At 60.9% G+C, this 57,671-nt stretch carries 43 protein-coding genes and 2 pseudogenes (2 of these 45 only partly in view); 24 read left to right on the top strand and 21 right to left on the bottom strand.

Going from position 1 to position 57,671, the window contains the following annotated elements; all coding sequences use genetic code 11:
* Positions 1–726: the start of a sodium:solute symporter gene (locus ACJ2A4_RS06555; protein ID WP_408872212.1), read on the bottom strand. 807 nt of this gene lie to the left of the window's left edge; the window shows 726 of its 1,533 coding nt (coding positions 1–726); the start codon lies at positions 724–726; the stop codon falls past the left edge of the window.
* A gap of 971 nt (positions 727–1,697) precedes the next feature.
* On the opposite strand from ACJ2A4_RS06555, the gene ACJ2A4_RS06550 reads away from it, so the two are divergent.
* From ACJ2A4_RS06550 to ACJ2A4_RS06540, 3 genes are all read left to right on the top strand, one after another.
* The gene (locus ACJ2A4_RS06550; RefSeq protein ID WP_408872211.1) at positions 1,698–2,003 is read left to right on the top strand and encodes a hypothetical protein; all 306 of its coding nucleotides are present in this window, start codon (positions 1,698–1,700) and stop codon (positions 2,001–2,003) included.
* A gap of 107 nt (positions 2,004–2,110) precedes the next feature.
* A complete protein-coding gene (locus tag ACJ2A4_RS06545) occupies positions 2,111–3,079 on the top strand; it encodes an arsenic resistance protein (RefSeq protein WP_408872210.1) in 969 nt (322 codons plus the stop codon).
* Between the two features lie 135 nt (positions 3,080–3,214).
* Complete coding sequence (locus ACJ2A4_RS06540) at positions 3,215–3,691, top strand: hypothetical protein (protein WP_408872209.1); 477 nt, start codon at positions 3,215–3,217, stop codon at positions 3,689–3,691.
* A gap of 11 nt (positions 3,692–3,702) precedes the next feature.
* Here ACJ2A4_RS06540 and ACJ2A4_RS06535 read toward each other — a convergent pair whose 3' ends face one another.
* The 4 genes from ACJ2A4_RS06535 to ACJ2A4_RS06520 all read right to left on the bottom strand — a co-directional run bounded on the left by ACJ2A4_RS06535 (position 3,703) and on the right by ACJ2A4_RS06520 (position 9,091).
* Positions 3,703–4,926, bottom strand: a complete 1,224-nt coding sequence (locus ACJ2A4_RS06535) for an MFS transporter (protein WP_408874117.1) — start codon at positions 4,924–4,926, stop codon at positions 3,703–3,705.
* A gap of 170 nt (positions 4,927–5,096) precedes the next feature.
* A complete protein-coding gene (locus ACJ2A4_RS06530) occupies positions 5,097–7,142 on the bottom strand; it encodes an FUSC family protein (protein ID WP_408872208.1) in 2,046 nt (681 codons plus the stop codon).
* A gap of 347 nt (positions 7,143–7,489) precedes the next feature.
* Positions 7,490–8,569 carry an IS5 family transposase gene (locus ACJ2A4_RS06525; RefSeq protein ID WP_408872207.1) on the bottom strand — a complete coding sequence of 360 codons (1,080 nt, stop codon included), beginning with the start codon at positions 8,567–8,569 and terminating at the stop codon, positions 7,490–7,492.
* Between the two features lie 36 nt (positions 8,570–8,605).
* Positions 8,606–9,091, bottom strand: a complete 486-nt coding sequence (locus ACJ2A4_RS06520) for a hypothetical protein (RefSeq protein WP_408872206.1) — start codon at positions 9,089–9,091, stop codon at positions 8,606–8,608.
* Positions 9,092–9,358: 267 nt separating this feature from the next.
* Between ACJ2A4_RS06520 and ACJ2A4_RS06515 the strand changes: the two genes are divergently transcribed.
* The gene (locus ACJ2A4_RS06515; RefSeq protein WP_408872205.1) at positions 9,359–10,276 is read left to right on the top strand and encodes a bile acid:sodium symporter family protein; all 918 of its coding nucleotides are present in this window, start codon (positions 9,359–9,361) and stop codon (positions 10,274–10,276) included.
* Here ACJ2A4_RS06515 and ACJ2A4_RS06510 read toward each other — a convergent pair.
* Positions 10,248–11,570 carry an ATP-dependent RecD-like DNA helicase gene (locus tag ACJ2A4_RS06510; RefSeq protein WP_408872204.1) on the bottom strand — a complete coding sequence of 441 codons (1,323 nt, stop codon included), beginning with the start codon at positions 11,568–11,570 and terminating at the stop codon, positions 10,248–10,250. The two genes, ACJ2A4_RS06515 and ACJ2A4_RS06510, sit on opposite strands and share 29 nt — an antisense overlap.
* A gap of 97 nt (positions 11,571–11,667) precedes the next feature.
* Here ACJ2A4_RS06510 and tmpT point away from each other — a divergent pair, with 97 nt between their 5' ends.
* A complete protein-coding gene (gene tmpT / locus ACJ2A4_RS06505) occupies positions 11,668–12,330 on the top strand; it encodes a thiopurine S-methyltransferase (protein ID WP_408874116.1) in 663 nt (220 codons plus the stop codon).
* 3 nt (positions 12,331–12,333) lie between these two features.
* On the opposite strand, the pseudogene ACJ2A4_RS06500 reads toward tmpT, so the two are convergent.
* Positions 12,334–13,654, bottom strand: a pseudogene (locus ACJ2A4_RS06500) (B12-binding domain-containing radical SAM protein).
* A 603-nt stretch (positions 13,655–14,257) separates the two neighbouring features.
* Here ACJ2A4_RS06500 and ACJ2A4_RS06495 point away from each other — a divergent pair.
* The gene (locus ACJ2A4_RS06495) at positions 14,258–15,856 is read left to right on the top strand and encodes an alkaline phosphatase D family protein (protein ID WP_408872203.1); all 1,599 of its coding nucleotides are present in this window, start codon (positions 14,258–14,260) and stop codon (positions 15,854–15,856) included.
* An 18-nt stretch (positions 15,857–15,874) separates the two neighbouring features.
* On the opposite strand, the gene ACJ2A4_RS06490 is transcribed toward ACJ2A4_RS06495, so the two are convergent.
* From ACJ2A4_RS06490 to ACJ2A4_RS06480, 3 genes are read right to left on the bottom strand one after another with little or no spacing between them, the layout of a single operon-like run.
* Entirely contained in the window at positions 15,875–16,066 is a 192-nt protein-coding gene (locus tag ACJ2A4_RS06490; RefSeq protein WP_408872202.1) for a hypothetical protein, read from the bottom strand.
* Positions 16,066–17,934 (bottom strand): ferrous iron transporter B, encoded by a 1,869-nt coding sequence (locus tag ACJ2A4_RS06485; RefSeq protein WP_408872201.1) that lies wholly within the window; start codon positions 17,932–17,934, stop codon positions 16,066–16,068. Before ACJ2A4_RS06485 ends, ACJ2A4_RS06490 begins: the two co-directional genes overlap by 1 nt.
* Positions 17,935–17,939: 5 nt before the next feature.
* The gene (locus ACJ2A4_RS06480; RefSeq protein WP_083541272.1) at positions 17,940–18,182 is read right to left on the bottom strand and encodes a FeoA family protein; all 243 of its coding nucleotides are present in this window, start codon (positions 18,180–18,182) and stop codon (positions 17,940–17,942) included.
* Positions 18,183–18,591: 409 nt separating this feature from the next.
* On the opposite strand from ACJ2A4_RS06480, the gene ACJ2A4_RS06475 reads away from it, so the two are divergent.
* The gene (locus ACJ2A4_RS06475; RefSeq protein WP_408872200.1) at positions 18,592–18,933 is read left to right on the top strand and encodes a metal-sensitive transcriptional regulator; all 342 of its coding nucleotides are present in this window, start codon (positions 18,592–18,594) and stop codon (positions 18,931–18,933) included.
* 13 nt (positions 18,934–18,946) lie between these two features.
* On the opposite strand, the gene ACJ2A4_RS06470 is transcribed toward ACJ2A4_RS06475, so the two are convergent.
* From ACJ2A4_RS06470 to ACJ2A4_RS06455, 4 genes are all read right to left on the bottom strand, one after another.
* Complete coding sequence (locus ACJ2A4_RS06470; protein ID WP_408872199.1) at positions 18,947–19,240, bottom strand: hypothetical protein; 294 nt, start codon at positions 19,238–19,240, stop codon at positions 18,947–18,949.
* Positions 19,241–19,282: 42 nt separating this feature from the next.
* Positions 19,283–20,071: a copper resistance protein B gene (locus ACJ2A4_RS06465; RefSeq protein WP_408872198.1), complete on the bottom strand. Its 789-nt coding sequence runs from the start codon at positions 20,069–20,071 to the stop codon at positions 19,283–19,285.
* Positions 20,068–21,861, bottom strand: coding sequence for a copper resistance system multicopper oxidase (locus ACJ2A4_RS06460; protein ID WP_408872197.1), 1,794 nt, complete (start codon positions 21,859–21,861; stop codon positions 20,068–20,070). The genes ACJ2A4_RS06465 and ACJ2A4_RS06460 overlap by 4 nt, the downstream gene beginning before the upstream one ends.
* 86 nt (positions 21,862–21,947) lie before the next feature.
* The gene (locus ACJ2A4_RS06455) at positions 21,948–22,343 is read right to left on the bottom strand and encodes a hypothetical protein (RefSeq protein WP_408872196.1); all 396 of its coding nucleotides are present in this window, start codon (positions 22,341–22,343) and stop codon (positions 21,948–21,950) included.
* A gap of 657 nt (positions 22,344–23,000) precedes the next feature.
* Here ACJ2A4_RS06455 and ACJ2A4_RS06450 point away from each other — a divergent pair.
* The 3 genes and pseudogenes from ACJ2A4_RS06450 (at position 23,001) to ACJ2A4_RS06440 (ending at position 29,202) form a co-directional block, all read left to right on the top strand.
* Positions 23,001–25,058 (top strand): TonB-dependent siderophore receptor, encoded by a 2,058-nt coding sequence (locus tag ACJ2A4_RS06450; RefSeq protein WP_408874115.1) that lies wholly within the window; start codon positions 23,001–23,003, stop codon positions 25,056–25,058.
* Positions 25,045–26,761: pseudogene (locus tag ACJ2A4_RS06445) on the top strand (ABC transporter ATP-binding protein/permease). The gene ACJ2A4_RS06450 and the pseudogene ACJ2A4_RS06445 overlap by 14 nt, the downstream one beginning before the upstream one ends.
* Positions 26,762–26,826: 65 nt before the next feature.
* Positions 26,827–29,202 carry a heavy metal translocating P-type ATPase gene (locus tag ACJ2A4_RS06440; protein ID WP_408872195.1) on the top strand — a complete coding sequence of 792 codons (2,376 nt, stop codon included), beginning with the start codon at positions 26,827–26,829 and terminating at the stop codon, positions 29,200–29,202.
* A gap of 21 nt (positions 29,203–29,223) precedes the next feature.
* On the opposite strand, the gene ACJ2A4_RS06435 is transcribed toward ACJ2A4_RS06440, so the two are convergent.
* The gene (locus tag ACJ2A4_RS06435) at positions 29,224–29,892 is read right to left on the bottom strand and encodes an RBBP9/YdeN family alpha/beta hydrolase (RefSeq protein WP_408872194.1); all 669 of its coding nucleotides are present in this window, start codon (positions 29,890–29,892) and stop codon (positions 29,224–29,226) included.
* A 124-nt stretch (positions 29,893–30,016) separates the two neighbouring features.
* A complete protein-coding gene (gene cysK, locus ACJ2A4_RS06430) occupies positions 30,017–31,012 on the bottom strand; it encodes a cysteine synthase A (RefSeq protein ID WP_408872193.1) in 996 nt (331 codons plus the stop codon).
* Between the two features lie 322 nt (positions 31,013–31,334).
* Between cysK and ACJ2A4_RS06425 the strand changes: the two genes are divergently transcribed.
* The 9 genes from ACJ2A4_RS06425 (at position 31,335) to ACJ2A4_RS06385 (ending at position 41,343) form a co-directional block, all read left to right on the top strand.
* A complete protein-coding gene (locus ACJ2A4_RS06425; protein ID WP_062500561.1) occupies positions 31,335–31,532 on the top strand; it encodes a hypothetical protein in 198 nt (65 codons plus the stop codon).
* A 70-nt stretch (positions 31,533–31,602) separates the two neighbouring features.
* Positions 31,603–32,586 carry an ABC transporter permease gene (locus tag ACJ2A4_RS06420; protein WP_408872192.1) on the top strand — a complete coding sequence of 328 codons (984 nt, stop codon included), beginning with the start codon at positions 31,603–31,605 and terminating at the stop codon, positions 32,584–32,586.
* Positions 32,583–33,566 carry an ABC transporter permease gene (locus ACJ2A4_RS06415; RefSeq protein WP_408872191.1) on the top strand — a complete coding sequence of 328 codons (984 nt, stop codon included), beginning with the start codon at positions 32,583–32,585 and terminating at the stop codon, positions 33,564–33,566. Before ACJ2A4_RS06420 ends, ACJ2A4_RS06415 begins: the two co-directional genes overlap by 4 nt.
* Complete coding sequence (locus ACJ2A4_RS06410; RefSeq protein ID WP_408872190.1) at positions 33,556–34,509, top strand: ABC transporter ATP-binding protein; 954 nt, start codon at positions 33,556–33,558, stop codon at positions 34,507–34,509. The genes ACJ2A4_RS06415 and ACJ2A4_RS06410 overlap by 11 nt, the downstream gene beginning before the upstream one ends.
* Positions 34,506–35,438, top strand: coding sequence for an ABC transporter ATP-binding protein (locus ACJ2A4_RS06405; protein ID WP_408872189.1), 933 nt, complete (start codon positions 34,506–34,508; stop codon positions 35,436–35,438). Before ACJ2A4_RS06410 ends, ACJ2A4_RS06405 begins: the two co-directional genes overlap by 4 nt.
* 104 nt (positions 35,439–35,542) lie before the next feature.
* A complete protein-coding gene (xdhA, locus tag ACJ2A4_RS06400) occupies positions 35,543–37,003 on the top strand; it encodes a xanthine dehydrogenase small subunit (RefSeq protein ID WP_408872188.1) in 1,461 nt (486 codons plus the stop codon).
* The gene (locus tag ACJ2A4_RS06395) at positions 36,996–38,816 is read left to right on the top strand and encodes a xanthine dehydrogenase molybdopterin binding subunit (protein ID WP_408872187.1); all 1,821 of its coding nucleotides are present in this window, start codon (positions 36,996–36,998) and stop codon (positions 38,814–38,816) included. The genes xdhA and ACJ2A4_RS06395 overlap by 8 nt, the downstream gene beginning before the upstream one ends.
* 2 nt (positions 38,817–38,818) lie before the next feature.
* Positions 38,819–39,691: a xanthine dehydrogenase accessory protein XdhC gene (gene xdhC / locus ACJ2A4_RS06390; RefSeq protein WP_408872186.1), complete on the top strand. Its 873-nt coding sequence runs from the start codon at positions 38,819–38,821 to the stop codon at positions 39,689–39,691.
* Between the two features lie 104 nt (positions 39,692–39,795).
* Positions 39,796–41,343, top strand: coding sequence for a glucoamylase family protein (locus ACJ2A4_RS06385; RefSeq protein ID WP_408872185.1), 1,548 nt, complete (start codon positions 39,796–39,798; stop codon positions 41,341–41,343).
* A 4-nt stretch (positions 41,344–41,347) separates the two neighbouring features.
* Here ACJ2A4_RS06385 and treZ read toward each other — a convergent pair whose 3' ends face one another.
* The 3 genes from treZ to glgA are packed head-to-tail and all read right to left on the bottom strand — an operon-like array spanning position 41,348 to position 46,971.
* Positions 41,348–43,102 (bottom strand): malto-oligosyltrehalose trehalohydrolase, encoded by a 1,755-nt coding sequence (gene treZ, locus ACJ2A4_RS06380; protein WP_408872184.1) that lies wholly within the window; start codon positions 43,100–43,102, stop codon positions 41,348–41,350.
* Positions 43,099–45,324 carry a 1,4-alpha-glucan branching protein GlgB gene (gene glgB, locus ACJ2A4_RS06375; RefSeq protein WP_408872183.1) on the bottom strand — a complete coding sequence of 742 codons (2,226 nt, stop codon included), beginning with the start codon at positions 45,322–45,324 and terminating at the stop codon, positions 43,099–43,101. Before glgB ends, treZ begins: the two co-directional genes overlap by 4 nt.
* Positions 45,325–45,333: 9 nt before the next feature.
* Positions 45,334–46,971 carry a glycogen synthase GlgA gene (gene glgA / locus ACJ2A4_RS06370; RefSeq protein ID WP_408872182.1) on the bottom strand — a complete coding sequence of 546 codons (1,638 nt, stop codon included), beginning with the start codon at positions 46,969–46,971 and terminating at the stop codon, positions 45,334–45,336.
* Positions 46,972–47,176: 205 nt separating this feature from the next.
* Here glgA and glgX point away from each other — a divergent pair, with 205 nt between their 5' ends.
* Together glgX and ACJ2A4_RS06360 are read left to right on the top strand one after the other, a co-directional pair.
* A complete protein-coding gene (glgX, locus tag ACJ2A4_RS06365) occupies positions 47,177–49,321 on the top strand; it encodes a glycogen debranching protein GlgX (protein WP_408872181.1) in 2,145 nt (714 codons plus the stop codon).
* A 70-nt stretch (positions 49,322–49,391) separates the two neighbouring features.
* Positions 49,392–49,577 (top strand): YqaE/Pmp3 family membrane protein, encoded by a 186-nt coding sequence (locus tag ACJ2A4_RS06360; protein ID WP_408872180.1) that lies wholly within the window; start codon positions 49,392–49,394, stop codon positions 49,575–49,577.
* Between the two features lie 71 nt (positions 49,578–49,648).
* Here the strand turns inward: ACJ2A4_RS06360 and ACJ2A4_RS06355 are convergent, their stop codons facing one another.
* Positions 49,649–51,067, bottom strand: a complete 1,419-nt coding sequence (locus ACJ2A4_RS06355) for a sugar porter family MFS transporter (RefSeq protein WP_408872179.1) — start codon at positions 51,065–51,067, stop codon at positions 49,649–49,651.
* Positions 51,068–51,392: 325 nt separating this feature from the next.
* On the opposite strand from ACJ2A4_RS06355, the gene ACJ2A4_RS06350 reads away from it, so the two are divergent.
* Positions 51,393–52,298, top strand: coding sequence for a LysR substrate-binding domain-containing protein (locus ACJ2A4_RS06350; RefSeq protein ID WP_408872178.1), 906 nt, complete (start codon positions 51,393–51,395; stop codon positions 52,296–52,298).
* A 94-nt stretch (positions 52,299–52,392) separates the two neighbouring features.
* Entirely contained in the window at positions 52,393–54,234 is a 1,842-nt protein-coding gene (locus ACJ2A4_RS06345; RefSeq protein WP_408872177.1) for an FUSC family protein, read from the top strand.
* Between the two features lie 13 nt (positions 54,235–54,247).
* Here ACJ2A4_RS06345 and ACJ2A4_RS06340 read toward each other — a convergent pair whose 3' ends face one another.
* On the bottom strand, positions 54,248–55,042 hold the full coding sequence (locus ACJ2A4_RS06340) for an SDR family NAD(P)-dependent oxidoreductase (protein WP_408872176.1): 795 nt from the start codon (positions 55,040–55,042) through the stop codon (positions 54,248–54,250).
* 171 nt (positions 55,043–55,213) lie between these two features.
* Between ACJ2A4_RS06340 and ACJ2A4_RS06335 the strand changes: the two genes are divergently transcribed.
* On the top strand, positions 55,214–57,671 hold the 5' portion of the coding sequence (locus ACJ2A4_RS06335; protein WP_408872175.1) for a PAS domain-containing protein. Its footprint extends 1,169 nt past the window's final position; 2,458 of the gene's 3,627 nt are visible here — the first part of the coding sequence; it begins with the start codon at positions 55,214–55,216; the stop codon falls past the right edge of the window.

Below are 57,671 nucleotides of genomic sequence, written 5' to 3'. Positions count from 1 at the left end.
TCCCACAAGGGCTGCGAGCGGCGTAAAGGGATCGGAGAGCAGTGTTCTGACATGCAGGGTGTGGAACGGTGACATCTTTCCGGCAGTCCAGGCCAAGGTCCACCCATCGGACGGAAGGTCGTGCATCAGCAGGAAGGCGCAGGCGGCGGCACCGAAAAGATAAATGCAGAGCTGTATGGTGTCAGACCAGACAACGGCTCTCAGGCCGCCCAGAACCGTATAAGCCAGCGTAAAAGCGATAATGAGGGTCAGGACGAGCAAATGGTTCAGGAAAATTCCATTGTGTTCCAGCATCCACGTCAGAGGCAGTAACCCCGCGGACAGGCGGACGCCTTCGGCCAGAAGCCGTGTGACAAGGAAGGCGCCGGATGCCGCGCATTGTAGTCTCGGGCCGAAACGCTCGCCCAGATATTGGTAGGCGCTTCTGATCTGGCCCTGTGCGTAAAGTGGCAGAAACCAGATGGCCACGATCAGCCGGCCTATCAGATATCCTCCGGCCAGGCCGAGAAACACCATGCCTGATGTATAGCCAATGCCCGGGATGCTGATGAATGTCAGGGTCGAGGTTTCTGTCGCCACGAGCGAAAGACAGATCGCCCACCAGGGGAGGTCATGTGAGGCAGAAAGAAAATCGCCGGGCGTTTTTCCGCGCCGCGACACCATGATCGCCACGAGGGGAAGCAACAGGAAATATGCGCAGATTACGGCTATGTCGGTAAAGCGCATGAAGCATGTCCCCTTATTCGTTTCGATATAAGAGAAATATAATGCCAGATTAATACCAAAATATCTTTGGACTTCAGAGAATATCGAGCCTTGGCAACGAAGGGCTATCCTGGTTGTAAATTTTCCCGAGCAGCATATCAAAAAAATCCTAAGATATTTAATTTTGCGATTTACCTTCGGGGTGCGTCGAATAAAGTTGGTTTGGACTTATCAAGGATGGTGTCCGATACATCACCTGAACAGATGAGTCTGCCTCTGAGCGCGATTTTTGGAGACCGGCCAGGGAGAAGCGATAGTGCAGAATATTAGTAGGTCTTTCCTTGTTTCTGTCTCGTTGACTGCTATTGCCGCGGCGTTTGCCAGTGCGCAATCTTGAAAAACGCTGCAGTCAAAATAGCACAAGCACCCGAGGCGGGCTGAAGCAGCGGCAGTCGGTTCATTTCGATCCCGAGTAGACTACCATCCATTTGGATATGGAAAGCGTAACAAGGATGACAGGCTCGACACCGAAGGAATGATGCCTCCCCAGTGTTGTAACGGGAAGTGGAGACCGTTAAGAACCAGTGATCATCAGGTCAGCCTGCCCGTTTGTGGACTGAACCAGTTTGAACTGAACTAAACGTATGAAGGTATTCCTGCGGCGGATCCGCTCAATTTCTTCATTTTCACCGATACGACTGCGGATAATGAAAATATCCAGAGCCTGTCCCTGTTGCAGGGATCGGCAGATATTCGGACCTCTGCGCTATAATGCCGAAGGCGACCTGCGGCCGACAAAAGGTAAGACTCCATCAGTACATTGAATTTGAGTAATGAAATTGGACTGGCTTAGGATGACGGTTCGATTTTCGGGAACTTCAATCTGAATTATGTGAAATCGTAATATGCCGCGTTCACAAAGACCGAAAGATTCTGCTCTAATTGCACGGAGACTATATCGCTTGGCTATCGCATGAAAAGGCGACCGGTTTGTGAAGCATCTCTTTATTCTGTCGGAAGTGGGTTTGCGGCGTAATCTCCGTGACATCACACCGCTTGCTGAAACTCCGAACCGCTACATCCTGCCGGGCTTCATCGACGACATGTCCATGGCGGCCATCGAAATGCTGTCCCGGTTTTATCTTGCGCACGGCACGACAACCATTCTGCCTACCACGATCACTGCCCCCTGGCCGGAGGTCATGGACGCCCTGCGTGCCGTTGCATCGGTCCGTGACAGAGGCGTGGAGAACGGTCCGCGCATTCACGGGCGCATCTCTGCCGGCCCGCCGCCTTGACCGTTCCTCTCCTGATCCTGCATCACATTCAGGATGCAGATTATAGAAAAACCGGTGCGGTTTTGCCTGTTCCACTTCCTCGGGTTCTGGGCAGGCCGGTGGAGATTATGACGGTGGACGTATTGCGGGACCGGCTCGAAAAATGTCAGGTCGCGCTGTATTTCCTCGCCGTTCTTCTGGGCGCGGGGACAGCCATTCTGGTCAGGGGAACGGCCTCCTGGGCGGCCGTCATCAATCCGGCCCTTGGTGTGATGCTGTTCGTGACCTTTCTGCAGATCCCGCTTGCGGAACTGGGGCAGGCTTTTCGCAAAACACGGTTCCTTGCAGCCCTTCTGGTGACCAACTTCCTGGCTGTTCCTACGCTCGTTGCACTGCTGCTTCCGTTCGCACCGGCAGACGGGATGATCCGGCTGGGCATCCTGATGGTCCTGCTCTGCCCCTGTATCGACTGGGTGGTGACGTTTGCTCAGATGGGGCGGGCAGATGCGGGTCTTCTGCTTGCTGCCACACCGGTTCTTCTGGCAGCACAGATGATAGCGCTCCCGGTCTGGCTTCGTCTTTTTCTGGGGGAGGGAATGTCGCAGCTGGTTCAGGCGGGACCATTCCTGCACGCCTTCCTGTGGCTGATCATCATTCCCTTATTTCTGGCATGGATTGTCCAGCTCTGGGCGCGACGCAGCTCTACGGGACAGCATGTCGCCACGGGGCTGGGCCTGCTGCCTGTGCCGGTTACGGCGATTGTTCTGTTCATCGTCATCGCATCCATGACTCCTCATCTCGGGCAGGCGACCGCAGCCGTGCTTCAGGTTGCGCCGGTCTATGCAGCCTTCGCCCTGCTTGCTCCGGGGCTGGGCTGGGGTATTTCGCGACTGTTCGGGCTTGAGGCACCGGCCGGGCGGGCACTGGCCTTCAGTGGGGCGACGCGCAACTCCCTCGTCGTGCTGCCGCTTGCGCTGGCCGTGCCGGGAGGGGCGCCGCTGCTGGCCGTTGTGATCGTGACCCAGACACTGGTCGAACTTGCTGCGGAACTGGTCTTCATTCAGGTCATGCCCAGGCTGGGAACCAGCCGCTCCTAGTCTGCGCGGTGCGAAGATCCTGCTCGCATTTGCGCCATCAGGTCGGATAATGTGAGGCTGTCCCGCAAGCGGTTCCTGTCGCTGAAAATGTCCGGATCCGTTTGCGGTTTTTCTTCAGATGCAGAGCGACACATCATGCCGAACATTCATTCCCTGTCCCGCTGGGCCTTTGCGGGTGCCAGTGCACTGCTGATTCTTCTGGCGAGCTTCCTGATCCTCTCGGGCGGCATCGGCCTTGTCTCGGCCTTCGTGGCGTCCCTGACGGAGGGACGCGAGGCAATCCTTCAGGCCATCAGCTATGTGGTGATCTCGATCGCCGTTTTCGATGTGGCGAAATACTTCATCGAGGAAGAAGTCCTGCGGCCCAAGGGCAAGCAGTCCATCGCCGAAGCCCGCGTCAGCCTGACCAAGTTCATGACGACCGTCATCATCGCAGTCTTTATCGAAGGGCTGGTCGGCGTATTCGAGCGCAGCGGCAAAGCTCCCGGCGACATTCTCTATCCCGCAGCCCTTCTCGTCGTGGCAACCGGAATGGTGATCGCGCTCGGAATCTATCAGAAGCTCAGCATCGGGGCGGAGCGCGAAAAGAAGGAAAAGGACATGATCGGCTAGCGGCCGCGGCTTTAGTCCTGCTGAAGCCGGCGGGGGAAGGCTGCAGGATTGAACGCTGCCAGCAGGATGCCACCCAGCGCGATCACGATGGAGGCTGGGCACAGCACGGCAAAGCCCAGCGTACTCAGAAGATGGCCGCCGATGGCCGAGCCCAGAAGGATGCCGAAATTGCTGCTGCTGTTGATGGCCGCTCCGGCCACATCCGCGCTGGTGGCGCGCGCCCGGATGGCGCCGGACATGACGAAGGGGGTGATGGCGGCATAACCCATGCACCACAACCCGACGGCGCCAACGCTGGGCCATGCGGAAATCAGATGTCCGTAGACCAGGATCATGCCGGTAAGCATGGCCAGGCCACCGCCGAACAGACCCGCTGCCGGCCAGCGGTCTACGACCTGTCCTGCGCCCCACAAACCGAAAATACTGACACCGCCCGTAATGAGCAGTGCGACGCTCAGAAGATGCTCCGGCAGGCCATGCGCCAGCAGAAGCGGTGAGACATAGGTGTAGAGCAGGTTATGCGCGAAGAAGAAAACGGCATTCACGCCGATCACGACGCCAAAAATGCGTGCGGCCTGCGGGGAGCGGATGGTCGGGACCTTGAGGGCCTTGGTGTCAGCCCCGCGGACCGGCGGAAGATAGAGCGCGATGAAGACCGTCAGCATCGCCGCCAGTCCCGAAATGACGTAAAGCGCCACACGCCAGCTCGCGAAATGGCTGATCGCGGCCGTTCCCGGAACGCCGAGCACGGACCCGAGAGATGCTCCCCCGAAGACGAAGGAAATAGCCCGTCCCGTCATGCGCTCGGGCACCAGATGGGCAGCATAGGCCGCTGCAATGGACATCATCAGGGCATGCGACAGTCCACCAAGGGCGCGGCCGGCACAGACAATGGCAAAGTTCGGTGCCATTGCGGAAATCAGGTTGGAGAGGACATATCCGCACAGGCAGAGCAGCATGAGCATCTTGCGGTCCATGCGGCTCGTGGCAATCGTGATGGGCACGGCCCCGAACGCGACGAGCAGCGCATAGGCGCTGACGGCCAGCCCGGCGTGGCCTTCGGTGATGTTGAAGGACTTGGCCATGTCGATCAGCAGGCCAACCGGTGCGACCTCGGTCGTTATCGCGATAAAGGTCGACGCGAACAGGGTGCAGAGGCCTGCGATCACCGGAGCGGAGAGCGTTTTGAACACGGCGGACTTCCTGACTGGAACGGCGACCCGAGCGCCCCGAATGCGAGGGCTTTTGGCACTTTGATCGCATGACGGAAACCCAAAAATTCAGCTCATGAATCCGATTGCTTCCGGACCGGCGGAATCTCCCGAGAAACCGAGCATTTTCAGAGATTTGTGAACATGATTGTTTTCCATTTCCCCGCGAAAACTCACGGATTCGGGAGATGGTCTCAGGACGCTTCCAGAATTTCGTTCCGGTGACCAAGCTCCGTCGAAATGATGATCAGACATCCCGTCACGGAAGACAGAAGCAGGCGGGTGTTCCGGCTGGTTTCTGCGTTCTCCATGACGGCAAGGCTCTCCAGTGCTTCCCGCGACTGGAGTTCCAGGGTTTCGGGTCCGGCTGAAGCGCTGGCAAAACTCTCGCACAGACGTGCAAGGATCGTCCGCGCATTTTCGGGAAGGCCGATCTGGGCGCGATAGGCCTGAAGCTGGAGCAGGTTGCGCCCGACTGTCATCATTGAAAAGGCGGCGTGCAGCCAGCGATCATTGGAGCGGGCCTGGACAGCCTTGGTGTGGGCAATCAGTTGTTCCATGCCAAGGACGATCCGGCCAACCCAGACGGCTTCGGTCATCGAGCGCCGGTTTTTTCCGATAAGTCGCAGATCGGACAGCAGATCCAGCCGGAAGTTCCGGTAAAACCGTGTCAGCTGGAACGGAAAGACATAGCGGAACACGAGCACGCCAAAGCCGAGGCCGCTCAGTAAGGCGAACACCGTATTGAACCATTCGGTCTCGTTGATACGGCTGTGATTGTCGAGCCCAATCAGGTACGGGAAGAAATTGCTGAAAGATGCGGCCCGTGAGGCGAGGGCGGGCGCACGTGTCGCCAGTCCGCCGATCAGCATGGGGACCGAAATCGTCAGGCACAGCATCGCATAGGAGGCCGTGACCGGCATCACCAGAAAGACAGGCACGACCGCTGCAAGCGTCGCCCAGACCGCGCCGGAGAAAAACGCGCTGCTGGCCAGGAGCGTGTTGCTGAAGGAGGCAAAACGCGCGCAGACCACCGAAACGAACGTGATGAAGAGCGGTCCATCCGGCCATGCCGTCACTTCCCAGACATACGCCGCCATCAGGACGGCGGCACAGGAACGCAGACCATTGTGGATGGCGGCGTACCAGTTTCGCGGGCGGGCCAGTCTGTAGCTCTCGGCTCTCGGGTTTTCGCTGGGGTCACTGGCCAGACAGCCCAGCAGATGCTGAAGCTCCGTCAGCGTCAGTTGCAGGCCCTGTAACAGGATACGGTCATTGAAGACGATGCCACTGTCGCTTTCCGCACGCGGCAGGCTCACCGTCTGTTCGATGTTTTCCTGACACCGGCCGATCAGCGCCAGCACGTCCTGGCGCAGCGTCTGCAGGGTATCGGCATCATCAATATCGACCCTCAGCCGATCCAGAATCCCGGCGCTGTCCTCCAGCAGGGTCTGTGTGCGTTCCGAACGCTGGGGCACGGCGCTCAGGCGGCTGCGCATGCCCAGTGCCCGGGACATCAGCCGGGAGGCCAGTCCGAGCGTGGCGCGGGCGTAATCGACAATGCCCTTCGTGCGCCCGACCTCGATGGCACTGAACTCGATCCGGTCACTCAGGCTGAGCGACAGGGAGAAGATGTTATGAAGATCGCTCTCGGGTGTTCCATGTTCGAGCAGGATGTCGCGTGAGGCATTGGCCGCTTCGAGCACGATCTGCTGGAGCTGGGTGCGGATGGCGGCACGCGCCTTGCCGGGAACATTGCTCCGGCAGGCCATGTCCGCCACGGTCCCGCAGATCACGCCCAGAAGAATGTAGCTCCCGCGCGCCATGGCGATGCTGAACACCTGATCGGGCTGCGCCTGTGCGCTCAAAGAGACGATGGAGCAGGTATAGGCCGTCAGCACGAACGCATAGCTGCGGAAATTATGAAGCAGCGTGCCCAGAGCCGTACACAGGCCGATCCAGACCGCCAGCGCTGGAAAGAACAGCCAGGGCGCCTGCGGAAAAGCCGCTGCCAGGGCAATCGCCGAGACGATGCCACCCAGCGTTCCCGCCACGCGCCAGCGGGCCTTGGAGAGGCTCTCTCCCAGTGTCCCCTGTGCCACGATCCACACGGTCATGGGAGCCCATTGCGGCTGTCCCAGTTCCATCCAGAGAGCAATGGCCAGGGCGACCAGTGCAGCAATCGTCGTGCGGAGTGAAAAACCGAGGGCGGAAAGACGAGGCGCATAGAGCCAGGACAAATCACGAAAGAATACAGTAAATGATGACCGTATTTTCTGTGCTTCCTGACTGAAGAATGGCCCCATGAAATCCCGCTGCCAGTACAACCGATTGAACGGGGTGATATGTGTCCTTCAAAAGGCGGAAAATCAATTGTAATAATTGTTCATAATTCATGCCCCATACAGCAGCCCGGGCGGAAAATCATGTTCCGGATTGTCCGTGCTGACACGTGGAGGGATCGAAGAACCGTTGGTTGATGCGCCTGGCTCGTGATTTCAGGCTTTTGGCGATTTGATTGACGGTTTTTGGGGGAGCTTTTGATCTGCGTTTTGAGCAGATCGGGGACTGCTCTCCCGCTGGATGACTATGCGCTCGCGTTCAATCTTTCGAGGAAGAGGAAGCGGCGCATGTTGTAGACGATATTGGCCAGCCCGATCCTCATGGTGGCCCGCGTTATGCCGACGGTTCGGACGAACAGCCCGGTCTGTGATTTCTGATCAGCAAAGACATGCTCGACACGCGACCGGATAACGGACTTTCCGGCGTTGGATTTCTGGATATGCCTGGGCATAGGCTTGAGATGCGGCTTTTTCCTGTGAACCTTCGAGACAAAGCCCTGCTCCTCCATGAAGTCCTCATTCGCTTTTGAGCGATAGGCCGTGTCAGCCCAGACCGTTGAGGCCGTATTGGTTTTATCCAGCAGCCCCTCTCTCAATCGCGTGCCATCACTGGCGGCGGCATGCGTTGTTTTCCATTTCCGGATGAACCGGTATTTCCGATCGATGGAAACATGCGATTTATAGCCAAAGAACGGGATGGCGAGATCGCTGGAGGGCATGGTTCCATCATCCTGCCGCTTCGCCTTCGTGAACTTCAGTGTCCAGCGCGCATGACGATCCTTGTGCGACAGCTTTGCGGGTTTGTCCTGCCAGTCTTCAGGAATACGTCCTTCCCGAAGATCGGCTTTCTCTGCGTTGGTGTTCCGCTGCTTTGGAGCAGCTACCAGTGTGGCATCCAGGATCTGGCCTGACATCGGTAAATACCCGGCGTTGCGCAGGGTCGCATCAAAGCGGTTGAACAGCCCTTCGATCGCACCCGCCTGGGTCAGACGCTCGCGGAACAGCCAGACCGTTTTGGCATCCGGCACCCGATCCGAAAGTCCCAGACCAAGGAAACGCATAAAGGAGAGGCGATCGTTGATCAGATATTCCGTCCGCTCATCAGACAAATTGTTGAGCGTCTGGATCACCAGAATTTTGAACATCAGCACCGGATCAAATGGCGGTCGTCCGCCTTTGCTTCCGTCAGAATACGCCAGAGCCTTCTCCAGGTCAGGGCGGAAGACTTCAAAATCCACAGTCCGGGAAAAGGCCTCCAGCTGATCACCAAGCCCGCTCAAGCGGGCAAGCCGTTCTTCAACATCAAAGAAACCAGGCTGCTTCATCTTCCACCATCCCCAATCAACGCCGAAGAAATGGAATCACACAGAACAGCTCAGAGCCAAGGGTTTTTCGAACCCTCCAGGTGTCATGATCCTGACGTTCCGCTTCAGGTCAAGCGCGGCGGCTCCGTGGAAAGCTGCGATAATTGCCAGACGAAAGGCCGTACTGATGACGTGCATCAGGCCGGTCGGTCCGGCGAGCATCGACAGCATGAAAGACGCGCTGCAGGCGAACAGCAGGACCAGAATCCGTGGGCGGCAGCCCAGCATGACACGCAGGGCCTGCCACCCGGCCCCGTAGGCCAGAGCCATGAACAGGGCGCCTAGCCGCAGACTCCACAGACCCGGCAGGAGCGTCGGGACAATGAAAAGCAGGCTGGACACTGATCCCAGAAGAAACGGTGCCGCGTACCAGGCCATACGCGACCATCGTCTGCCGGAGAATTCAGACAGGATGAAGTGTACGCCCAGAAGCAGGAAAAGAACCGCGCTGCAACCGAGCAGGGTAGGGGGATCAGGAGTCACTGATGAAGCATAGGCTGTTGAACAGGCTGTACAGGCCACTCCCGTATAAAGCTGGCAGGCAGTCTTCAATTCCTCACAGCGCCATAAAGACAGCCCGACCTTACCTCCGGGTTAATGGCATTTTTCAGGCTGTTTCATTCCCGGCTGTGGCAGCGAAAGAGATGACGGGCCAGCCATGCCCCGGCATAAGGACGTTTCTGTCATTTTCATCCAGTTGAGTCTAATGCGCCCAGAGAATTCCCTGTCAGCAACCGTCACGGTCCGACGATGACACGTCTTTTCCCGCTCTGGGCCATTCTGGTGTCCGGCCTGGCTCTTCTTCTGCCCGGACCGTTCCTGACGCTGGTTCCTGTCATCACGCCGCTTCTGGCCTTCGTCATGTTCACGATGGGTGTTTCCCTGACGCCCGCCGATTTCAGCCGGATCGCGCGCCGTCCCGCGCCGGTTCTGGCGGGGGTAGGGCTGCATTATCTCGTCATGCCGCTTGCCGCCTGGGGGATTGCACATCTGCTGTCGATGCCGCCCGCGCTGGCCACGGGCATGGTGCTGGTTGGCTGCGTATCGAGCGGTACGGCCTCGAATGTCATGATCTATCTGTCGCGCGGAGACGTTGCGCTTTCCGTCAGCATCAGCGCCTTCTCCACCCTTGTCGGGATTGTTGCAACGCCGCTTCTGGTACGGTTCTATGTGTCTGCCGGTGTGGCCGTGGATAGCTGGGCGCTGTTTCGCAGCATTCTGACGATGGTGGCGCTTCCCGTGCTGGCGGGGGTTACGCTCAATACGCTGTGCCATCGTGCGGTGAAGCGCGTGGAACCCGCGCTTCCGCTGGTGGCCATGGTGTCGATCCTGCTCATCATCGGGGCAATCGTTGCCGGCGTAGGGCCATCCCTGAAAGAGGCTGGTCCGATCATGCTGCTGGCGGTCATCCTGCATAACGGGATCGGGCTGTTAGGCGGTTACTGGGGCGGGAGGCTGCTCGGTTTTGATGAAAGCATCTGCCGCACGCTTTCGCTGGAAGTCGGGATGCAGAACTCAGGCCTCGCCGCCACGCTGGGGCGTTTCTATTTCTCGCCACTGGCGGCACTGCCCGGAGCCGTTTTCTCCATCTGGCACAATGTCTCGGGGTCTATTCTGGCCTCGCTATGGGCGTCGCGGCCTATCGCGCGGAAAGACCCGTCGTGTTGACGAGGAACACCATGTCAGTGGCGCGCGTCACCGCCACATAACAGAGCTGCTGCGTCTCCAGCGGGTTCTGCCGGGCACGGCGGCCGATATCGCCAAGATCCACGAACACGTTTTTAAACGTGCTGCCCTGCGCCGTATGGACGGTCATGGCATAGATCGCCTGAAGCTGGAGCAGCGCGTTGTGAAACGCGAAACGGTGGCTCCAGCGCCGATGCTGCTGCTTCGCTTCTTGCACCAGACGCTGGTCCACAGCCTCCAGCTCCTTCTGGTTCTGCACGATATGGCCGGTGATTTCCTCGCCCGCCATCGTCAGCAGCGTCACTTCCCATGACGCAAGATCTGCGACCCAGGCCGGCACGTCCTTGCAGAGCTCGAACTTGTACGACAGCCGCCCGGGTTTGATGTCCATGACGAGGACTTCCTCGTTCGTGGCGATTGCCTGACGCGGCCCACTTTCTTCCTGTTGGACGGAGAACGGCGCGCGCGACACGACACGCTCGCCGGGCATGAAGGGCGTCGGCGTTTCGCCGCCATAGCGCCAGAGGCGGACCATCCGGTTGATCTGATTCACCCGCGCATTCGTCCAGCACAGATAGCGGCACCAGTCGTTGTCTTCAGCGAAGGCATCGGATAGGAACGCCTTGCGGACCCAGCTTTCCACATCTTTCGGCAGAAACAGCCCTGTCTGCTCCTGACGCGCATCGCGGACCCAGCTCCAGTCGGCGTCACTCCCCTGGCTCTGGCGGATGATGGTCGCGGCTTCGAGGATCGGATTGCCCGCTGCCTGCCGCACGACCGTTTCAAGATGAGAGCGCGAGGGCACGGAAAAGGAGGGCGACGCAGCTTCTCCCACGGGCGGGAGCTGGGCCGGATCGCCCACGAACAGCACGAAGCAGTAGCGCAGCAGATCGCGGATCCAGTTCATCAGTTCCGCGGAAAGCATCGAGCATTCATCGACGATCACGATGCCATCGGCAATCGTCTGCGGCCGTTTGGAGCGCACGAGGGTTGTGGTCGTACCCTGCGAGGACGGCTGAAGGCTCAGCAGGCTCTGGATGGTTCGGCAGTCAACGTCCCGATCGACTTTCGAGCGCAGGACGGCGGTGGCCTTGTGGGTGGGCGCCGTGATGACCACCACCTTCTTTTCAGCCATGAAATGCCGGGCGACGGCCTGCATCAGCGTCGTCTTACCGCTGCCCGCATATCCCGTCAGAAGATGCGTCGGCCGTCCTGCGGCATGTGCGGCAATGATTTCATCAAGCGCCTGCCGCTGGGAGGGGGTGAGCATGACCATGAGCGGCTTTTCTCATATTTTCCCGACACATGCCATTGCCTCGCCAGCAGAACCCGGCACAGTCTCAGTCGGGAAAAGCAGGAAGAAAGCCGGACTTATGGACGCAAAATCGAATGCCGTTTTCTGGCAGGAAAAATGGGAACGCGGCGAGACAGGCTTTCATGAACCGCAGGCCAATCCGCTCCTGACCCGTCACATCACGGCACTGGAGCTTCCGGCTGAAGCGCGGATTTTCGTGCCTCTGTGCGGCATGAGCCAGGACATGGTCTGGCTGGCGGGGCAGGGCCTTCACGTGACTGGATGCGAACTGAGCAATATCGCCGTGCACCGGTTCTTCAGCGATCTCGGCCTCACGCCCGACATTGCAGACGCAGGGCCATTACGCTGTTTTTCCGCCGGGACCATCCGCATTTTCGCCGGCAATATTTTCGACCTGACGCCTGATCTGCTCGGCCCGATGGACGGCATCTATGACCGCGCCGCGCTGATCGCCCTGCCAGAAGACCTGCGCCGGGCCTATGCGGCGCATCTCCTGTCCCTGACCGGTCTGGTGCCCGAACTGCTGGTCACGCTGGATTACGATCAGTCCTGCCTGAAAGGGCCGCCCTTTTCCGTCGGCGAAGCGTTTCTGCGCGAATGTTACGGTCAGGCTTATGCTTTCACGCTTCTGGAAAGCCGGGCGGTCGAAGGCGGGCTGAAAGGCCGATGCCCGGCGTCCGAAAACGTCTGGCGCCTCAGCCCGCTTCTGCCGTCGTCCTGACTCTTACTCCGCGGCGGCGGCTTCCGCGCCCATACGGGTCTTGTCCACGAAGCCCTCGGTCGCATCGTCCAGTGCGCGCGTCCGGCGACCGCCGGGACCATGGACGTAAAGCGCCTTGCGGTCGATCTTGTCCACGACATCCGGCTGGACCGGCATTTCGTAGCGCGGCTTGCGCATGTGATCGGAGAGCTGGAGCTTCGGATTGAAGACAGAATTGAACTTCCAAAGCATTTTCACGAAGTTCGTCTGTCCGTGCAGCAGCAGACGCGTCGCAATCCCAACCGTGCCCTTCAGTGCTTCCCAGCCCATGTGCTTGGTATTGAGCACCTGCTGCGTCTTGACCAGTTCCTTGTAGAACTCGGGCAAGGGCAGGGTGGTCGGCAGGACAGCGTGCTGGATGTCGAACAGGCGATAGTCGCGCGTCGTCAGGCGCCGGGCCTCACGGTGCCAGATCTCGGTGCCGGGATAGGGCGTCGTGACAGAGATGTTCACGATATCCGGGATTTCGAGGCACCACTGGCGCACAGCCTCGAAGCGTTCGCGGGTCCAGGACGGATCGGCGATGATGTTGATCGCAACCGTCAGACCGAGCGAGCGGGCATATTCCAGCGCCTCGAAATTGGCATCCAGCGACACGCGCTTGCGGAACTGCTTGAGCCCTTCCTCATCCACGGCTTCAAGCCCGATGAAGATATAGGTCAGCCCGATTTCGCTCCAGGTCTTGAAAACTTCCTTGTTGCGCAGCAGCACGTCCGCGCGGGTTTCAAGATAGTATTCCTTCTTGATGCCGCGCTTCTTGATCTCGTCCGCGATGGCCATGCCATGTTCCTGATGAACGAAGGCCACTTACGAAGATCGGCGGCGGGCCTTCGCCATCCACTGTGATGGCACCGGGAACCTTCAGCAGGTCCGTCTTCTTTTCGATGGCTTCCAGCAGCAAACCGACCGTCGCATCGCCTTCACCCTTCAGGATGCAGTCGATGGCGCCTTCGGAAAGCTGGAGCACGTCAGGTGCAATGAAGGACACCGAGTGACCGCCCACGAAGATGAACTTCCCGGGCATCCGCTGTTTCGTTTCCTTGCACAGGTCGAGGATCTCGGGAATGTTCGCCAGATAGCTTCCTGAAAAGCAGATCGCATCCGGTTTGAAGTCAGCGAGACGCTTCCAGTAGTCTTCATGGCTCTCGACCTGCAGGTCGATGATCTGAACATCATGTCCTTCATTGCGTGCAGCGCCCGCAACAAGTTCAAGCCCAAGTGGTTCCAGCCGCAGGAACACGCGCGTGTACATCAGGGCACTTGGGTGAACGGCCAGAAGTTTCATGAAGTGATCCCATTCTCTTACGGCTTATCCGGTCACGACTGTGACGACATGACAGGGTGAGACATAGGCCTTCACTTTCCAGCAATCAAACGACACACCGGTATCGTCCCTGCCTGGAGGACTGTCACGCAATGGAAAACGCCGCGGTGTCAGGATGGATGCATGCAGCGGCACCCCCAGAAAACCTGCACTCCGCAGAAAGACGGTCCGATCAGGAAGATCGGGAAAATTAAGATTTTCACGACTGCGTGAACTGATGTGGGAGAGGGGAGCTGCGGCGCGGGACTCTTTCGAAACCAATCCCACTGGTCAGCTCTCAGAGGGCGGCACAAGAACCGTTCGGGGAACTTTTCCGTATTTTCCGAAAGATTTTCAAAACGGAAAAGCCTCAGACCAGCACCATTTCAAAGCATCTATCCGGATAGCGTCAGACCTGCGTTTAGCCGGTTCGCACGGTCGCATTCGTGACAGTTTCATGAAATGCGGCTTCGGGGAGTGGGCAAAACCCCGTTCCATGTGTCCACAGAATGGAAGGTATGTATCCCAAGACTTCTGGGAGTCCGGTTCCGCTGCGAGCCCGGCTCTGTAGGAAAGAACTGCTGCATGGTATTCATGAAACGTAGAAGCCTGCTGACCGGCCTTGGTGCGGGTCTTCTCCTGTCCACGCGCGTCTGTGCCCTGCGGGCCGCCGTCCCGCGCGATCTGGAAAAGAACCCGAGCTTCAAGACGTCTCCGTTCCAGCTCGGTGTGGCTTCCGGTGATCCGGCATCCGACGGGTTAGTGCTCTGGACGCGACTGGCGCCGAACCCGCTGGAAGAGGCAGGGGGCATGGAAGTCCTCAAGCCGGTTCTGGTGAACTGGGAGGTCAGCGAGGACGAGAGTTTCTCGAAACCCGTGCAGAGCGGACAGACGCTGGCGCATCCCGAGCTTGGCCATTCGGTGCATGTCGAAGTCGCGGGTCTGAAGCCGGACCGTCCGTACTGGTACCGCTTCCATATCGCAGGCTATGAAAGCCCCACTGGCCGCGGGCGCACACTGCCGCTGCCAGGTGCGCCGCTGTCGCGGGTGCGCTTTGCCGCAGCCGGCTGCCAGCATTACGAGTACGGCTACTACACCGCCTGGCGTGCCATCGCGGACGAGCCGATCGACTTCGTGTTCCACTATGGCGACTACATTTACGAAGGCCCGGACAGCGGCGATCGCCTGCGCGAAATCGACGGTCACAAGGCCCATGTCCTGCGTCGTCATGTCGGGCCGGAATGTTATTCGCTGGACGAATATCGCCGACGTTATGCCCAGTATAAAATGGACCCGGATCTTCAGGCCGCCCATGCGGCGACGTCCTGGATCGGCAGCTTTGACGACCACGAGATCGACAATAACTGGGCCGGGGATACGGATCAGGACGGCACGCCGCCGGAGATTTTCCGTCTGCGCCGGGCTTCGGGGCTACAGGCCTATTACGAGAACATGCCGCTGCGGGCGACGTCCATTCCCGATGGCAGCCACATGCAGCTTTATCGCAGCTTCCGCTTTGGCGACCTGATGAACATGTTCGTGTTGGATACGCGCCAGTATCGCAGCGATCAGGCTTACGGGGATACGAATGCGGCGCAGGGCAGGGATGTCTGGTCGCCCGAGCGCACCATGATGGGCGCGCAGCAGGAGCAGTGGTTGTTCGATGGGCTGGGCCGGTCGGATGCGAAGTGGAACCTGCTGGCGCATCAGGTGATGATCATGGATCTGGCGCATCGCAAATCCGCCCATGCCGAACTGACCTACAGCATGGATCAATGGTCGGGCTATCTCTACAGCCGTAAGCGCCTGCTGGATTTCATAGGCACGCACTGCCCCGGCAACGTGGTCAACGTGACCGGAGACGCGCACCGGCATTTCGCTGGAGACCTGCTGGTCGAACCGGGACGGGGCAAGCCGGTCTCGGTCGAGTTCCTGGCGACGTCCATTTCATCCGGCGCGGACGGTCTTGGCGATGATGATCATTTCAGCCGGATTGCCCGCAGCGAAAATCCGCATCTGAAGGCCACGACGGACAAGCGCGGTTATGTGCTGTGTGATGTGGGGCCGGATGTGTGGCATGCCGATCTGAAAATCATCGACCGGGTCATGGTGCGCGATGGTGCACTGTCTACCTATGCCAGCTTTGCCGTCGAGCGCGGTAATCCGGGCCTTCAGAGGGCCTGATCCCGCAGGGCGGTTGCCTTAGTGGCAGCCGCCCTTGCCGGAGCGATCACAGCCCGTGCAGCCGCCGCAGCCCTTGCCGATGGTGGGTTGCGGTGCAGGGGCGAAGCCCACGGCCGTGCGCAGGCGGCCCCACCCTTCGGGAAAGAGACGCGCATACCAGTAAACCGCGGCTGCGCAGACGATCAGCAGGGCAACAGCAACTTCGATCATCAGGGAACTCCCGTAATGGCGCGGGTGATGTGATAGGTCAGGAACGCCGCCAGATAGGCCAGTCCAAACAGATACGCCGCAGCCCATAGAACGGTTTTGATCGATCCGGTTTCCCGCCGCATGACAGCCAGCGTGGAAATGCATTGCGGCGCATAGACATACCAGGCCAGCAGCGAAAACGCGGTGGCCATGCTCCACTGCGTCGAGAGCAGCGGCAGGAGCTTGTCGGCCGCGCCGTCATCCGTGGCCCCGATGGCATAGACGGTCGCCAGTGCACTGACGGCCACCTCACGCGCCGCAAGGCCGGGGATCAGCGAGACGCAGATCTGCCAGTTGAAGCCAATGGGCGCGAATACCCACTGCATCAGATGGCCGATGCGTCCGGCCAGACTGTAATCGATGGCTGCCCCCGGAGCGCCAGCGGGCGGCAGCGGGAAGCTCGACAGCGCCCAGAGCAGCACGTTCAGCGAGACGATAATCGTGCCCACACGGGAGAGGAACATCACCGCGCGCTGCCACAGGCCGAGTGCCAGGCTCTTGAGGTTCGGGCGGCGATAGGGCGGCAGTTCGAGCAGCAGCGGATGCTCTTCGGACTTCACGCCGCGTGTCATGACACGCGCGGCGATCACACCGCTGACGATAGCCACGGCATAGAGCCCGAACAGCACCAACCCCTGAAGCCCGAAAATCCCCAGCACGGTCCGATGCGGCACGAACGCCCCGATCAGCAGCGTATAGACCGGCAGACGCGCCGAGCAGGTCATGAGCGGCGCGATCAGGATCGTGACCAAACGGTCCCGCGGGTTCTGGATGGTCCGGGCCGCCATGATGCCCGGAATGGCGCAGGCAAAGCTCGACAGCAGGGGAATGAAGGACCGGCCGCTCAGCCCGGCCAGTGCCATGAGCCGGTCCAGCAGGAAGGCGGCGCGAGGCAGATAGCCGGATTCCTCAAGGGCCAGAATCCACAGGAACAGGATGAGGATCTGCGGCAGGAACACGATAACCGTGCCCGCACCCGCAATCACACCATCGGCCAGCAGGCTGTGCAGGATGCCATCCGGCAGGGGCTTGAGGACGATCTGCCCGAAGGTCGAAATCCCACTATCCAGCCCGTCCATAAGCGGTTGTGCCCATGCAAAGACCGTCTGGAACATGACGAACAGCACGACCAGCAGAATGACCGGGCCCCAGACGGGATGCAGGAAGACGCGGTCCAGCCGGTCGGTCAGGCGGTCCTTTCCGGTGGACGGATCGACGACATAAGCCGCCAGTAGGCGCCGCACTTCCATATGGGGATCAATCCCCGCCGGGAGTGGGGCTGGCGGGGCGGGAAGAGGCAGATCGAGTGCCTGAAGAAGCGGTATGACGCCTGCGCGGTTCAGGCTCACGACCGGCACGATCGGCATGCCCAGATCGGCCTGCAAACCCGCAACGTCAATTTTGAGGCAGTTGCGCCGGGCCTCATCCATCATGTTCAGCGCGACGATGACAGGCAGGCCAAGCTGCTTCAATTCGAGCAGGAAGCGCAGATGCAGCCGCAGATTGGTGGCGGAAATGACGGCCACGAGCATCTGGGGCTGTGGTTCGCTCGGGTGACGGCCCAGACAGACATCGCGTGTGACGTCCTCATCCGGGCTGGTCGAATCAAGACTATAGGCGCCCGGCAGGTCCAGCACGCGGATCGCGCGGCCGTTGGGCGTTGTGAAGAACCCTTCCTTGCGCTCGACCGTCACACCCGCATAGTTCGCGACCTTCTGCCGGCTTCCCGTCAGTTGGTTGAACAGGGAGGTCTTGCCGCAGTTCGGATTTCCGACAAGGGCGATATGCAGGCTTGAAGCGGGTGTCTGCGCGGACGCTGTCGAATTCATGGAGGTCAGGAAACAGCCCGCAGACCCACGCGGGCGGCTTCACCACGACGCAGGGCAAAGCGTGACGTCCCCAGACGTACGGCAATCGGATCCCTGCCCATTGGTCCGGTCGCGACCACCTGCACAGCTTCACCGGGCACAAAACCCAGCTCTCCCAGACGTGTGGCAATCGGGTCCAGAGGCGCACGCTGTTCGATCTTCTCGATCACGGCGTGTCCGCCCTTGGGCAGTGTATCCAGATACAACATCAGTTCCGTACCCCGGTGAATGTGGCGGCGGCTCACAGGCCCCGACCTCTATCCTAGATAGGCGCATCCTGTCCGTCCGGGAAGGGGAGTGAGAATGATTTGCATCAAGACCGCTTCACAGCCGGGGAAATCACCGGTTTTGATGATAAATTTTATGAAGCGTGTGGTGAGAACGACTCATATCGGGAGAACGGCCCGCAGCAGAAGGGAAGCCCGGGCCATTCAGGTGAGGGCAGGTCGGGCTTTTCCGGCCGGGACTCGGTTTTTTCCGATCTGGAAACACCGGGACCATATCGCCAGACTGGAAATTCCCGGCACAGGGGGGCATACACCGGCCTGTGGGCGCCGGATGGGCGAGCATGGACCCATGATATTACGTTCGGATGTCTGACAGAGGGCGGATCCTGTAATGGCACTATCCCATAAAGAACATGCACCAGATATCTGCGAGAGCTGCGTACCGCTGGACGATGACGCCCGCCGTGTCGAACAGCCCCGCAAGAAAGCCCTGACGAACCGTATCCGCCGGATCGAAGGGCAGGTTGGCGGTGTTCTCAACATGATCGAGAACGACCGCTACTGCGTCGATATCCTGACCCAGATTTCCGCGATCAAGTCGGCGCTGGACGGGGTATCCATCCAGATCCTGTCGTCCCACGCCAATGGCTGTGTGCGCCGGGCGGTGCAGGAAGATGGCGGCGAAGACGCGATTGACGAGCTTCTCCAGGCCGTCCGCCGGATGATGCGCTAGGCGGCCTGCGGGCTCAGCGGTCCAGCGTCTCGGCCGGTGCGGGCTGATTCGTCATGCCCGTGTTCATTTTCTGACAGGCGGCGAGCTGCTGCTTCATCTTCGGCGTCAGGGTGCTTTTCTGTTCGCTGAGGGTCTGCAGATGTGAGCACAGGACCATCTGCTGATCCATGCTCAGCCCGGCCAGCGGATCCTGTGCTTTGGCTGGCGACATGGTCATGTGGCTCATATCTATGCCCGGCATGGACGGATCGGCATAAGCCGTGCCGGTGGCGAGTAGGGCGGTCAGTGCGAGAAAGCTCTTGCGCATGATGTCGGACTTTCGGTTTTCGTCGTGATTGGGCAGGGATGATCAGAACCAGCTTCGAACGCCGAGGCTGAAGCGGACGGAACCGGTATCGTCGTGCTGGTCACGGGCGATCCGGCGGGCTTGAGTAAGATATCCGGAGTAGGTTACGGCCACGTAGGGGGCGAATTTCCGCCAGAGTTCGTATCGCAGGCGCAGACCGGCATCGACATCCGACAGACCTGCTCCTACCTGACGTCCCGCATCGGATTTCGTGTACAGGTTGAATTCGGCCTGGGGCTGAAGGATCAGGCGGTTGGTGAGCAGAAAGTCGTAAGATCCCTCGATGCGGGCGGCGAAACGCCCGCGATCGCTGACATAGGCCGTGGCCTCGAACTCGAATTCGTACAGCGCCAGACCTTCGATGCCGAACGCCCCCCAAGTGCGGGTCGGGCCGTCATCGAGGTCCATCCGCACGCCGCCCTGAAGGTTCCAGTAGGGCGAAATCGCGCGTGTATAGAGCAGTTCGTGGTCGCCATCGCTCAGGCGGCCTTTTTCGAGCGTGCCTTCGGATTTGAGCCAGATCTTGTTGTAATCGCCGCCGAACCAGGCTTCGCCATCCCAGCGGAAATCGGTACCGCCGGGCGCATAGCGCCCCTCAAGCTCGTTGAAGATGCCGTGCAGCCAGGTGCCCTGATCCATTGAGGGCATGATGTTGCCGATATAGACAACGGGGGTCGCCTCAGGCGCATCGGCGGCATGATAGGTCGGCTGAACGGCGCGGGCCGTGCCGGACAGGGCGAGGGTGGACAGGGCCGCGAGGGCCAGAAGCGCGAGGGACAGGGCGTGTTTCATGCCACGATCACCGTGCGGAACATGCCCAGATCCATGTGATAGATCAGGTGGCAGTGATACGCCCACATGCCGGGGGTATCGGCCGTCACCAGATAGCTCAGCTTCGAGCCCGGCTGGGAAATAATGGTGTGCTTATAGGGGCGGTAATCGCCCTGACCGTTTTCCAGTTCGCTCCACAGACCATGCAGATGGATCGGGTGTTCCATCATGGTGTCGTTGATGAGCGTGAAGCGCACGCGCTCGCCGAGTTTGAGGCGGATCGGGCCGGATTCCGAGAACTTCCGGCCGTTCATGCCCCAGATATAGCGTTCCATGTTGCCGGTCAGATGCAGGATGATCTCCCGCGTCGGCGGCCTCAGATCTGCTCCGGGGCGTGTAGCGCGGAGCTGTCTGTAGTTCAGGACGCGGCGGCCGTTGTTTTCCAAACCGTCGCCGGGGCTGCCGGTCCGGTCGATCGGCATCATGGCGCGCATCTGGTTTTCGACATTGATGGGCGGCGGGCCGGGATCATCCACTTCCATCTTCGGCATGGCCATGTGGTTCATATTCATGCCGTGCATGTCCATTCCGGCCATGTCGTCATCCATCTTCATGCCGGACATATCGCCTGACATGTCCATGTCCTTCATGCTTTCGCCGGGCTTCATGTTCCCCATGCCCATATCGACCATGGTGCGGACGGGGCGCGGGTCCATTGGCGGCAGGGGGGCGATCATGCCCTCGCGCGGGGCGAGAGTGCCGCGTGCGTAGCCGGTCCGGTCCTCGCTCTGGGCGAAAATGGCATAGGCACGCTCGTCCTTCGGCTGGACGATCACGTCATAGGTTTCCGCCACGCCGATGCGGAATTCATCGACGGGAACGGGTTCGACATCGTTGCCGTCGGCCTGCACGACCAGCATTTCGAGCCCCGGAATCCGGATGTCGAAGAAGGTCATGGTCGAGCCGTTGATGAAGCGCAGGCGCACTTTCTCGCCGGGTTTGAACAGGCCGCTCCAGTTCATGTCCGGGGCATGGCCGTTCAGCGTGTAGGTGTAGATCGCGCCCGAGACATCCGCGATGTCGGTCGCGGCCATGCGCATTTTGGACCACGCCAAACGGTTCGCGAGGGCGGCACCGGTGCTTCCGGCCTCGTGCGCTTCCTTCGGAAAGGACGCTGCCGTGCGCTGGCGGAAGACGTAATAATCGTCCTGCATCTTGAGGTTGCTGACGATGTCATCGGGCATGACATCCGTCCACTCGCCCAGAAAGATGACGTAATCGCGGTCACAGGCATTCGGGTCCGGCCGGCGCGGATCGATGACCAGCGCACCATACAGCCCTGTTGCTTCCTGCATTCCGGAATGGCTGTGATACCAGTAGGTGCCGCTCTGATGGAGCTTGAACCGATAGGTGAAGGTCTCGCCCGGTGCGATGCCGCCGAAGCTCAGCCCCGGCACGCCGTCCATGTTCGAGGGCGTGCGGATCCCGTGCCAGTGGATCGAGGTGGGCTCATCTAGCGTATTGGTGACGCTGATGCTGACGGTATCGCCCTGTTTCCAGCGCAGGATCGGCCCCGGCACCGTGCCGCCTGCGGTCGGGGCGTGCATGGTCTTGCCGTCGAGCGAGATGCGCGTATGGCCGATCGTCAGATGCCACCGGTCAGACGGCATGGGCGGGATAAGACCCGAAGAAGCCTTGGCCGAGGACGCCTGTGAGGTGCGGGGCAGGGTGGCCAGAAGGCCACCTGCGCCGAGACCCGTTACGAAACGTCGTCGTGTCAGGCCGCCCCGGATGAGGGACGGAAAAATCATGAGAAAAATCCGCGAAAATGACAGAGGATCAGATCCCGGCTGTCCGGACTGGACGGCAGGATGGGTCCACGCCTGTCAGGCGTGCGTCAGAGTGCGCGGAGTTTCGGTGGGGGAGAGGCCGGAATCCAGTCCGTACCGCTGAAACGGTCATGCCGTCCGGATGCAAAGGCCCGTGCCGCCAGACTGACGGGACCGGAAGGCTGGATGGACGCCATGGTCAGCATGGGTTCGGTCGAGACCATATGCGTATGGCAGCAGCCCCCGGAAGACTGCTGGGAATGGGGGATCGCGTGGAAGGCTGATGTGCTGCAGCAGTCCGTGCTGTCGGGTTTCTGGTGATGGACCATGTGGTGCATCGCCATGATCATGTGATGGGGCGCTTCAGTCCGGGCCTGCGCGGTGGACGTGCCAAGCAGCAGCCCGACCTGCATCAGCAGGCAGGCCAGAAGGCCGATCCAGATCCGGGCATGTGTCCTGACCATCAGAAGTCTCACCAGGGGTAAGAGGCGGGGTAATTCGAATGCTCGAATCTGTCGGGATTCTATACCCGGCAGGGGAATGGGGAAAGATTATTTTTCCGGACGCAAAAAGACCCGCCGAATATGTTTCGGAGTCAGTACATATATTCTATATCCTGATCTTGTATATGAAAGCTGCGGATGGAGCGGGGGCTCTTTTTCAGGGATTTCGTAGCATGATGAAAACAGCACACGGTCCAGATTTTGCCCGCTGCGGTTAGGATGGTGTCGAAAACATGGGGTTTGGAGACGTTTCCTGACCGGCCCCATGTTACTAAATGATGCTTTCAGGACTCAGGATGTTGCGTGGCGCCAGTATGTCTCTCTAGGACAGACACTATGACACAGCATGGCACTTCTTCAGTGCGCCGCCGGCTCAACCTGTCCGCCATTTCTTACAATACCCTGATCTGGGGCAGCCTGATGGCGGGAACCTGTCCTGCGGCCATGGCCGACACGGTTGCAGAGCGGACGAAAAATCACCCCTCCGTCTGTCATGCCACACACAGAACGCCGCATCCGGTTTCCTGCAATTCGCATCCCGTTGTCACAGTCTCTGTTCAGAAGCCTGTAAAGCTTCCTGTTGCGACACCTGCGACAGGAACAGCATCCTCTGCGGATATGGACGGGATCGGGGTGGAAAACATCCGGGTTCTGGGGAGCAATCACACCTATACCGCACCTGCCGTCGAAGCCTGGGGCAAGAGCCCCGTGGCGCTCAAGGATGTGCCGCAGTCCGTTTCGATCATCACCCAGCAGCGCATGGAAGATTCCAACATGCTGACGATGGCGGACGCCATGCGCCAGATCAACGGAATCCGCGTTTTGCCGGGTTCTACGGCCAATTCGAATTACTATTCCCGGGGCTATCAGCTCACGACATCCGTGGACGGCACGCCCGATGCGTCCGGCACGCTGAACAACGCGGCTTTCGACCTGTCCATGTATGATCGGGTCGAGGTGCTGCGTGGGTCGTCCGGTCTGTTGCAGGGTGGTGGTGGCGCCGGTGGTGTTGTCAACGAGGTCACGAAGAAGCCGGGCCGGGATTTCGCGGTCGATGGTTCCGCCATGGTCGGCAGCTTCAACAATTATCGTGCCGATATGGACATGACCATTCCGCTGAACCGGTCGAAGACGCTCCGCTTCCGGACCGCCGACCTGTTTCAGGACAACGACTATTTCTACAAATACTCCCATTCGCGCAAATGGCAGGCCTATGGCGCGCTGGAATGGGACGTCACGCCGACCACCACGTTCCTTGTGTCTCACGCAGCCCAGCAGCAGGACATCACGGCGCCATATTTCGGCCTGCCGGTCACGACGGAAAACACGCTGTGGTATGGCGGACGCGATGCCAATCCGAGCCAGAACTGGGGTTACAGCAACTACATGACGCAGCAGACGATTGCGTCCCTCACTCAGAAGCTCTGGGGCGACTGGACGGCGACCGCGCGCGCCACGTTCTATGACCAGAACTACAACACGCTATATAATGAACCCTGGACGACGATCGATGCGAATACCGGTCTGCTCCAGTATCAGGATATCGGGATTGTCGGGATGCGGGGCAAGAACACGTCGCGCTCAGCGGATGTGTATGCCCAGGGCAATTTCCGTCTTCTGAACCGAACGCATCATGCGCTGTTCGGCTTCAACTACAATTCCTACGAACAGCTGACGCAGTATGCGAACGTCAACTGCGATGCCATTTATAATAATGTCAGCATCAACAATACGGGCGTCGTGAAGGCGCCGGCCGCGAACTGCATTGACTACAAACAGAGCGAGGATGGCTACGGCACGGACGACTACGCCTATCAGTGGGGTTTTTACGGACAGCTCCGTCTTGAACTGATCCGGCATCTCTCGCTAATCCTCGGCGGCCGTGTGTCGCGGTTCTACGAGAAGCTCCAGTATGTCTCGCCCGGCCCGAAGAGCGAATGGGCTACGACATCGGACATTCGCGGCCAGCTCACCCCGTATCTGGGCACGGTCTATCAGATCACGCCGAACATCTCGTGGTATGCCAGCTATTCCAGCATCTTCACGCCTTCGGTCGGTCGGCAGACCTATCGCGGGGGCGGGCTGAAGCCGCAGGAAGGCAATCAGGTCGAGACCGGCTTCAAGGCGGAATATTTCCATGGCCGCCTGAACATTTCTTCCGCGCTGTTCCGGATGGAAAGCGTGAACCAGCCTGTTCAGGACCCGGATCATTCGCAGTTCTACATGACCACGGGACCGATCCGGCGTCAGGGCTGGGAAGCGCAGATCGATGGCGAGATCCTGCCGGAGCTCGATGTCTCGATCGGCTATACCTATCTGGATACGAAGGTCTCGGACGCGAAGGTCAGCGATTTCGGCGGAGTCTATTCCCCACACCACATGTTCAAGTCTTGGGTGCATTACAATGTGCCGGACGGACGCCTGAAAGGGCTCAGTTTCGGTACGGGCATTGATGCCAACAGCAATCCGCGCGGCAGTTATGCGACGACCGTTCAGGGCGGTTACATGACGCTGGACAGCATGATCGGCTACAGGATCAACAGGCATCTGAAGCTGCAGTTGAACGCGACAAACCTGACCAACCGCTATTATTATGAGCGCGCCAGCGGCGTCTGGCAGTTCAACTTCCCCGCCGCTCCCCGCAGCTTCATGGCCACACTTCGTGCAAACTACTGAGCAAACGACCCCGCCACATTCGCTTTCGGACTGGAAAGTCCTTTTCCCTACTGGAAATCCGAAGAGAAATGGTGGGCCTGGTCCCTTCTGGGGGGACCATCGGACTGTCCGTGCTTTACGTTCAGTCCGCCGTCTGGTTCGGGGCCTGGTATCACCGGTTTTTCGATGCGTTCTTTGCCGGTCAGGTCGCACATTGTCTGGGGATGCTGCCGCTTTACCTAGTAGTGACGGTTGGTTCTGTTGCGGTGCATGTGACGCAGACCTATCTGACGCAGGTCCTGTCCATGCGCTGGCGTCTGTGGAATACGCGTGTCTATCTGCGGCAGTACCTGTCGGAAGAGGCATATTACCGCCTGGAACACGGGCCGAACCGGGCGGATAACCCAGATCAGCGTATTGCGGACGATCTGTCGCAGATGACAGTCCAGACGCTCAGGCTCGGTCTGGATGCGATTGATGCCGTGACCACGCTGTTCTCCTTTGCCGTCGTTCTGTGGAACATGGGGGGGGTATTGTCTTTCGACTGGCACGGCCATCATTTCCACATCCCCGGCTATCTTTTTCTGGGTGCGGTCATCACGACCCTGACGGCCTCGGGGATTCTGGAGCGGTTCGGCTCGCCTCTGATCGGTGCGAATTACCGGCAGCAGCATTTCGACGCGGATCTGCGTGCGGGGCTGATGGATATCCGGCGCAATTCCGAACAGATCGCCTTTTATGGCGGCGAGGAGGCCGAGCATCTGCGTCTGTCCGGCTATCTGGCGCATATCGCCACCAACTGGCGTAGCGTCGTGCGTTACACCTGGCGGGTCAATTTCATTGGCGAAATCTATACCGGAATCGCAACGGTACCGCTGTGGCTGATGCTGGCGCCGAAAGCCATGGCCCATGCTCTGACCTTCGGCCTCTATTCCCAGATCAATTCGGCCTACACGCAGGTCCGGATCAGTCTGGAATGGTTCATTTTCAATTATGCGGATCTGGCGACGCTGCGTTCGGTGCTGCAGCGTCTGGGTGAGTTCGAGCGGGTGGTCAGCCAGCAGCCCCAGAGCGGGATCGAACGCTCTGCATCTGAAAGCACTACGGTCCAGATCTGTGATCTTGTGCTGTGCCTGCCGGATGGAAAACCGATTACGGAAATCGGGTCCATCACGATGGAAAGCGGGGAGCGCTGGCTGGTCCGCGGGCCGTCAGGTTCGGGAAAAAGCACGTTCCTGCGCGCCCTTGCCGGCTTGTGGCGTCACGGGAGCGGGGCGGTGTCCTTCAACATGCGTCAGGCCATGTTCCTGCCCCAGCGCAGCTATGTGCCGCCCGGAACCCTGCGTCAGGCCCTGAGCTATCCCGCAACGCCGGACCGTTATGAAACGGCGTTCTGCCAGAAGGCTCTGGAAGCCGTGAATCTGGCGGCATACAGTCCTCGGCTGGACGAAATCGCGGAGTGGGGGGATGTGTTGTCTCCCGGAGAGCAGCAGCGTCTGGCCGTGGCGAGAGCGCTCCTGTTCCGCCCTGCAATCCTGTTTCTGGACGAGGCCACCTCCGCGCTGGACGAAGGGAATGAACGCCGTCTTTACGAGGCCCTTCTTTTCACGCTGCCAGACACCACCTTTATCAGTGTGGCGCATCGCGATGCCCTGTGTCGCTTCCACGATCACGAGATTATCCTTGGCGATGGCCATGCCGTCTCTTGCGTGCTTGAAAAATAGGGTATCGGGGTATATCTCTCCCGGACCCTCTGCAGAGTTCTTCCAGCCGACAGGACCCCTTCCAGATGTCAGAAACGATCAGTTTCCCCGTCGGTGGCATGACCTGTGCTGCCTGTGCCGCGCGGATTGAAAAAGTTCTCAACCGTCAGGACGGTGTGAAGGCAACGGTGAACTTTGCGTCCGAACGCGCGCAGGTCGTTTTTGAAAATGCGTCATCCTCCGTTGAAAGCGTCGTGGCGGCCGTGCGCCGTGCCGGCTTTTCCGTGGATGAAAAGAGCCTTGACCTGTCGCTGTCGGGTATGACCTGCACGGCCTGTGCGGCGCGGATCGAGAAAATCCTGAACCGTCAGCCTTCCGTGCAGGCCAGCGTGAATTTCGCGGCCGAGAGGGCGCATATCAATTACATTCCCGGCGTGGTCGAACCGGCCTTCCTGATCGGGAAGATCGAAAAGGCCGGTTTTGGCGCGGAACGGCTGGACGAGGGAACGCGTGAAGATCCCAAAGCCAGGCGTGAAGCCATCTGGAAGCGTGAGCGCAACCGCTTCATTCTGACGCTCGTCCTGTCCCTGCCGCTCTTTGCCGAGATGATTGGCATGGCCTTCGGGCGCATGATCGTACCGGTTCCGGTGCAGTTCCTGTTCGCGACGATCGTGCAGTTCGTCTGTGGGGCGCATCTGTATCGCAGGGCCTGGAATGCCGTGCGTGGCGGGTCAGCCAATATGGATGTGCTGGTCGTGCTCGGAACGTCCATTGCCTGGCTGTTCAGTGCGATCGTGGTGGTGTTCGGGCTGCACCAGCATGTCTATTTCGAAGCCAGTGCGTCCATCATCACGCTGATCTCGCTCGGCAAGCTCATGGAGACCCGCGCCAAGAACAGGACCAGCGCCGGGATCGAGAGCCTGCTCCAGCTTCAGCCGCAGATCGCGCATGTCGAGCGGGACGGTGCGATCATGGACCGCGCGGTTGCGGATATGCATGTCGGCGACATTTTCGTCGTGCGTCCGGGCGAGAGCGTGCCGGTGGATGGTCAGATCATCGAGGGCGCGTCCGAAATCAACGAGTCCATGCTGACGGGTGAGAGCGTTCCGGTTCTCAAGGAAATCGGCAACGAGGTCTTTGGCGGCACGATGAACGCCAATGGCGCGCTGCGTGTGTGGGCTACTGGCGTGGGTGCAGATACGGCGCTGTCCCGGATCGTGAAGATGGTCGAGCAGGCGCAGGGCTCCAAGGCCAATGTGCAGCGTCTGGCCGATAAGGTTTCGGGCGTTTTCGTGCCTGCGGTCATCGGGATTGCGGTGCTGACTTTCCTGATTGGCTGGGCCGTGACCGGTTCCGCAGCATGGAGTCTGGTCTCCGCGGTCTCCGTTCTGGTTATTGCCTGCCCGTGCTCGCTGGGTCTGGCGACGCCGACGGCCATCATGGTCGGAACGGGGCGTGGCGCACAGTCCGGCATTCTGTTTCGCAATGCGGATGCGCTGGAGCGGGCCGAGAAACTCAAGACCATCATCGTCGACAAGACCGGCACCCTGACGCAGGGCCGCCCCACGATTGCTGCCGTTTATCCGGCAGCTGGCATTCCGGTGGATCGGTTTCTGGGTGTTGCGCATGCCCTGGAGCATCATTCCGAGCATCCGCTGGCTCGCGCCATCGTGGATTATACCGAAAGCCACGGTGGAAATGCGCCTGCCGCAGTCGAGGATTTTCAGGCAGTTCCGGGTAAGGGCGTTGTTGCGCAGTGTGGGGGGCAGGAGGCGCGTCTGGGTTCGCCGGCTTTCATGCAGGCGAGTGGTCTGGACCTGTCGGCGCTGCCGGTTGCCGCGCTGGAAAGCGAAGGTAATACCGTTATCGCCGTGGCGCAGGGCGGTCAGGTTCTGGGCATCATCGCGCTGGCGGATGAACTCCGGTCCGATGCCGTGGCGACTGTAGAGGCCCTGAAGGCCCGGGGCATCCGGGTCGTGATGCTGACCGGCGACAATGAACGCGCGGCGTCGGTGGTGGCACGACGGGTTGGCATAGACGACTATCTCGCCGGCGTTCTGCCCGAGCACAAGGCGGATGGTGTTGCGAAATACCGGGCGCAGGGCGGTCTGGTTGGCATGGTGGGAGACGGCATCAATGATGCGCCGGCACTGGCCGCCGCTGATGTCGGGTTCGCCATTGGTGCGGGCTCTGCCGTGGCTCTCGATACGGCCGATGTCGTGCTGATGAAGAGCGAGATGACGGGCGTTCTGGATGCGATTTCGCTGTCCCATGCCACCCTGTCCAAGATCCGGCAGAACCTGTTCTTCGCCTTCATCTACAACATTCTGGGTTTGCCGCTGGCGGCTTTCGGGATGCTGAACCCGATCGTGGCGGGGGCTGCCATGGCCATGAGTTCCGTCTCGGTGGTCAGCAACTCCCTGCTGCTCAACCGCTGGAAACCGATCTCCGGCAAGTCCTGAGGCAGACGTTTCCGGGTGCGTTCACTGCACCCGGAACGGGAGTTTCCTGCGGGCAAAATCGAGCATGGCCGTCGCGCCATGCTCCCACAGACCCAGCGGTTCGCTGCTGCCGATATGGCCGACCGCGCCCGCTTCCAGAAAATCCGACTGCCACCGACTGGCCAGCACGCGCGCTCGCGGCAGGGACAGCCAGGGGTCATTGCTGCTGGCCATGAGGGCCGTGGGAACGGGCAGGGGCGTGTTGGGAAGCGGCCCGAAAGCGCGGATGCGTTCGACGTCCGGATGGGCCGTCTGGTCAATATCGGCAGGCGCGACCAGAAACGCCCCGGCCACGCGCTGTCCGCCATGCCGGCTCAGCCACCTGGCACTCAGCACGGCTCCAAGACTGTGGGCAATCAGAAAAACCGGACGGGATGAGGCCTCGACCGCAGTGGTGAGCGCTGCTTCCCAGTCTGCGGGTGTGGGCGTTTCCCAGTCCGTCTGGTGAAGACGTTTCAGGCCATAAGTCTGTTCCCAGTGGGACTGCCAGTGATCCGGGCCCGAACCGAAGAGGCCGGGAACCAGCAGCAACTCGACCTGCTGGCCGAGGCGCTGGAACGCACCGGCGATCTGCTGGCGGCCCGTATCGGGCAGGCCATGCGTCGCCCAGGCGGGATCGAAAGATGTCGGACGGCCGGAAAACAGGTTCATGACGTTATCTCCTCTCAGCCGCCCCGACTCTTCTGCATGAGAGCGGAACAGGACTTCGAATTAATAACGAACACAAACGCCTATTAAATAAAATAACTTTTGTTTGTAGTTGTTTTGTTGGTGCTCAGGCCAGCCCATCGAAGAGCTGTGTGGAGAGGTAGCGTTCCGCGAAGGACGGGACGATGGCCACGATCGTCTTGCCCCGGCTGGAGGGCTTGCGGGCCAGCTCCATTCCCGCAAACAGCGCGGCCCCCGAGGAAATTCCGATGGGGATGCCTTCAACCGCTGCACAGAGACGTGCGGTTGCCACAGCTTCCTGTTCGGAGACTTCGAACACGCCATCCAGCGCCTTGAGATCCAGCGTATCAGGCTCGAAACCAGGGCCGATGCCCTGAATGCCATGCGGGCCGGGCTCGTCGCCGTGCAGCACGGCACTTTCGCGCGGCTCCACACCATAGACCTTGATGGATTTACGATGTTTTTTCAGGCCATGGGCAATGCCGGATGCCGTACCACCCGTGCCCAGACCGGCTACGACCATATCGACCTTGCCTGCCGTATCTTCCCAGATTTCCTGGGCCGTCGTGGTTTCATGCACGGCCGGGTTGGCGTCGTTTTCGAACTGGCTCGGCATCCAGGCATCGGGCAGGGTGCGGTTGAGTTGCTCGGCGCGTTCGATGGCGCCGGCCATGCCGCGGGATGCAGGCGTCAGTTCCGTGTCCGCGCCCATCAGGCGCAGCATCTTGCGGCGCTCGGTCGAGGCATTTTCCGGCATGGTGACGATCAGGCGATATCCCAGCGCCACGGCCGCGAAAGCGAGCGAAATGCCGGTATTGCCCGAGGTTGGCTCGATCAGGACCGTGCGGCCCGGCGTAATCAGGCCGCGCGCTTCGGCATCGCGCAGCATGGCCACGCCGATCCGGTCCTTGACGGAGCCGAGCGGGTTGAAGAATTCCAGCTTGAGGAGCAGCCGCCCGTTAAGATGCTCGCGCTGGGTCAGATGTGGCAGCGCGACCAGCGGTGTGCCTCCCACCGTCTCCAGAAAAGAGTTGAAAACGCGTCCCCGGGGGGCGGCATAACCTTCGAACGGGGCGGGGGACAGCGGAACCTTCTTGCTCATGGCCTCACTTAACATGGGAAATGGGGAAAAGGGCAGACGGTAAATGATGATTTCCGTTACAACGAAACAATAGCGTTATTATGGGCGTGACGTCGATATCACATCATGTTCATGCGTTATATGTTGACGGCACGGCGCAGGCCGTCGTATCTGACAGCCTCCAGTGGCATCCACAGCAACGGGACCAGTCGGTCAATGATGTGTCGAATGTGTAGCACGCAGCGCAAACGCTGCTCCGCTTCAGGTCCGGAGACAGTCGTCTCCGGCGTGTCATAACGCCCGATAACTGGACTGTCGGGCTCTTTCTTCAGGGTCCGGCATCATGCTTGGTTCAACCATTATCGAAATCAACGGCGTCTTCCTCGGCGCGGCCATTCTGGTCAGCACGAGTGGCACGAGACGCTTCTATGCCGCGCATGACAGCGTGCGCGCGCTCCATAACGAACTTCTTCCCGATCTGGTCGCGCTGCAGCAGCGCATCCGCCAGCATGTGCGCAAACCTGGTCGCCAGATGGTCTGATTGACGAAGAGCCTCTTCTGTCCGGACGTGTTCGTGCTGTAGAACGAAAAAAGATCACGAACCGGAACGGATGGGAGCAGGCGTGGAAGGAAGTTATCGGCGGATTATCCGCGCTGTTCTGACGCGCCGTGATGGCGCCTTCGCGGCCCTGCTTCTGGTTTCCATCATCCTCGCCTGCCTGTCTGCCCCGCTTTATGCGACGCTCAACGGGATTGATCCGTTTTCTTCCGACATCGCAGGCACGACAATCCGGAACGGACAGCGCGTTGATCTGATGCAGCCCAACGACAATCCGCTGCATCTGGGGCTCAGTCCGATCGGACCGGACTGGCGGCCGGGGCCGTATGCGCTCGGGGCGGACTCGCAGGGGCGCGACGTTGCCGCACGGGTTCTGTATGGGGGGCGCAATTCCCTGCTGATTGCGGCGGCGTCCGCGACGGTCTGCCTCTGTCTGGCGGCCTGTATCGGGATCTGTGCCGGGTATTTCGGCGGCTGGATCGACCTGATCCTGTCGCGCATTCTGGATATGCTCTGGGCGATCCCGGTCTATCTGTTCGCAATTTCGCTGTCCGTCGTCACGGTGGGGCATGGCATCCGGCTTGGGCCTGTGACCATCGGGGCGGATAATCTGCTGATCCCGATCGGGATTATCGCGCTGGTCTATGTGCCCTATGCGGCGCGACCATTGCGGGCACGGGCGTTGAGCCTGTCGCAGGCGGGGTTTGTGATGGCGGCGCGGGGCATGGGAGCGTCGGATTTCCGTATTCTATGGCGGGAGATCCTGCCGGGGCTGACGCCGACCATGGCCGTTCTGGCTCCGCTGGTGATGGCGCTGTGCATGCTGGCGGAATCCGCGCTGTCCTTTCTGTCGCTCGGCGTTCAGGCACCGGCGGCGTCCTGGGGGACGATCATTCAGGACGGGGAAGGGCTGCTCTATACGCGTCCCATAGTGGCCATCGCGCCGGGGCTGGCAATTGTTCTGACCGTGCTGGCGCTTAATGTTCTGGGCAATGCGCTGCGGGATCAGCTTGATCCGAAAGGAGCAGGCCGATGATCCGCAGCTTAGCCTCCCGGACCGGGCAGATGCTGCTGGTCATTTTCGGGATTTCGGTTCTGGTATTCTGCATTTTCTTTGCGACACCGGGTGCGGACCCGACAGCGCGCATTGCAGGCCGGGGCGCCAGTCCGCAGGTCGTGGAACGTATCCGCGCGGAGTATGGGTTCGATCGGCCCTTGCCCGTTCAGTATGTGAAGATGATGGAAAAGCTGTTCGTCAGCCGGGATCTGACGTCTTTCGTCAATCACGGGCAGCGCGTTGTGCCCGAAGTGTTGCAGGCAGCCCCGGTGACACTCTCGCTCGTGCTGTGGGCCGCGTTTTTCTGGGTCAGTGGATCGCTGGTGTTCGGAATTGCGTCCGCTGTGCTGCGCGACAGCTGGGTGGACCGGCTGCTGATGGTTCTGGGGCTGATCGGGCTGTCCATGCCGGTGTTCTGGCTCGGGGAAGTCGTCAATCTCGTCACACAGAGCCGCTGGCATGACACGTTCCTGTTCCGCTGGGTGCCGCCGCTTGGATACGTGCCGTTTTCGCAGAGTCCCTGGGGCTGGGCGAAGGCGCTGTTCCTGCCGTCCCTGACATTGGCGGTGTGTTTCATCGGCCTGTATGCGCGTGTCCTGCGCTCCGAACTTCTGACCGCCATGGGCGAAGACGCCATTCGCACCGCCCGTGCCAAGGGGGCGGGGCCGGTGCGCGTGTGGCTGTGGCATGGTCTGCGGTTGTCTTGGCTGAGCTATGTGTCGCTGTTCGGGCTGGATTTTGCGCAGCTTCTGGGGGGCGGCGCGCTTCTGACGGAAGTTGTGTTCGCCATGCCGGGCGTGGGGCGGCTGACCTATCAGGCACTGGCAACGCTCGACCTGCCGCTCATCATGGCGACGGTCATGTATGCCGCCGTTTTTGTCGTCATCGCCAATGCGCTGGTGGACGGGCTCTATGCCCTGCTGGACCCGCGGATTATGGAGGGGCGGCATGGGCGCTGACGCTCTTTTAAAGCTGCATCACCTGCATCTGGAACTGCCGGATGGGACGGCCCTGCTGGAAGACGTGTCCCTGACCGTGCGGCGTGGGGATGCGCTTGGCGTGGTGGGGGAGTCCGGGTCGGGGAAAAGCCTGACGGCCATGAGCGTGATGGGGCTGCTGCCGGGGCTGAAAGCCTCAGGCTCCATCGGTTTTGAGGCGCGCGAACTGCTCGGGATGAAAGATCGGGAGTGGCGGCGTCTGCGTGGTGCGGGCATGGCCATGATCTTTCAGGACCCGATGACGGCGTTCCTGCCGGTGCGCTCCATTGGCGCGCAGATTGATGAACAGATCCGCCTGCATGAGCGCGTCAGCCGTCGTGAAGCGCGGGCGCGGACCGTGGCACTGCTGGGACGGATGGGCGTTCCCGATCCGGAAGCGGCGGCGAAGCGCTTTCCGCACCAGCTTTCCGGCGGTCTACGGCAGCGCGCCATGATTGCGATGGCGCTGTCCTGTGACCCCGCACTTCTGATCGCGGATGAACCGACTACGGCGCTCGATGTCACGGTGCAGGCGCAGATCCTGACGTTGCTGTGCGAAATCCGCGACAGCGGGGCGGGTGTGATGCTGATCACGCACGACATGGGCGTCGTGGCGCAGACCTGCACGCATGTAGCGGTTGTCTATTCCGGGCTTGTGGTGGAGCAGGGGCCGGTTGCGGCGGTCATGGCGCGGCCGCTGCATCCCTATACGCAGGCTTTGCTGGAAGCGATCCCGCCGCTGGATGGTCCGAGGCCGGATGCGCTGCCAACCATTCCGGGGCGTCCGCCAGCCCCGGATGCGCGCCCGGAAGGCTGTGTTTTCGCGCCACGTTGCCGGTACGTGCGGCCGGACTGTGCCGTGCGTCCTGCGTTGCGTGAACCGGAAGAAGGGCGGCGCGTGGCCTGCGTGCTGTATGATGCATGACTGTTCTGCTTGAAGCGAAAAACCTCAGCAAACACTACCGCCTGTCGCATGGGGAAACCCTGCGGGCCGTAAGCGATGTGTCGCTGGTCGTGCATCGCGGAGAGGCTCTGGCGCTGGTCGGGGAGTCCGGCTGTGGCAAGTCCACGCTGGGCCGGACGCTGATCGGGCTGGGGACACCGAGTTCGGGTGATGTGTTCTTTGAAGGCGAGCGGATTTCCGGCCTGTCGGACCGTGCACTACGGCGCTGGCGACCCCGGATGCAGATGGTGTTTCAGGATTCGTCCTCGACGTTCAATCCGCGCCGTACCATCGGTGACACGCTGGCGGAGCCGATGCGGATCCATGGACGGACCGGCATTGCGGAGCGCATTGCGACGCTGCTGGAGCAGGTGGGCCTGTCGTCGTCCGTTCTGGCCCGGTATCCGCATGAGTTCTCGGGCGGTCAGCGGCAGCGTCTGAACATTGCCCGGGCCCTGATGCTGGAACCGGATCTTCTGGTGGCCGATGAGCCAACCTCGGCGCTCGATGTGTCGGTGCAGGCGCAGATCGTGAATCTACTGCGGGATCTGCGCAATTCGCTGGGTGTGGCGTGCGTGTTCATCTCCCATGACCTGGCGGTTGTGCGGCAGATGGCGGACCGGATTGCCGTCATGTATCTGGGGCGGATCGTGGAGGAAGGGGACGTACTGGCGGTTCTGGAAGCGCCGGCCCATCCCTATACGCGGGCGTTGCTGGATGCGGTGCCCCGTCCGGACCGGCCATTGCCGCCGCCGCTCAAAGGCGACGTGCCGAGCCCGGTCCATCCGCCGCAGGGCTGTGCGTTTCACACGCGCTGTCCGCTGGCCCAGCCGCGCTGCTCGCAGGAACGGCCGGAGCTTCGGGCAGTGGGAGAAAGGCGCACGGTCGCCTGCCATTATCCGCTGCTCTAAAAAAGGCAACGGTTTGTTCCGATCTTGGATATAGACGGCAACGCCTGCCGTGGGGCACAGAAGTCTGCACGTTCCCTTGTCTTCCTTGCCCGAGATCCCGCCCGATGCGACAGACCATCCGTTTTTATCTGGGGGAAGACCTCTGCACGCTCAGGGATCTGTCCCCGACGCTGACCCTGCTGGATTGGCTGCGTGAGCGCGGCCGGACCGGCACCAAGGAAGGCTGCAATGAGGGCGATTGCGGGGCCTGTACGGTGCTGGTCGTCCGTCTTGAAGACGGGCGGCTGAACTGGCGCGCCGTCAATGCCTGCATCCAGTTCGTCAGTATGCTGGACGGTGCGCAGGTCTTTACGATTGAAGACTTGGGCACGGCTGATGCGCCGCATCCCGTGCAGAGTGCCATGGTTGAGCAGCATGGCTCGCAATGTGGGTTCTGCACGCCGGGTTTCGTCATGTCGATGGCCGCCTATCGCAAGACGGAAGGGGCCACGGCGGACGATCAGGCTATTGATGATGTACTGGCCGGTAATCTGTGCCGCTGCACCGGCTATGCGCCGATCGTGCGGGCCATGAAACAGGCGATGACGGGTGGTCCGGACCGTTTCGACGCGCAGGTGGAGGCGATTGCTGAACGTCTAACGGCATTGCAGGACGGCGAGAGCGTGCGCCTTGAAGGGCCTGAAGGCACGCTCAGCATTCCGGCGTCTGCGGATGATCTGGCGGAGATCCTGCTGGCCGATCCGGAGGCGACCATTGTTGCGGGTGCCACGGATGTGGGACTTTGGGTGACGAAGGGGATGCGTCGCCTGAAGCATGTCGTGCCGATCGGGCGCGTTCCGGAATTGCGCGCTTTGAGCAGAACGGCTGAAGGACTGCGGATCGGGGCAGCGGTGACGTATCAGGATGCGCGCCCGGCCATTGCGGACCTGCTGCCAGATGCGGGGGAAATGATCCGTCGTCTGGGCTCCACGCAGGTGCGGAATAGCGCGACGGTGTGTGGGAATATCGCCAATGGCTCCCCGATCGGGGACGGGCCGCCGATGTTCATTGCAGCCAATGCGACGCTGCATCTGCGGCGCGGGGCGGAGCGTCGGTCCATCGCGCTGGAAGACTATTTCATCGCTTACGGAAAGCAGGACCGGCAGCCCGGCGAGTTCGTGGAGGCCCTGAGCATTCCTGAGCCCGCGCCGGATGCACAGTTTCGCGCATACAAGATTTCCAAACGTTTCGATCAGGACATTTCCGCCGTTCTGGGAGCTTTCATGATCGAGGCGGACGATCAGGGCCGGATTACTGCGGTCCGGCTGGCCTATGGCGGCATGGCGGCTACGCCCAAGCGGGCATCGGGTGCTGAAGCGGCGCTGATGGGGCAGGTCTGGGATGAGGGCGCGCTGGACGCTGCACGGGCGGCCATTCTGGAAGATTTCGCCCCGCTGACCGATATGCGGGCGAGTGCCTGGTATAGGCAGACCGTGGCCGCCAACCTGCTGACGCGGTTTTTTGAAGAAACGACGGGCGGTACGCAGGCGCGTCTCGCCCGGACGGGAGGGCTGGCGCATGTCTGATCTCGCTCCGGGGGCGGCTTCGACCAGCATGAAGCATGAAAGCGCGCTGCTGCATGTGACGGGGCGGGCGACCTATATTGATGACATGCCTGAGCCACGTGGCACGCTGCATCTCGTGCCGGGGCTGAGCACGAAGGCCCATGCGCGGATCGTGTCGATGGATTTGGACGCCGTGCGCGCCGCGCCGGATGTGTTGTGCGTGCTGACGGCGGATGATGTGCCGGGCGAGAACCAGATCAGCCCGGTTCACCGGGAAGACGAGCCGCTTCTGGCGACGGATCATGTCCATTTCTGGGGGCAGGTGATGTTCGCCGTAGTGGCGACCTCGCGTCAGGCGGCGCGTCAGGCCGTGCGTCTGGCGAAAATCGAGTATGAGGAAAAGCCTGCGATCCTGAACATCGCGCAGGCGCGGGAGAATGGCAGCCCGATGGTCTGGCGTTCCCTGACCATGCAGCGCGGCGATGTGGAGCGTGGCCTGAAGGCCGCGCCACGCCGCCTGTCGGGGCAGATCGAGATTGGTGGGCAGGAGCATTTCTATCTGGAAGGGCAGGCCGCACTCGCCCAGCCCGGAGAGGCCGGGGAAATGCGGATCTGGTCCTCCACGCAGCATCCATCCGAGACGCAGCATCTGGTCGCGGCCGTGCTTGGGCGGCCGCATCATCTGGTTACGACGGAAATGCGGCGTATGGGCGGGGCGTTCGGCGGAAAGGAGACGCAGGCCAATGCCTGGGCCTGTCTGGCCGCCATCGCTGCCGACCGGACGGGGCAGGCCGTCAAGGCGCGTCTGGACCGTGATGATGACATGATGGTCACGGGCAAGCGGCATGATTTCCTGATCGACTATGATGTCGGCTTTACAGATGAGGGCGATATTCTTGCCGTGGATATGGTGCTGGCCACGCGGTGTGGCTGGGCGGCGGATCTGTCCGTACCCGTTACGGACCGGGCGCTGTTTCACGCCGATAATGCCTATTTCTATCCCGATGTGCGGCTGAAATCCGAGCCTTTGCGGACTAATACCCAGTCCAATACAGCTTATCGCGGTTTTGGTGGGCCGCAGGGCATTGTCGCGGCCGAGCGCGTGATCGAGGAAGTCGCGTTTGCGACCGGTCTTGATCCTGTAACGGTCCGACTTCGCAATGTTTACGGGACGGGAACTCGCAATCTTACGCCGTATCACATGACGGTCGAGGACTCGATTACGGCCGAGATCATCACCAAGCTGGTCGAGCGCTGTGACTATCAGGCGCGCAAGGCCGAGATCCGGGCGTTCAACCGCACCAGCCGCATCATCCGGCGCGGCATTGCGCTGACGCCGGTGAAGTTCGGCATTTCCTTTACCGCCACCCATTACAATCAGGCTGGTGCGCTGGTGCATGTCTATACGGACGGCTCGGTTCAGGTGAACCATGGCGGGACGGAAATGGGGCAGGGGCTGCACACCAAGATGGTGCAGATCGAAGGCGGGTTCGTGCAGGGTGCGGGATGGCTGACGACGGAAGAACTGGTCTGGGATGGCGGCGGCCGTCTGCGGACCCATGCGCCCAGCACCTACAAGATCCCGGCCTGTTCCGACCGGCCACGGATTTTCAATGTGGAGCTGCTGGAAAACGCGCCGAACCGGGAGGAGACGATTTTCCGTTCCAAGGCCGTGGGGGAGCCGCCTTTCGTGCATGGGGTCGCGGTTTTGCAGGCCATTTCGGACGCGATCGCCAGTCTGGATGACTATCTCACCTGTCCGAAACTCGACGCGCCGGCCACGCCTGAGCGGGTGCTGAAAACCCTTATGGCGCTGCAAGAGTGTGCGGGCTGACCATGCTGACGGATGTTCTGCGCTGGCGGCGGGATGGGCAGGACATCGTGCGCCTGACCGTCATCCGCGCCCGGGGCTCGACGCCACGGGAAGAAGGCGCGTTCATGCTCCTGACCCGGACTGAACAGACTGGCACGATCGGTGGTGGTCGGCTGGAATGGGACTGTATGGCGGAAGGACGTGCGCTTCTTGCTTCGGGCGGAGCTCTGGTCGAACGTCATATCCCGCTTGGTCCTGCCATTAATCAGTGCTGTGGCGGAGCAGTGACGGTTCGCATCGAGCGTGTGCAAGACGCGGAGGCCCTTGAGGCGGAAATTCGTGCGGAATGGGAGCGATTGCCGCAACTGCTGCTGTTCGGGGCCGGGCATGTGGGGCGTGCTCTGGCACGTTCGCTCGCACTTCTGCCGCTGCGGCTGGTCTGGATTGATGCGCGTGAGGAGGAGTTCGGGATCGTTCCGCCGGGCGTAGAGGCATATGTCACCGAGCAATGGGAACCGCTTGTTCAGGGCGCTCCCGCCGGATCGGGTGTGCTGGTCCTGACCCAGAGCCATACGCTGGATGCGCTGATCACCGGGGCGGCTTTGGAGCGCGAGGATCTGCGTTATGTCGGCATGATCGGGTCGCGGACGAAGCGTAAGCGATTTGAGAGCGCCTTCCGTCAGATCGACATTCCGCAGGAGCGGATCGATCGTCTTGTCTGTCCAATCGGGGATTTCGGGATACGGGACAAGCGGCCGGAGGTGATCGCGACCTTCGTGACAGCGGAGATTGCGACCCGGATGCTGTGCGAGACAGATTCGGTTGCCAGCCCTGAATTTTCGGAACCAGTCATTTCAGATATTGCGGATGTTACATTCGCCTCAATCCTGTCATAAAGTTCTCCATAACAAGGGCGGAGTTCCCTCACTTTTTGAATGTCACAGAAAGTTGATGTAACGGGAGGTGCGTGGCGGTCTGTGCTTCTGCTTATCCTCCCCGCATGAGCATGCAGCACCGGACGCAGCGGACTTCCGAAGTCCCGTTTTTCTCTCTACAGGCCGTAACGGGCGACAGAAGGGCCTCCCGGATGGCGCGCTTCCGGCGGGTCGGGATGGCTCTGGGCGCGATGGCCCTGATGCTTCCTTCCGCAAAGGCCGCCCCCACGCACAGCACGACGCTGACGCCAGCCCTTCAGCCTGCGAGCCTGCCGGCTGCCGATGCTGCTTTCGTTGATGATCTGGAAAAGCGGACCTTCAACTGGTTCTGGGAAACGGCCAATCCGCAGAATGGCCTGGTGCCGGATCGTGCGCCGCTCCCCAACGGGGCTGCCAGCATTGCCAGTGTCGGCTTCGGCCTGACGGCTTATGGCATCGGTGTGGAGCGGAACTACATCACCCGCCAGCAGGCCGTGGACCGGACCCTGACAACGCTGCGTTTCCTCGCCAGCCTGCCGCAGAATGATCATGTCTCGGGTGCTGCGGGCTATCACGGCTTTTTCTACCATTTCCTTGATCCCAACACCGGCCTGCGCGTCGCGGACTGGTCAGAGCTGTCCAGTGTCGATACCGCGCTGCTGATGGGAGGCGTGCTGTTCTCGCAGTCCTATTTCGATCATGACACGCCGCAGGAAAAGGAAATCCGCGACATTGCGGACCATCTGTACCGCCGGATCGACTGGACGTGGATGAAAGCCCATGGTCCCTGGCTCAGCATGGGGTGGATGCCGCCGCATACGTTCCTGCCTAGCGACTGGAAGGGCTATAACGAGGGTCTGATCATCTATCTTCAGGCCCTCGGCTCACCAACGCATCCGCTTCCGGCCGAGACCTGGAAGACCTGGACGGCGACCTATGAAGGGCAGTGGGGCGATTTCCAGGGTCACAAACTACTGAACTTCGCACCGATGTTCGGCCATCAGTACAGTGAATCTTGGATTGATTTCCGCGGCGTGCAGGATGCCTGGGACCGGGCCCATAACGTCGATTATTTCCAGAACGGGCGTGAAGCGGCCTATGCCCAGCAGGCCTATGCCCGTGCCAATCCCGGCGACTGGAAGGATTATGGTCCCAATATCTGGGGGCTGACGGCCTGTGATGGACCCGGTGATGCGCAGCAGGTCTATCATGGCAAGCAGCGCCATTACCTCGCCTACAGTGCGCGTGGGGCGGGGCGGGACTATATTCTCGATGACGGGACAATCGCACCTACGGCTGTCGGTGGTTCAATTGCCTTTGCACCGGAAATTGCCCTGCCAGCACTTAAGGAAATGCGGGCGCGTTACGGGGACCGGATTTACAACAAGTACGGCTTCCTCGACGCCTTCAATCCGTCCTTTGCCGATCAGAAATCCTACTGGGTGGATGGTCAGCAACTCGGGATCGATCAGGGACCGATCCTGCTGATGCTGGAGAACTGGCGCAGCGGGCTCGTGTGGAACACGATGAAAAAGAATCCCTATCTGCGCGCCGGGCTGGAGCGCGCAGGGTTTGAGGGTGGCTGGCTGCGGACCACGACAGCCGCGTCCACCCCGGCCGGCAAATCCCTCTGAGGAACTAGAGGGCGCGGTCCAGTCCCACGACGATGCTGTGGGGAAGCAGGGTGCCGGCCGTACGATTGGCACCGGTCTGATAGATCAGGGATCCCGGTTCAACGATGGGCAGGGTCTGGGCGCCCAGATTGATGGCAATGCTCAGCAGGGTGCCATTGTCCAGAAGCCAGCTTGCCCGGACGGCGCCGTCCCCAAGAACCTCCGCTCCCGCACTGCGCGCGCCCTTCAGATGGGGCGTGATGTGATGGTGGCGCAGCCCCAGCAGTTCCTTCGTGCGGGCGAGCCATTCCTGTCCGGCAGGTGTTTCGCGTTCCTGTCGGTCGGGACGTGACGCGTCATAGGTCGAACGGGCGATGGGGTCGGACAGGCTTTCCAATTCTGCCGGGTCGCTGATCCCGCAATATTTGCGAAACTGGTCATTACGTCCCTTACGGACTTTCTGCCCCAGTTCTCCATCAAAATCGCAGAAGAAATAGAAGGGCGTGGTGCAGCCCCACTCTTCTCCCATGAACAGCATGGGCGTCATCGGGCAGAGCAGAAGCAGTGCATAGGCGGCCTTGAACGCCTCCGGCTCGCAGAGCGTGATCATCCGCTCTCCCCGCGGGCGATTGCCGATCTGGTCATGATTCTGCAGGAAGGTGACGAATTTCGTGGGCGGCAGGTCTGCGCTTGGTGTACCGCGCATCTTGTCCGCCGGCGCAAAATATTCGCCCTGCCAGGCAAAGCCCTCCGCCAGAACCCGGCGCAGAAGGGCGGTCGGGTCATTCGTGAAGGCCTTGAAATACCCTTCGTCTTCCCCGGTCAGCAAAACGGTGACGGCATGGTGCCAGTCCTCATCCCACTGGCTGTAGCCATCGCGGAGCAGTGCGGAATTGTTGTTCTCATTCTCGAGGATCAGATGGATATGCCGTTCCGGCTCCGTATAGCGGGCGATCTGCTGACGAAGCTGGGTGAACCAGTTGCGGTTGGTGATCGCCCAGGCCGCGTCAATCCGCAGCCCGTCAAAACGGTATTCCGCAATCCAGAGCAGGGCGTTGTCGATGAAGAACTCTGCCGCGACGGGATTGTGGAAATCGATCCCTTCACCCCAGACGGTCGCATTGTCCGGATCGAAAAGCGCTTCCGCATATTCGGGCACGTAATTCCCGTCAGGGCCGAAGTGATTATAGACCACGTCCAGAAACACCATCAGGCCCAGCCCATGGGCATGGTCGATCAGCGTCTTGAGAATGGAGGGGCGGCCATAGGAAATATCGGGCGCAAACAGCAGAACGCCATCATAGCCCCAGTTCCAGTTGCCGCTGAAACTGTTGATCGGCATGAGTTCGATGGCCGTCACACCCAGATCGACCAGCTCCTGCAGTCGCCCCATCAGGCCTTCATAGCCACCTTCCAGACCAACATGCAGCTCATAGATGACCGTCTCTTCCCATGGGCGGCCTTTCCATCCCGGATGCTTCCACTGATAGAAACCGGGATCGAGGACTTCGCTCGGCCCATGCACGCCATCGGGCTGGCAGCGGCTGGCGGGGTCGGGGACGGAAAGGTCGTCGCGGATCCTAAAGCGGTAGCGTGCCCCTGCACCACAGAGTGCTTCTGTTGTGAAGAAGCCGTCTTCATGCCGTTCCATGGCCTGCGGCGGCAGGCCTTCCACTTCAAGAATGACCGTCTTGCAGGATGGTGCCCAGAATGAGAAACGTGTCCGGTCCGGACTGAGAAGTTCTGCGCCGAAGCGGCCCGTATAATGGAAAGCTGTCATGAAGAAGATCCTTGAGGGCTCGCGGGATGGGGAGAAAAATACAGTGCGGAAAGCGGCGGGAGTGTCAGAACGAGGGACTGGGCCTCACCGTGAGACGGGACATGCTGAGCGTGGCACAGGCCGCCATTGCCCATGTTGGAGCCGCCGAAAATCGCGGCGTCCGTATTGAGGATTTCATGCCAGCTTCCGTCTGATGGCACTCCGATCCGGTAGTCATGCCGGGGCACTGGTGTCATGTTGCAGACGATCAGGACCGGTGCACGGTCCGGGGCCTGCCGCAGCCAGGCGAAAACGCAGTTTTCGCGATCATCGGCGATCAGCCAGCGAAAGCCGGATGGCGTGTCATCGCGCTGATGCAGGGCGGGCTCGCGACGGTACAGTCCGTTCAGGGCGCGAACCGTATCATGCATGCCGCGACCGAACGCATCATCCAGCCGAAACCAGGCGATTTCGCCTTCGTAAGACCATTCCTGCGGCTGGGCGAGTTCACATCCCATGAACAGAAGCTTGCGGCCGGGATAGGCCCACATCAGGGCATAATAGGCCCGCAAATTGGAATGTTTCTGCCAGTCATCGCCTGGCATTTTTGCAAGAAGCGATCCTTTGCCATGCACCACTTCATCGTGAGACAGGGGCAGGATAAAACGCTCGGAATAGGCGTAGATCATGCCGAACGTGATGTCGCTGCCATGATGGCCACGCCAGAGCGGATCCCGCTCCATATAGCGCAGCGTATCGTGCATCCAGCCCATATTCCACTTGTAGTCAAAGCCCAGCCCCCCTTCGGAAACCGGCTTCGTCACACCCGGCCAGGCGGTGGATTCCTCGGCAATGAGGAGGGTCTCGGGATGGAGGTGGCGGATGGTTTCCGACAGGTGGTGCAGGAAGCCAATGGCCTCGAGATTTTCCCGGCCCCCATGGATATTGGGGTACCACTCACCTTCTTCGCGGCTGTAATCGCGGTAGAGCATGGAGGCCACGGCATCGACGCGCAGTCCGTCGATGTGAAAATGTTCCAGCCAGTAAAGCGCGCTTCCTGTCAGAAAGCCGCGGACTTCGTTACGGCCGAAATTATAGATCAGCGTATGCCAGTCCTGGTGATAGCCTTCGCGGGGATCGGCATGTTCATACAGATGCGTCCCGTCAAAAGAGGCCAGTCCGTGCTGGTCGGCCGGAAAATGTGCGGGCACCCAGTCCATGATGACGCCGAGACCGGCCTGATGGCACTGGTCCACGAAGCGGGCGAACTGTTCGGGACTGCCATGACGGGAGGTTGGTGCGTAAAGCCCAAGTGGCTGATAGCCCCATGAGCCGGAGAACGGATATTCCGTTACCGGAAGAAGTTCGATATGGGTAAAACCCAGTTCCGTGACATAGGGGATCAGTGTTGCGGCCAGTTCGTCCCAGTCCATGACGCCCCGGCCGCTTTGCGGATGGCGCCATGAGGGGGCGTGCAGTTCGTAGATCGACAGTGGGTTTTCCGGGGTCTGGTGCCGGGCGCGTTCCTGCATCCAGGCCTTGTCCTGCCAGTTGTGGCTGCTGGATGAGGCGACGATGGAAGCCGTGGCGGGCGGATGCTCGCTGGCCCGGGCATAGGGATCGGCCTTGGCGGGAAGCACCGTGCCATCCTGTGACATGACTTCGTATTTGTAGCGCTCGCCTGACCTGAGACCGGGAATGAACAGTTCCCAGATCCCCGCTTCATGTCGAAGTCGCATCGGATGACGGCGGCTGTCCCAGATATTGAAATCCCCGATCACGGAAACCCGCTTCGCATTGGGCGCCCAGACTGCGAAGCGGACACCCTGGACACCATCGACTGTCATGGGAATGGCGCCCATCATCTGGTCCAGATGATGATGGCGTCCCTCCGAAAACAGATACAGGTCCAGTTCTCCCAGCAGCAGGCCGAAGCTGTAGGGGTCATGTGTTTCCTGCCAGCCATCCGCCCAGCGGATGCGCAGGCTGTAGCGGCTGGTTTTCGGAATTGTGGTGACGTAAATGCCGCGCTCGTCAATGCGGCGCATGGTCTTTTCCGAGCGCTCTCCCTTGGCACCCTCTACCGTCAGGCGAACTTCCAGCGCGTCCGGGTAGAAGACACGAACCTGATCGGTTCGCCCTACACGGTGACGCCCCAGGAGCGCGAAAGGGTCCTGACAGTGTGTGGTGACCAGATCATCGATCATGGCTTGCAAGGGTTGAGACACGGTAATGGCCTGCATTCAGAACCTCTAGGCATGGGTGCCGGTATGGGGAAAACTGAGAATGGAACTGACCTGTTCGCCATTGCGCCCGCGTGGCATGCGTGCGGCTGGACGGACTGTGCGCGGTGCAGAGGACATGGGATCGCTGCGACGGGGCGCGATGGCATTTTCGGCTTCGCGGGCAACAGGACGCCGCCCCGTCATTTCCATCAGGAGACGGGCATATTGCGCGCCTTTGGAATCCCAGGAAACATCATGCAGGGCGCCGTTGCGCTGCATCCGCGCCCAGACCGCTTTCTGACGGAACAGATTCTGCGCCCGGCGGATGGCCAGCAGGACGGTGTCTTCCGTCGTCGGAGAGAACAGAATACCATTTGCCACGCCTTCCATGACGGCCGCAGAATTGGCATCGACAAGCGTATCGCTCAGACCGCCAACACGTGCCGCAATCGGAACGGAACCGTAACGCATGGCATGGAACTGTGTGAGGCCGCAGGGCTCAAACCGGGATGGAATGAGTGAGGCATCCACGGCGGAATGCAGTCGGTGGCCGAGCGTTTCGCTATAGCGCATGTGGCAGACGCAGTTTTTCGGATAGCGTCCCTGAAGCTGCGTGAAGGACTGCATGATGTCACGGTCCCCCGTACCGACAACGGCCAGCTGGATGTTCTCCTCGAATAGCCGTGGCGCGAGACCCGCCAGCAGGTCCGCACCCTTCTGCGTGGTCAGCCGACTCACCATGCCCAGCAGAAGGGCATCAGGGTCCTGCGGCAGACCAAATTCTGCCTGAAACACGCGCTTGTTGGCCCGTCGTGCCGCGAGATCCCCCACGGCATAGGGAAAGAACACGGCAGGATCGGTCAGCGGGTTCCATTCCCGCAGGTCAATGCCGTTAAGGATGCCGGTCAAGACATTCGCACGCGAGCGCAGGATACCGTCGAGGCCCATCCCTTCTTCCGGGGTCTGGATTTCCTCGGCATAGGTCGGTGAAACGCTGATCAGCCGGTGCGAGACCTGCAGGGCAGCTTTCATGAACCCGATCTGGCCGTAAAATTCGACGTCACCGCTGTCATAGGCCTGATCCGGCAGCCCGAAGGCCCCCATCATGCCGCGCGGGAAGAGGCCTTGGAATGCAAGGTTATGGATGACGTGTGCGACAGGAGGCGTCGGGGCATCCATGTATTTCAGATAGGTTGCCACAAGGCCGGCATGCCAGTCATGGCTCAGAACGGCATCGGGTTTCCAGTCAGCCAGCGCGCCGGCACCGATCATCGCTGCTACGCGGCACAAGACGGCATAACGCATTCCGTTATCGGCCCATGGCTGCCCGTCCGGTGCCAGATAAGGATTGCCCGGCCGTGCATAAAGGTCCGGAACATCCACGACATAAAGATGGCGCCCCTGTGCCCAGCCTTCCCGCAAAGTGACGACATGGCCCAAAACGTTATCAAACCGGATCGTCTCCTGCTGTTCGGACAGTGCCCGCAGGACGGCGGGATATCCCGGAAGGATCGTCCGGGTATCGATGCCGTGCTGCCCGAGAACCGCGGGCAGCGAGCCTACAACATCCCCCAGACCGCCGGTTTTGATGAACGGGTACATCTCGCCCGCCACTGACAGGAGCTGCAATGTAATATCCTGCGCGGGGTGCTGAATGTTGCTCATGACGCACATCTTTCCGGCCGCGAGGGCGCTGTCTCTGACGTTTGATGCCTGTGTCAGGGACAACGCTTGAAGCGGCGTTTGCGAACCTCCTTCACGGAAAAGTTATGTTCGTGTCTGCGGTTTGGAGGCGTTAGCGTTTCGGAATGCAGGACGCCCCGCCAGACGGGCGGAGGGGCCTGCCTGATCCGGTTTTGGAACGGGGTTTATGAGCAGCACACGTCAGAAGGGCCTACGCGAAGGGCGTCCGAATATTTCAGGTGCCGTACCGGAAAATGGGGGTGTCAATTTCGCCGTCTTCTCCACGGCTGCCACGGCAGTGGAGATCTGCCTCTTCGACGCGGATGGCAAAACCGAAACCGACCGCATCCGCCTGCCGGAATATACCGACCAGATTTTCCATGGCTGGATCCCCGACCTGGGTGCTGGACAGCTTTACGGCCTTCGGGTTCATGGTCCCTACACACCTGAAGCCGGCCATCGCTTCAATCCCAACAAGCTCCTGATGGATCCGTATGCCCGGGCATTTCATGGGGATTTACAATGGGATCCGGCCCTGTTCGGCTATCAGCTTGGTCATGCGGACAAGGATCTGAGTTTTGACGAGCGCGACAGTGCGCCGTTCGTCCCCAAGGGCATCATCACCGATCCTGCCCCCCAGCATTTCGAGCATCCTCGGACGTCCTGGCATGACACCGTAATCTACGAGATGCACGTCAAGGGCTATACGAAGCAGCATCCGGACGTACCGGAAACCCTGCGCGGCACCTATGCCGGGCTGACGGATGGCAATCTGCTCAGGCGCATCCGGCAGCTTGGCGTCACCGCAGTCGAACTGCTGCCCGTCCAGAGTTTCGTGACCGACCAGTATCTGGCGGATAAGGGTCTGACGAATTACTGGGGCTATAACACGATCGGCTTCTTTTCCCCCGACAGCCGCTATGCCCATGACCGGGACAATGCCCTGCAAGAGTTCCGGAACCTCGTGCGGGCCTGCCATGAAGCCGGGCTCGAAGTCATCATGGACGTGGTTTACAACCACACGGCCGAGGGAAACGAACTGGGTCCAACACTGTCTTTCAAGGGGCTGGACAATGCGTCCTATTATCGCCTCATGCCGGATGATCCACGTTATTACATTAACGAAACGGGTACGGGAAACACGTTCAACCTGACACATCTGAACTGCATCCGGTTCGTGGCAGACAGTCTGCGTTACTGGGTCAACGAGATGGGCGTGGATGGATTCCGGTTTGATCTCGGAACAATTCTCGCGCGTGAAGCAGATGGTTTTCACAATGATTCCAGTTTCCTGCGGGTCTGCCGTCAGGACCCCGTGCTGTCACAGGTCAAGCTGATTGCCGAGCCCTGGGACGTCGGGCCGGGCGGCTATCAGGTCGGCAATTTCCCGCCGGGCTGGGCGGAGTGGAACGACAAATTCCGCGACACGACCCGCGATTTCTGGCGAGGCGAGGCCCATGCCGATGCGCTGGCGCCACGTGTGCTTGGCAGCCCTGATCTGTTCAATCACAGCGGCCGCCGCACCTGGGCCAGCATCAATTTCGTGACGGCCCATGACGGTTTCACGCTCATGGACTGCGTGTCCTACAATGACCGTCATAACGAAGCGAACCAGGAAGACGGCAAGGACGGGTCATCCGACAACCGGTCCTGCAATTATGGTGTGGAAGGTCCGACCGACAATGCGGATATCAATGACATCCGCTGGCGTCAGTGCCGGAACATGCTCTCCACGCTGCTGCTGTCACAGGGTACGCCGATGCTGCTGGCAGGAGACGAGTTCGGTCGGACGCAGGATGGCAATAACAATGCCTATTGTCAGGACAGCCCGATTTCATGGCTGGACTGGTCGCTGGGAGACCGGGCGAAGGAGCTTGAGGCCTTTGTCCGGCGTCTGACGGCCCTGCGACACCGCTATCCGATCCTGCATCGTGCCCGGTTCCTGATGGAAGCCTATAACAAGGAACTCGATATTCAGGAGCTGACCTGGCTGAATGCCAATGGCGGCACCATGCAGCCCGATGAATGGAAAACCGCGCAGTGCTTCGGCCTCATGATCGACGGGCGCAGCCAGCCCAGTGGCATCCGGCGCCGGGGATCGGATGCCACTGTCATGCTGATCTTCAATGGCTGGAAGGATGTCGTGAATTTCACGCTGCCGGAGACGGGTAAGGGGCGCTGGAAGCTGCTGCTCGACACCAATATTCCGGAAAATGGCGGCGCCGTGGAGCGGGAAATCTTCCCTCAGAGCTACAAATATGTTGTGACGGGACGGTCGTTCCTGCTGCTGGAACTGGTCGGACGTGATCCGCTTCCGCAGACCTCGTCATGATGCGGAGTTGCATCCGGAGCGTTTCTCACCGAACACTGAGGACAGAGCATTTTTGTGAAAGGAGAGCATCATGCGTCTCATTCTTGCCCTGCTTCTGCCCTGGCTGCAGTTCTTCACCATTCGCCGGCCGTTTGCCGGTCTGGTGTGCCTGATCCTTCAGATCACGGTGATCGGCTGGATTCCGGCTGCCATCTGGTCAGTCTATGCGCTGAGCCAGTACAACACCGATCGCAAGATCGCTGCCGGTCGCATCTGATGCTCCGGACGTAAAAAAGCCCCCGTTCCTTGCGGAGCGGGGGCTTTTTTTATGCCTTAAGCGGGCGTGGATCAGCGGCCGATATTGCGCAGGGTGACGCCCTGGTTGAGCTTGGTTTCGATGGATTCCAGGGACACGCCCTTGGTTTCCGGAACGAAGAACAGCACCATGAAGATGAAGAGCGCATTCAGGGCTGCATAGAGCCAGAAGGTATGCGAGGCCCCGAGCGTCGTGAGCAGGCCGAGGAACGTGGCACCCACCACCATGTTCGTGACCCAGTTGGTGACGGTCGAACAGGTGATACCGAAATCACGCCCCTGAAGCGGCATGACTTCCGAGCACAGAACCCAGACCAGCGGACCGGCCGAGAAGGCGAAGCCTGCGATGAAGCACAGCAGGACCGAGATCGCGAGGTAATGCGACAGGTCCGTATTACCGACAGCGCCCGACATGATGGTTGCCAGAACGGCAAGACCAGCCGACATGATGGCAAAACCCGTGACCAGCATCGGACGACGGCCCCAGCTGTCGGCAAAAGCAATGGCGATGAAGGTAGCAAGCCAGTTGACCACGCCGACGATCGCCGTGCCCCACATCTGGCCGCTCGCCCCGAAGCCGACTTCCTGGAAGATGCGCGGCGCGTAGTACATGACCACGTTGATGCCCGTGAGCTGCTGCATGACCTGAAGCACGATGCCGAGGAGGACGGCGCGGCGGAAGTTCCGGTTTTCAAGGAACATCGCCAGACCGCGCTGACGGTCATGGATCTGCCCCTGGATGTCGCGGATTTCCTGATGGGCAAGCTCGGGGTTGTGACGCAGCTCTTTCATGATCGACAGGGCTTCCTCGTGACGGCCCCGCAGCATCAGCCAGCGCGGGCTGTCGGGCAGGAAGAACGAACCGATCAGGAAGAACGTGCCGGGAATGGCCATGATCCCCAGCATCCAGCGCCATGAGCCGCTATAGGACAGGATGGCGTTGGACACGAAGGCCAGCAGGATGCCCAGCGTAATCATCAGCTGATACATCGACACCAGACTACCACGCCGCGAAATGTCCGAGACTTCGGAGATGTAGAGCGGAGCCACGAAGCTTCCGATACCGATCGCCAGACCCAGCATCGTACGCCCGATGATCAGCTCGGAGACAGAGGATGCCAGGGCGCAGACGAGGCCGCCCGCCACGAACAGGAACGCGCTGAAGATCAGCGAGCGGCGGCGTCCGAACGCATAGGACATGCGGCCTGCGCCCACGGCACCGACAGCCGCGCCGAACATCATGGATGACACGATCCAGGACTGCTCGAATTCGGAAGCATGGAACTCGTCACGGATGAAGCCGAGTGCGCCGGAAATGACGCCTACATCCAGTCCGAACATCAGGCCCGCAATCGCAGCCAGTGCCACGGCGAACATCATGCGTCCGACCATGGGGGCTTTGACCGCAGCAGCAGAAGGGACGGGAGAGGGGTTGAGCACTGTGTCGCTCATGACGGGAAAACTCCGGCGACCCGCAGGGCAGACCTGTCAGGGAAAGGCAGAAAAGAAACCGGGCAGGTCAGCCTGCACCGGGGAGAGAGGGAGAGGGCTCTTCTGTGACAGGCACAGTGATTCGCCATCTTGAGTCCTAAAGTATAACGCATGATTGGGAAAATATTCAAAATTATATGTGATAATCGGGAGGGATTTTCTGTTCTGATGCAATCGGGCCACAGATATGACGTCCGGGCGGCCGTCTGACACCGTCTTCCGGATTGCCAAGGGCGGACCGCGGCGACACACTTCCTACCCTTTCCGTGTTCATGGACAAGCCCTCGTGTTCCTGCGTCAGCTGACCTATCTCATCGCTCTGGACCAGTACCGGCATTTTTCCCGGGCGGCGGAGCACTGCAATGTGTCGCAGCCTGCGCTGTCGATGGCGATCCGCCAGCTGGAGCATGAACTCGGCGTCCCCATCGTCCGGCGGAACCGTCGCGTTCTGGGGCTGACACCGGAAGGTGAGCGCGTTCTGGCCTGGGCGCGGCAGACAGTGGCTGCACTGGACGGTCTGCGTCAGGAAGCCGATTTCGCGCATGAAGTCGCTGGGGGAACGCTGTCGATCGGGACCATTCCGCCCGCCATTCAGGTCATGCCGCCGCTGATGGAAAGCCTGCGGGCTGCCGTACCAGCACTTCATATCGAACTGACCGTGTCGGCCAATACCGACATCCTGCATGACCTGACCGAGCAGCGGATCCAGATGGGGCTGATCTATCTGGATCAGGTTCCCGAAGACGGCAGTTTCGAGACGCACCAGCTTTATGCGGAACAATATGTCTTCGTGGCGGGCTCCCGCATGGAGTTGCCGTCCCGCAAGACGTTCAGCTGGGCGGATGCCGCCGAGCATCCCCTTGGCCTTCTGGGGCATTCCATGCGGACGCGGCAAATCGTGGATGAATGCTTTGCAAAGGCCGGGAGCAAGCCCAACGTCCTGCTCGAAACCAACGCGCTCGAACTGCTATATGTCGAAGTGCTCGCCGGGCGTCTGGCGACGATCCTGCCGGTGGCTGCCCTGCCGCATCAGCGCGATCCGGCCAACCCGCTTCAGATCCGGCGTCTCGCGTCATGCCCGTCTCCGGGAGTGGGTCTGGTGCGTCTGAAACAGCCGGTGCAGACGGCGCTGATGTCCCGCAGCTGGGAAGTCGCCACGCAGCTCATTCTGGAAGATGCGCTGACAGTCTGAGAATCATCATAAGCGCGGCTTATGATGCAATCATGACAATATCTTGGACAGGCCTGGGTTTCCTTTCGCAATTTGCGGCTTTTTGGACGGAAGAGTGCCAGGTTTGGGCGGGAGAATAGCCGGTCTCGCGGGACTGGGGTCAACATTCGGATCGGAACTGCGCGATGTTCTGATCCAGCGCTGGGGATGGCTGATTGCGCCGTCCGCGAAAGATCTGGGCTTTGCGGTCCGGACTTCGGTGGCGGCGATCCTGTCCCTGCTCATTGCCATGTGGATGGAACTGGACAGCCCGCAATGGGCGCCGCTGACCGTCTGGGTCGTGGCGACGGCTTCGCGCGGGGAGAGCCTGTCCAAGGCGCGCTGGCGGTTTGCGGGCACGATCATCGGGGGCTGCATGGGCGTGGCCCTGATCGCGGCTTTTCCCCAGCAGGCAGGGCTGTTCTTCATCGCGCTCGCGCTCTGGATCGGGCTGTGCTGCGGCTGGGCGACGTTTCTGGACGGCTATCGGCGCTACGGGTTTCTCGTTATCAGCTTCACCTCTGCCATCGTGGCGACAGGCGCGATCAGCCAGCCTGACGATGTTTTCAATGTCGCCATGGCGCGCGGCACGTACATCATGCTGGGAACGCTCTGCGAAGCGGTCATGGCGGCGCTCTTTCTGCCCAATGTCCAGAAGGAAGCCCGGCAAAGGCTTCTGGGGCGTCTGCAACAGATTACCGCCAAGGTGGCCTCTCACGCCGAAATCCTGCGGGCGGGCGGCTTTGATCCGGAAACCGAAAGCCGCCTGCTGACCGAACTGGTCGATGCCAACAGCCGCATCGAGTTCGACGTTCTCGAAATGGGATCTGGAACCCGGCGCAGTGCAGACCATGCGCGTGCCGTTCTGGCGCGTCTGCTGGCAGTCCTTGCGCGGGCGCAGGGCGGGGCGACCGGTATTGATGTGGATCGGGATCTGGAGGCGGCCCATAACCATATTCAGGCGATCATCACGCCACCGCGTCATGACCACTTCCGTTTCCGCACGCGTTCTCCGCGTCATATGCTCGAAGCGGTGTTCAACGGGTTGCGGGCTGCCACCGGCATCATGGGTGCCTGGCTTCTCTGGGAAGTGACGGCCTGGCCTTCGGGGCCGGCTTTCGTGTCCTTCGTGGCATTGGTTTATGGGTTGCTGGCCACCCGCGAAATCCCCGCACTGGCCTCATCCGGCTTTTATCGTGGCGCGGTCTGGTGTGCGGGCGTGGCGGGGATCTATGCGTTTTTTGTTGTGCCCGCTGTCACGGCGCCGGAATATCTGGCGCTGCTTCTGATGATCCCGATGGTGATCGGCGGTCTGGCTGCCCGGACACCAAAGCTCGTGAACCACGCCTTTTCGTTCAACATGTTCCTGCCCGTCCTGATCGGACCGTCAAATCTCATGCGCTATGACGAGGTGTCGTTCCTTAATGGTGCAAGCGCCTTTCTGGGAGCGGTCATTTTCGCGCGCGTCACGTTCGGCGTGGTGTTTCCGTTCCGGGCTGACAGTCACCTCAGACGCACATCGGTCTGGGTTGAGCAGCATCTTCGTTTTATTGCACGAGGCGGCGGACAGACGGTTCATCAGTGGCTGGCGATCAATGCCGCCAGCATGGTCCGCGCCGTGCGCAACTGTCAGGGTGTCCCGCGCGACGTGATGCTGACCTATATGGCGCGGCATCTGCATGCGATGGCGCTGGGACTGTGGGTGATCGAACTGCGCGACGCTGCGGCACGGGAAACGACGCCTGTGCCGGTCCGCAAACGGTTGCAGGTCTTTCTGCGAGCCTGGTTCCGCAAAGGGGATAGCGCGGCTCCGCTTGCGCGGACTGTGGCCCAGTCGCTGCGGAACGATCCTGCCGTTGAACCCGACATCCGGACCGCTCTGCAACGGCTGGCGGGGGACGTGCCCCCGTCTGCCTGATCAGCCTTCCTGATCAGATAGTGTCGACCGTACCGCCATCGACGCGCAGGGCCGCGCCGGTTGTGGCGGAAGACAGGGGCGAGGCGGCATAGGCGACAAGGTTGGCCACTTCATCAACCGTGGCCATACGGCGCAGGATATTGCTCGGGCGGTGCTTCTGCACGAACTCCGCCGCCAGTTCCGCGACCGGACGGGTGCTGCCGGGGTTCTGGGCCTTCAGCATATCCTCGACACCTTCGGACAGGGTGGGGCCGGGCAGGACCGAATTCACCGTCACGTTCGTTCCCGCCATCAGCTTCGCCAGACCGCGGGCCAAACCCAGCATGGCGGTCTTGCTGACGCCGTAATCGACCATTTCGACCGGAATGTTCAGCGCGGATTCCGATGCAATGAACAGCACGCGTCCCCAGTTGCGCTCCTTCATGCCCGGCATATAGGCGCGGGACAGGCGCACGCCGGAGAACAGGTTGACCTCGAACAGGTGCTGCCAGCTGTCATCCGTCGTCTCAAAGAAATCGTTCGGCCCGAAGATGCCGGCATTGTTGATCAGGATATCGATGCTGCTTTCGGCTTCGAACAGCGTCTTGCAGCCTTCTGGCGTTCCGACATCGGCGACCACACTGCGGAAGGTGCCGCCCGGCACGGCCTTGCCCAGCTTTTCGAGCGCGCCATCGATGCTGTCCTGCTTGCGGCCATTGATGATGACGGTTGCCCCGGCCTCACCCAGCTTGCGGGCGATGGCAAGGCCGATCCCGCCGGTTGAGCCGGTGACGAGGGCGGTGCGACCGCTCAGATCGAGGTTCAGCATGGCAAACTCCTGAAAATGTGATCACGTTCCGACAGAAACGTAAGAAAGGCGAAAAAGTGGCCATCCCATTGTAGAGGTTTCGTGACAGGATGCGAGGGACGCCAGATCTGCTATGACTGACACGGTCCCGGGGTGGGAAACGTTCGGATGGGCAGGGCTTGAGGAGAGGCAATGGATCGCGGGGAGGACGCAGCAGGAGGAACCGAAGCGCTGATGCTCCGTCCGGCTCCGGCCGGTGGCCGTGCCTCTGTTCTGTGCGTTCATCTTCTGGCCCTTGCCGCCGCCGAGGGGGGCGGTGAGGCCGCTCTGCTGGTGCGCGATACCGAAGGGGTGCGCATCCTGGGCGGTGAGGCAAGCACGATCGCCTATGAAGGCGCGGCGTGCCTCATGGATGGACAATCCGTCGATTCCTGTACCGTACGCCTGCTGCCGGTGCGCTCCGGCGTGGTCGAGGTCTGGCTGTGCGTGCGGCAGAATGCGCCGGCCCTTGAGCACGTCTTGGCCCTGTGCGCCCTTCAGGTGGATGAACTGCTGCGCGAGCATGCAGCGTCCACGTCGCCGGAAGAAGAAGAGCACGCGCTCATGGAGCGTATGCAGCTCCGGATGCAGCGCATGGCGGATACGGCGGAAGTTGCCTTCTACCGCTGTGATTTCGCAGCGCGGATGGTGACGGGAGATGCGCGGTTCGCCCGTATCTGGGGCCTGCCGCCGGAACGGCTGGCCGTGGGTGTCCCCATCGATGAACTGATGCTGTCCCTCCATCCCGAAGACCGGCGCGTCTATGACGGAAATGTCGAGGAGGATCTGCGGGAAGACGGATGCTACGAGTTGCGGTTCCGGATTTTTGTTCCGGTCCCCTCCGCACTTTCGCGGGCGGAGTCTTCCCGCCGTCGGCCGATGCTCCGGCATGTTCTGCTGCGGGGATGGCGGGAAGATGAAAGCCGCCCCGACGGACGCCGCAGTGTCGGGCTGGCGATGGATGTGTCCTCCGCATCCATGACGGCGGAAGCCCTGCGTTCAAGTGAGGCGTTCACGCGGCTGCTGCTATCCAGCCTGCCCGACTGCATCCATATCCTCGACTGTGACGGCTGCATCCGTTTCGTCAATGAGGGCGGCATAAAATCCATGGAAATGGATAGCCCGATCATCATGCACGGGCTGCCCTGGGTCGATCTGTGGCGCGGGCAGCCGCGGCGCCGTGCGGCCCTGGCTGTGCAGACCGCACTGGAAGGCGAGACGGCACGCTTTCAGGGGTATGCCATGACCATGCGCGGGCAGCGCCGGTTCTGGGACGTGGCCGTTACTCCGGTATTTGGCGAGGACGGGGACGTCCAGCGCCTGCTGGCAATCGGGCGTGATCTGACGGAAGCCAACCAGTCGGCCGAGAGACTTCAGCTCGCACTGGATGCCGGAGCAATCGCCGGGACCTGGATGTGGGATGACAGCGCATCCCGCATGACAGGCGATGCCCGGCTGGCCCTGACGCTTGGGCTTGATCCGGTCCGACTGCGTGAAGGCGTCATGCCGAACGTCATCTATGACGCCGTGGACCCGCGGGACCGCTTTGCCGTGGTGCAGGCCGTAACGGCGGCAACGCGGCGGGGCGGAAAATGCCGTTTCGAGTTCCGGGTGGACACGCCGGAAGGCCAGCGCTGGTTCGAAGGCAATGGCCGCTGCGATCTGGGAGAAGAAGGGCGGGTGGCCCGTTTTCCGGGCATCGTCTTCGACATTGACCGCAGCAAGCGGCAGGCCCTGCGCCAGGCCGCCCTCGTCGAACTGGGAGACCAGCTCCGGGCGCTCGATGACACGGGCATGATGGAGGAGGTCGCCGCCCATATCATCTGCCGGGAACTGGATGCCAGCGGCGCGGGGTATGGCCTCATCAATGATGACGGCACAGGTATGACTGTCAGCGGCGTAGCCGAAGCGCGGCGGCCCCTGCTGGGCGTGCGGATGTTCGCGGATTACGGAGAGTTCAGGCCGCTGCTGATCCGGGGTGAAGCCGTGGCCATCTCGGATGTTCGCACCAACGCCCTGACGGCGGGCTATGATGCGCGCTACGAAGTCGAGAATATCGTAGCACTCCTCTGCATCCCGATCTTCAAGTTCGGGCGCTTCGTGGGGCTGATGTTTGTCTGCCATGATGCGCCGCATGTCTGGACGGAAGAGGAAATCGTCTTCACCCGCGCCGTTGCGGACCGTACCCATGCCTCTATGCGTCAGGCCCGCACGCAGCAGCAGATCCGCGATCTCAACGTCATGCTTGAAGAGCGTATCCTGCAACGGACCCGCGAACGCGACCGGCTGTGGAATATCGCACGCGACCTGTTCATCATTATCGACCGCCGCGGCTATTACGTCGCGGTCAGTCCGAGCTGGGAGGAGATGCAGGGTTACAGGGCCGAGGAACTCGCCGGCCTGCGGCTGGATGCGCTGTGCCATCCCGATGACAGACAGACGGTCTGGGACACGTTCGACCGGCTGATTACCGGCACGCCCTGGCCGACGGCGGGGCTGGATGTGCGGATGCGGCGCTCGGATGGAACCTGGCGGACCTATAACTGGAGCTGCAACGACGAGGGCGATGCGATCTATGCGGTCGGGCGTGACCTGACCGAGCGCAACGAGC

This window comes from Gluconobacter roseus (assembly GCF_046058915.1).
Classification (GTDB): Bacteria; Pseudomonadota; Alphaproteobacteria; order Acetobacterales; family Acetobacteraceae; genus Gluconobacter; species Gluconobacter roseus_A.
Note: the sequence above shows the minus strand (reverse complement) of the source record. Positions and strands in the feature narration are given on the sequence as shown.

What these genes read in the sequence shown, in the direction of transcription:
- ACJ2A4_RS06545 (WP_408872210.1), top strand. Translation starts at nt 2,111, where the DNA reads ATGACGGTGGACGTATTGCGGGACCGGCTCGAAAAATGTCAGGTCGCG.
- ACJ2A4_RS06355 (WP_408872179.1), bottom strand. Translation starts at nt 51,067, where the DNA reads ATGAGCGACACAGTGCTCAACCCCTCTCCCGTCCCTTCTGCTGCTGCG.
- glgA (WP_408872182.1), bottom strand. Translation starts at nt 46,971, where the DNA reads ATGAGCAACATTCAGCACCCCGCGCAGGATATTACATTGCAGCTCCTG.
- glgB (WP_408872183.1), bottom strand. Translation starts at nt 45,324, where the DNA reads ATGCAGGCCATTACCGTGTCTCAACCCTTGCAAGCCATGATCGATGAT.
- ACJ2A4_RS06475 (WP_408872200.1), top strand. Translation starts at nt 18,592, where the DNA reads ATGGCACTATCCCATAAAGAACATGCACCAGATATCTGCGAGAGCTGC.
- xdhC (WP_408872186.1), top strand. Translation starts at nt 38,819, where the DNA reads ATGCTGACGGATGTTCTGCGCTGGCGGCGGGATGGGCAGGACATCGTG.
- ACJ2A4_RS06435 (WP_408872194.1), bottom strand. Translation starts at nt 29,892, where the DNA reads ATGAACCTGTTTTCCGGCCGTCCGACATCTTTCGATCCCGCCTGGGCG.
- glgX (WP_408872181.1), top strand. Translation starts at nt 47,177, where the DNA reads ATGAGCAGCACACGTCAGAAGGGCCTACGCGAAGGGCGTCCGAATATT.
- ACJ2A4_RS06440 (WP_408872195.1), top strand. Translation starts at nt 26,827, where the DNA reads ATGTCAGAAACGATCAGTTTCCCCGTCGGTGGCATGACCTGTGCTGCC.
- ACJ2A4_RS06525 (WP_408872207.1), bottom strand. Translation starts at nt 8,569, where the DNA reads ATGAAGCAGCCTGGTTTCTTTGATGTTGAAGAACGGCTTGCCCGCTTG.
- ACJ2A4_RS06340 (WP_408872176.1), bottom strand. Translation starts at nt 55,042, where the DNA reads ATGCTGAACCTCGATCTGAGCGGTCGCACCGCCCTCGTCACCGGCTCA.
- ACJ2A4_RS06410 (WP_408872190.1), top strand. Translation starts at nt 33,556, where the DNA reads ATGGGCGCTGACGCTCTTTTAAAGCTGCATCACCTGCATCTGGAACTG.
- xdhA (WP_408872188.1), top strand. Translation starts at nt 35,543, where the DNA reads ATGCGACAGACCATCCGTTTTTATCTGGGGGAAGACCTCTGCACGCTC.
- tmpT (WP_408874116.1), top strand. Translation starts at nt 11,668, where the DNA reads ATGGACGCAAAATCGAATGCCGTTTTCTGGCAGGAAAAATGGGAACGC.
- ACJ2A4_RS06405 (WP_408872189.1), top strand. Translation starts at nt 34,506, where the DNA reads ATGACTGTTCTGCTTGAAGCGAAAAACCTCAGCAAACACTACCGCCTG.
- ACJ2A4_RS06360 (WP_408872180.1), top strand. Translation starts at nt 49,392, where the DNA reads ATGCGTCTCATTCTTGCCCTGCTTCTGCCCTGGCTGCAGTTCTTCACC.
- ACJ2A4_RS06385 (WP_408872185.1), top strand. Translation starts at nt 39,796, where the DNA reads ATGAGCATGCAGCACCGGACGCAGCGGACTTCCGAAGTCCCGTTTTTC.
- ACJ2A4_RS06460 (WP_408872197.1), bottom strand. Translation starts at nt 21,861, where the DNA reads ATGATTTTTCCGTCCCTCATCCGGGGCGGCCTGACACGACGACGTTTC.
- ACJ2A4_RS06490 (WP_408872202.1), bottom strand. Translation starts at nt 16,066, where the DNA reads ATGATCGAAGTTGCTGTTGCCCTGCTGATCGTCTGCGCAGCCGCGGTT.
- ACJ2A4_RS06395 (WP_408872187.1), top strand. Translation starts at nt 36,996, where the DNA reads ATGTCTGATCTCGCTCCGGGGGCGGCTTCGACCAGCATGAAGCATGAA.
- cysK (WP_408872193.1), bottom strand. Translation starts at nt 31,012, where the DNA reads ATGAGCAAGAAGGTTCCGCTGTCCCCCGCCCCGTTCGAAGGTTATGCC.
- ACJ2A4_RS06455 (WP_408872196.1), bottom strand. Translation starts at nt 22,343, where the DNA reads ATGGTCAGGACACATGCCCGGATCTGGATCGGCCTTCTGGCCTGCCTG.
- ACJ2A4_RS06425 (WP_062500561.1), top strand. Translation starts at nt 31,335, where the DNA reads ATGCTTGGTTCAACCATTATCGAAATCAACGGCGTCTTCCTCGGCGCG.
- ACJ2A4_RS06515 (WP_408872205.1), top strand. Translation starts at nt 9,359, where the DNA reads ATGACACGTCTTTTCCCGCTCTGGGCCATTCTGGTGTCCGGCCTGGCT.
- ACJ2A4_RS06540 (WP_408872209.1), top strand. Translation starts at nt 3,215, where the DNA reads ATGCCGAACATTCATTCCCTGTCCCGCTGGGCCTTTGCGGGTGCCAGT.
- ACJ2A4_RS06450 (WP_408874115.1), top strand. Translation starts at nt 23,001, where the DNA reads ATGGACGGGATCGGGGTGGAAAACATCCGGGTTCTGGGGAGCAATCAC.
- ACJ2A4_RS06415 (WP_408872191.1), top strand. Translation starts at nt 32,583, where the DNA reads ATGATCCGCAGCTTAGCCTCCCGGACCGGGCAGATGCTGCTGGTCATT.
- ACJ2A4_RS06420 (WP_408872192.1), top strand. Translation starts at nt 31,603, where the DNA reads ATGGGAGCAGGCGTGGAAGGAAGTTATCGGCGGATTATCCGCGCTGTT.
- ACJ2A4_RS06465 (WP_408872198.1), bottom strand. Translation starts at nt 20,071, where the DNA reads ATGAAACACGCCCTGTCCCTCGCGCTTCTGGCCCTCGCGGCCCTGTCC.
- ACJ2A4_RS06510 (WP_408872204.1), bottom strand. Translation starts at nt 11,570, where the DNA reads ATGGTCATGCTCACCCCCTCCCAGCGGCAGGCGCTTGATGAAATCATT.
- ACJ2A4_RS06485 (WP_408872201.1), bottom strand. Translation starts at nt 17,934, where the DNA reads ATGAATTCGACAGCGTCCGCGCAGACACCCGCTTCAAGCCTGCATATC.
- ACJ2A4_RS06470 (WP_408872199.1), bottom strand. Translation starts at nt 19,240, where the DNA reads ATGCGCAAGAGCTTTCTCGCACTGACCGCCCTACTCGCCACCGGCACG.
- treZ (WP_408872184.1), bottom strand. Translation starts at nt 43,102, where the DNA reads ATGACAGCTTTCCATTATACGGGCCGCTTCGGCGCAGAACTTCTCAGT.
- ACJ2A4_RS06480 (WP_083541272.1), bottom strand. Translation starts at nt 18,182, where the DNA reads ATGTTGTATCTGGATACACTGCCCAAGGGCGGACACGCCGTGATCGAG.
- ACJ2A4_RS06495 (WP_408872203.1), top strand. Translation starts at nt 14,258, where the DNA reads ATGGTATTCATGAAACGTAGAAGCCTGCTGACCGGCCTTGGTGCGGGT.